Source organism: Christensenella tenuis (genome assembly GCF_014287795.1).
Lineage (GTDB): Bacteria > Bacillota > Clostridia > Christensenellales > Christensenellaceae > Christensenella > Christensenella tenuis.
In genome coordinates this window covers 281488-339158 of sequence record NZ_JACOON010000004.1, presented here as the reverse complement: position 1 = coordinate 339158, position 57671 = coordinate 281488, and the positions used below count along the sequence as shown (strand labels likewise).

General features: G+C 52.1%; 53 protein-coding genes and 1 pseudogene (2 of these 54 only partly in view). 9 read left to right on the top strand and 45 right to left on the bottom strand.

The window, feature by feature from the left end:
- The 18 genes and pseudogenes from H8S18_RS09390 to hxlB form a co-directional block, all read right to left on the bottom strand.
- Positions 1 to 1509, bottom strand: a pseudogene (locus tag H8S18_RS09390) (GAF domain-containing protein) (its annotated part extends 99 nt beyond the left edge of the window); the annotation flags it as partial.
- Between the two features lie 22 nt (positions 1510 to 1531).
- Entirely contained in the window at positions 1532 to 2131 is a 600-nt protein-coding gene (gene kdpC / locus H8S18_RS09385) for a potassium-transporting ATPase subunit KdpC (RefSeq protein WP_186858047.1), read from the bottom strand.
- A gap of 90 nt (positions 2132 to 2221) precedes the next feature.
- Positions 2222 to 4279 (bottom strand): potassium-transporting ATPase subunit KdpB, encoded by a 2058-nt coding sequence (gene kdpB / locus H8S18_RS09380; protein WP_186858046.1) that lies wholly within the window; start codon positions 4277 to 4279, stop codon positions 2222 to 2224.
- A 13-nt stretch (positions 4280 to 4292) separates the two neighbouring features.
- Entirely contained in the window at positions 4293 to 5984 is a 1692-nt protein-coding gene (kdpA, locus tag H8S18_RS09375) for a potassium-transporting ATPase subunit KdpA (RefSeq protein ID WP_186858045.1), read from the bottom strand.
- Positions 5981 to 6070 (bottom strand): potassium-transporting ATPase subunit F, encoded by a 90-nt coding sequence (locus H8S18_RS15090; protein WP_186858044.1) that lies wholly within the window; start codon positions 6068 to 6070, stop codon positions 5981 to 5983. The genes kdpA and H8S18_RS15090 overlap by 4 nt, the downstream gene beginning before the upstream one ends.
- Positions 6071 to 6245: 175 nt before the next feature.
- Positions 6246 to 7004, bottom strand: coding sequence for a GntR family transcriptional regulator (locus tag H8S18_RS09365; protein WP_186858043.1), 759 nt, complete (start codon positions 7002 to 7004; stop codon positions 6246 to 6248).
- Between the two features lie 177 nt (positions 7005 to 7181).
- Complete coding sequence (locus tag H8S18_RS09360) at positions 7182 to 7841, bottom strand: beta/alpha barrel domain-containing protein (protein ID WP_186858042.1); 660 nt, start codon at positions 7839 to 7841, stop codon at positions 7182 to 7184.
- Positions 7838 to 8590 carry a hypothetical protein gene (locus tag H8S18_RS09355; protein WP_186858041.1) on the bottom strand — a complete coding sequence of 251 codons (753 nt, stop codon included), beginning with the start codon at positions 8588 to 8590 and terminating at the stop codon, positions 7838 to 7840. Before H8S18_RS09355 ends, H8S18_RS09360 begins: the two co-directional genes overlap by 4 nt.
- Before the next feature lie 104 nt (positions 8591 to 8694).
- Positions 8695 to 10209, bottom strand: a complete 1515-nt coding sequence (locus H8S18_RS09350) for a xylulokinase (RefSeq protein ID WP_186858040.1) — start codon at positions 10207 to 10209, stop codon at positions 8695 to 8697.
- 32 nt (positions 10210 to 10241) lie between these two features.
- Positions 10242 to 12851 (bottom strand): ATP-binding cassette domain-containing protein, encoded by a 2610-nt coding sequence (locus H8S18_RS09345; RefSeq protein WP_186858039.1) that lies wholly within the window; start codon positions 12849 to 12851, stop codon positions 10242 to 10244.
- Positions 12852 to 12936: 85 nt separating this feature from the next.
- Positions 12937 to 14055, bottom strand: a complete 1119-nt coding sequence (locus tag H8S18_RS09340; RefSeq protein ID WP_186858038.1) for a sugar ABC transporter substrate-binding protein — start codon at positions 14053 to 14055, stop codon at positions 12937 to 12939.
- Positions 14056 to 14096: 41 nt separating this feature from the next.
- Positions 14097 to 15116 (bottom strand): ABC transporter permease, encoded by a 1020-nt coding sequence (locus H8S18_RS09335; protein WP_186858037.1) that lies wholly within the window; start codon positions 15114 to 15116, stop codon positions 14097 to 14099.
- A gap of 34 nt (positions 15117 to 15150) precedes the next feature.
- On the bottom strand, positions 15151 to 15897 hold the full coding sequence (locus tag H8S18_RS09330) for an SDR family NAD(P)-dependent oxidoreductase (protein ID WP_186858036.1): 747 nt from the start codon (positions 15895 to 15897) through the stop codon (positions 15151 to 15153).
- Positions 15898 to 16165: 268 nt separating this feature from the next.
- Positions 16166 to 16864, bottom strand: a complete 699-nt coding sequence (locus tag H8S18_RS09325) for an HAD family hydrolase (RefSeq protein ID WP_186858035.1) — start codon at positions 16862 to 16864, stop codon at positions 16166 to 16168.
- A gap of 74 nt (positions 16865 to 16938) precedes the next feature.
- On the bottom strand, positions 16939 to 17895 hold the full coding sequence (locus tag H8S18_RS09320; RefSeq protein WP_186858034.1) for a shikimate dehydrogenase family protein: 957 nt from the start codon (positions 17893 to 17895) through the stop codon (positions 16939 to 16941).
- A 69-nt stretch (positions 17896 to 17964) separates the two neighbouring features.
- On the bottom strand, positions 17965 to 18711 hold the full coding sequence (locus tag H8S18_RS14840) for a GntR family transcriptional regulator (protein WP_186858033.1): 747 nt from the start codon (positions 18709 to 18711) through the stop codon (positions 17965 to 17967).
- A 197-nt stretch (positions 18712 to 18908) separates the two neighbouring features.
- Complete coding sequence (locus H8S18_RS09310; RefSeq protein WP_186858032.1) at positions 18909 to 20210, bottom strand: class II D-tagatose-bisphosphate aldolase non-catalytic subunit; 1302 nt, start codon at positions 20208 to 20210, stop codon at positions 18909 to 18911.
- Between the two features lie 13 nt (positions 20211 to 20223).
- Positions 20224 to 20778 (bottom strand): 6-phospho-3-hexuloisomerase, encoded by a 555-nt coding sequence (gene hxlB / locus H8S18_RS09305; protein WP_186858031.1) that lies wholly within the window; start codon positions 20776 to 20778, stop codon positions 20224 to 20226.
- Positions 20779 to 20987: 209 nt separating this feature from the next.
- On the opposite strand from hxlB, the gene H8S18_RS09300 reads away from it, so the two are divergent.
- From H8S18_RS09300 to H8S18_RS09290, 3 genes are read left to right on the top strand one after another with little or no spacing between them, the layout of a single operon-like run.
- A complete protein-coding gene (locus H8S18_RS09300; RefSeq protein ID WP_186858030.1) occupies positions 20988 to 21755 on the top strand; it encodes a DeoR/GlpR family DNA-binding transcription regulator in 768 nt (255 codons plus the stop codon).
- 28 nt (positions 21756 to 21783) lie between these two features.
- Complete coding sequence (locus tag H8S18_RS09295; RefSeq protein WP_186858029.1) at positions 21784 to 22668, top strand: sugar phosphate isomerase/epimerase family protein; 885 nt, start codon at positions 21784 to 21786, stop codon at positions 22666 to 22668.
- A gap of 24 nt (positions 22669 to 22692) precedes the next feature.
- Positions 22693 to 23562 carry a D-psicose 3-epimerase gene (locus H8S18_RS09290; RefSeq protein WP_186858028.1) on the top strand — a complete coding sequence of 290 codons (870 nt, stop codon included), beginning with the start codon at positions 22693 to 22695 and terminating at the stop codon, positions 23560 to 23562.
- 100 nt (positions 23563 to 23662) lie between these two features.
- On the opposite strand, the gene H8S18_RS09285 is transcribed toward H8S18_RS09290, so the two are convergent.
- Entirely contained in the window at positions 23663 to 23857 is a 195-nt protein-coding gene (locus H8S18_RS09285; protein ID WP_186858027.1) for a hypothetical protein, read from the bottom strand.
- Between the two features lie 246 nt (positions 23858 to 24103).
- On the opposite strand from H8S18_RS09285, the gene H8S18_RS09280 reads away from it, so the two are divergent.
- Together H8S18_RS09280 and H8S18_RS09275 are read left to right on the top strand one after the other, a co-directional pair.
- The gene (locus H8S18_RS09280; protein WP_186858026.1) at positions 24104 to 24553 is read left to right on the top strand and encodes a MarR family winged helix-turn-helix transcriptional regulator; all 450 of its coding nucleotides are present in this window, start codon (positions 24104 to 24106) and stop codon (positions 24551 to 24553) included.
- 86 nt (positions 24554 to 24639) lie between these two features.
- Positions 24640 to 25971, top strand: coding sequence for an MATE family efflux transporter (locus H8S18_RS09275; protein WP_186858025.1), 1332 nt, complete (start codon positions 24640 to 24642; stop codon positions 25969 to 25971).
- 227 nt (positions 25972 to 26198) lie between these two features.
- On the opposite strand, the gene H8S18_RS09270 is transcribed toward H8S18_RS09275, so the two are convergent.
- From H8S18_RS09270 to H8S18_RS09240, 7 genes are all read right to left on the bottom strand, one after another.
- On the bottom strand, positions 26199 to 26804 hold the full coding sequence (locus tag H8S18_RS09270; protein WP_186858024.1) for a hypothetical protein: 606 nt from the start codon (positions 26802 to 26804) through the stop codon (positions 26199 to 26201).
- A complete protein-coding gene (locus H8S18_RS09265) occupies positions 26789 to 27304 on the bottom strand; it encodes a flavodoxin family protein (protein ID WP_186858023.1) in 516 nt (171 codons plus the stop codon). The genes H8S18_RS09270 and H8S18_RS09265 overlap by 16 nt, the downstream gene beginning before the upstream one ends.
- A gap of 127 nt (positions 27305 to 27431) precedes the next feature.
- On the bottom strand, positions 27432 to 31142 hold the full coding sequence (locus H8S18_RS09260) for a phosphoribosylformylglycinamidine synthase (RefSeq protein WP_186858077.1): 3711 nt from the start codon (positions 31140 to 31142) through the stop codon (positions 27432 to 27434).
- Between the two features lie 262 nt (positions 31143 to 31404).
- The gene (locus H8S18_RS09255; RefSeq protein WP_186858022.1) at positions 31405 to 32364 is read right to left on the bottom strand and encodes an AEC family transporter; all 960 of its coding nucleotides are present in this window, start codon (positions 32362 to 32364) and stop codon (positions 31405 to 31407) included.
- A gap of 365 nt (positions 32365 to 32729) precedes the next feature.
- A complete protein-coding gene (locus H8S18_RS09250) occupies positions 32730 to 34046 on the bottom strand; it encodes an aspartate kinase (protein ID WP_330598757.1) in 1317 nt (438 codons plus the stop codon).
- Between the two features lie 18 nt (positions 34047 to 34064).
- Entirely contained in the window at positions 34065 to 35393 is a 1329-nt protein-coding gene (locus tag H8S18_RS09245) for a DUF1015 domain-containing protein (RefSeq protein ID WP_186858020.1), read from the bottom strand.
- Between the two features lie 163 nt (positions 35394 to 35556).
- Positions 35557 to 36012, bottom strand: coding sequence for a TM2 domain-containing protein (locus H8S18_RS09240; RefSeq protein WP_186858019.1), 456 nt, complete (start codon positions 36010 to 36012; stop codon positions 35557 to 35559).
- 606 nt (positions 36013 to 36618) lie between these two features.
- Between H8S18_RS09240 and H8S18_RS09235 the strand changes: the two genes are divergently transcribed.
- From H8S18_RS09235 to H8S18_RS09220, 4 genes are all read left to right on the top strand, one after another.
- On the top strand, positions 36619 to 37248 hold the full coding sequence (locus H8S18_RS09235; RefSeq protein ID WP_186858018.1) for a CpXC domain-containing protein: 630 nt from the start codon (positions 36619 to 36621) through the stop codon (positions 37246 to 37248).
- Between the two features lie 19 nt (positions 37249 to 37267).
- Positions 37268 to 38029, top strand: a complete 762-nt coding sequence (locus tag H8S18_RS09230; RefSeq protein ID WP_186858017.1) for a nucleotidyltransferase domain-containing protein — start codon at positions 37268 to 37270, stop codon at positions 38027 to 38029.
- A 296-nt stretch (positions 38030 to 38325) separates the two neighbouring features.
- On the top strand, positions 38326 to 41499 hold the full coding sequence (locus tag H8S18_RS09225; protein ID WP_186858016.1) for a DEAD/DEAH box helicase: 3174 nt from the start codon (positions 38326 to 38328) through the stop codon (positions 41497 to 41499).
- 1036 nt (positions 41500 to 42535) lie between these two features.
- On the top strand, positions 42536 to 42997 hold the full coding sequence (locus tag H8S18_RS09220; protein ID WP_186858015.1) for a tyrosine-type recombinase/integrase: 462 nt from the start codon (positions 42536 to 42538) through the stop codon (positions 42995 to 42997).
- A 278-nt stretch (positions 42998 to 43275) separates the two neighbouring features.
- On the opposite strand, the gene H8S18_RS09215 is transcribed toward H8S18_RS09220, so the two are convergent.
- The 19 genes from H8S18_RS09215 to H8S18_RS09125 form a co-directional block, all read right to left on the bottom strand.
- Complete coding sequence (locus H8S18_RS09215) at positions 43276 to 43464, bottom strand: hypothetical protein (protein ID WP_186858014.1); 189 nt, start codon at positions 43462 to 43464, stop codon at positions 43276 to 43278.
- A gap of 276 nt (positions 43465 to 43740) precedes the next feature.
- Positions 43741 to 44025, bottom strand: a complete 285-nt coding sequence (locus H8S18_RS09210) for a phage holin (protein WP_186858013.1) — start codon at positions 44023 to 44025, stop codon at positions 43741 to 43743.
- A 14-nt stretch (positions 44026 to 44039) separates the two neighbouring features.
- The gene (locus tag H8S18_RS09205; RefSeq protein ID WP_186858012.1) at positions 44040 to 44945 is read right to left on the bottom strand and encodes an N-acetylmuramoyl-L-alanine amidase; all 906 of its coding nucleotides are present in this window, start codon (positions 44943 to 44945) and stop codon (positions 44040 to 44042) included.
- Between the two features lie 34 nt (positions 44946 to 44979).
- Complete coding sequence (locus tag H8S18_RS09200; protein WP_186857088.1) at positions 44980 to 45252, bottom strand: hypothetical protein; 273 nt, start codon at positions 45250 to 45252, stop codon at positions 44980 to 44982.
- Between the two features lie 18 nt (positions 45253 to 45270).
- Positions 45271 to 46095, bottom strand: coding sequence for a hypothetical protein (locus tag H8S18_RS09195; protein ID WP_186858011.1), 825 nt, complete (start codon positions 46093 to 46095; stop codon positions 45271 to 45273).
- 1 nt (position 46096) lies between these two features.
- Positions 46097 to 47086 carry a hypothetical protein gene (locus H8S18_RS09190; RefSeq protein ID WP_186858010.1) on the bottom strand — a complete coding sequence of 330 codons (990 nt, stop codon included), beginning with the start codon at positions 47084 to 47086 and terminating at the stop codon, positions 46097 to 46099.
- Positions 47087 to 47090: 4 nt separating this feature from the next.
- Entirely contained in the window at positions 47091 to 47960 is an 870-nt protein-coding gene (locus H8S18_RS09185; protein WP_186858009.1) for a phage distal tail protein domain-containing protein, read from the bottom strand.
- Complete coding sequence (locus H8S18_RS09180; protein ID WP_186858008.1) at positions 47957 to 51616, bottom strand: phage tail tape measure protein; 3660 nt, start codon at positions 51614 to 51616, stop codon at positions 47957 to 47959. Before H8S18_RS09180 ends, H8S18_RS09185 begins: the two co-directional genes overlap by 4 nt.
- 1 nt (position 51617) lies before the next feature.
- A complete protein-coding gene (locus tag H8S18_RS09175) occupies positions 51618 to 52154 on the bottom strand; it encodes a hypothetical protein (RefSeq protein ID WP_186858007.1) in 537 nt (178 codons plus the stop codon).
- 333 nt (positions 52155 to 52487) lie between these two features.
- Complete coding sequence (locus tag H8S18_RS14515) at positions 52488 to 53327, bottom strand: hypothetical protein (protein WP_207721721.1); 840 nt, start codon at positions 53325 to 53327, stop codon at positions 52488 to 52490.
- Between the two features lie 78 nt (positions 53328 to 53405).
- Positions 53406 to 53990, bottom strand: a complete 585-nt coding sequence (locus tag H8S18_RS09165) for a major tail protein (RefSeq protein ID WP_186858006.1) — start codon at positions 53988 to 53990, stop codon at positions 53406 to 53408.
- Between the two features lie 32 nt (positions 53991 to 54022).
- Positions 54023 to 54433, bottom strand: a complete 411-nt coding sequence (locus H8S18_RS09160) for an HK97-gp10 family putative phage morphogenesis protein (protein ID WP_186858005.1) — start codon at positions 54431 to 54433, stop codon at positions 54023 to 54025.
- Positions 54430 to 54759, bottom strand: coding sequence for a hypothetical protein (locus tag H8S18_RS09155; RefSeq protein WP_186858004.1), 330 nt, complete (start codon positions 54757 to 54759; stop codon positions 54430 to 54432). The genes H8S18_RS09160 and H8S18_RS09155 overlap by 4 nt, the downstream gene beginning before the upstream one ends.
- Positions 54756 to 55076, bottom strand: coding sequence for a phage head closure protein (locus H8S18_RS09150; protein ID WP_186858003.1), 321 nt, complete (start codon positions 55074 to 55076; stop codon positions 54756 to 54758). Before H8S18_RS09150 ends, H8S18_RS09155 begins: the two co-directional genes overlap by 4 nt.
- A 26-nt stretch (positions 55077 to 55102) precedes the next feature.
- Positions 55103 to 55417, bottom strand: a complete 315-nt coding sequence (locus H8S18_RS09145; protein WP_186858002.1) for a head-tail connector protein — start codon at positions 55415 to 55417, stop codon at positions 55103 to 55105.
- 11 nt (positions 55418 to 55428) lie between these two features.
- The gene (locus H8S18_RS09140) at positions 55429 to 55638 is read right to left on the bottom strand and encodes a hypothetical protein (RefSeq protein ID WP_186858001.1); all 210 of its coding nucleotides are present in this window, start codon (positions 55636 to 55638) and stop codon (positions 55429 to 55431) included.
- 11 nt (positions 55639 to 55649) lie between these two features.
- Entirely contained in the window at positions 55650 to 56840 is a 1191-nt protein-coding gene (locus H8S18_RS09135) for a phage major capsid protein (protein WP_186858000.1), read from the bottom strand.
- Between the two features lies 1 nt (position 56841).
- Entirely contained in the window at positions 56842 to 57630 is a 789-nt protein-coding gene (locus H8S18_RS09130) for a head maturation protease, ClpP-related (RefSeq protein ID WP_186857999.1), read from the bottom strand.
- Positions 57627 to 57671, bottom strand: partial view of a phage portal protein gene (locus H8S18_RS09125; protein WP_186857998.1) — the end only. 1200 nt of this gene lie beyond the right edge of the window; 45 of the gene's 1245 nt are visible here — the last part of the coding sequence; its start codon lies off the right edge, out of view — the gene reads right to left on this strand; it ends in the stop codon at positions 57627 to 57629. The genes H8S18_RS09130 and H8S18_RS09125 overlap by 4 nt, the downstream gene beginning before the upstream one ends.

Here is a 57671-nt window from a genome sequence, read left to right as displayed (position 1 = left end):
CCCAAGCACGGCGCCCTGCGACATAATCGGCATATAGAACGCGCCCGCCCCCATCAGGGTATCCGTGCCCGCGCCCGCGCGCTTTTTGTTGAGCAGCACCCATTTGGCCACCGCCTTTTCGTCGTCCCCCAGAAGGAAGGACGCATCCTCGTCGAATTCCGCCTGCCAGAACACGCCCGGCTTATTCATGTCCGGCAGGTAAAAGATGACGGAGCGTTCGAGGATCCGCGAGATATATTCGTTCATCCCGGAAATGATGTTCATAAGCCCGCGCGTCGCCAGCAGCTTTTTGCTGATCTCGTAGAGGATCTGCGTCCGCTGCTCGAGCAGGCCGAAGTCCTTGCGGCTGCCCTGCCGGGGCGGCTTTTTGTACTTCGTCCCGGCATTGTCCGAATCCGGAATGATATGCAGCTCTGCGTTCTTGAGCAGGCCGATGAGCTGGTCTTCAAAATCTTCTTTGAAGAAATCTTTCAGGTGTTTTTTATTGCGTGTCTTTCCGATGATGACATTCGTAACACCCGTCAGGTTCGCGTGCGCCGCGACCACTTCAGCAAGGTTTTCCCCGTACATCGTCACGACCTCCGCCCCAAGCTGCTCGGCAAGGTTCATGTTGTCGCGCAGCAGTTTGCCCTGTTCAGGCGTAAGTTTGGTACGCGTCTCCACATACAGCGCTTCCCATTTGGCATGGTAGGCCTCGGCCATCCGCGCGCCCACGCGCAGGTTTTTAGCGGAAGAAGGCGAAGGAGAAAGAAGCACGAGCAGCTTTTCGCTCACGCTCTTCTCCATCGCCTTTCCATCCCGCCCATAGATGCGGTCCGCCGTGCGGCGCATGGATATCTCACGCAGGGTAGAGAGGTTCTGCCGCGTGAAAAAGTTGTTCATCGCCGTCACGACCCGCTCGGGCCGGTAGATCTTGCCTTCTTCGAACCGTTTTAAGAGTTCTTCCGGCTCGATATCCACGAGGGCCACGCTGTCCGCTTTATCGAAAATATAATCCGGGATCGTTTCGCGCACCTCGATGTGGGTGATATCCTTGATGATGTCGTTGAGGCTTGCAAGATGCTGAACATTCACTGTCGTATAGACGTCGATCCCCGCGTTCAGCAGTTCTTCCACGTCCTGATAGCGCTTTTTGTTGCGCACGCCCGGCGCGTTCGTATGGGCAAGCTCGTCCACAAGAATGAGCTGCGGATGGCGCGCGAGCGCGCCGTCAAGGTCAAATTCATTGAGCACGATATTTTTATAGCCCACCTTTTTGGTGGGAAGGACGGGCAGTCCTTCCACCAGCTTCATCGTTTCCGCACGCGTATGCGGCTCGATATATCCGACGACCACGTCGATTCCGCTCTCAAGGCAGTCGTGCGCCGCCCGCAGCATCGTATAGGTCTTTCCCACGCCTGCGGAATATCCGAAAAATATTTTTAATTTTCCCGTCCGGTCCGGCGTTTCCTCCGTACCGATCTGCCGCAGCAGTTCGTCCGGGTTTGGCCGTTCGTTTTCATCATACATGGTTTTTTCCCTCTTTTACAGGTCAACTGATGATCTTTTTCCCGTCCAGTTCAAGGTTTACCATCAACACGTTCACGCGGTCTTCGCCCATGAAGCCGAAATCCTTTCCATCCGTGTGCTTTGCGATGACCGCGCGCACTTCATCTTCACTCATGCCGCGTTCGCGCGCGATGCGGGGCACCTGGTATTCCGCCGCTGCGGGCGAGATGTGCGGGTCGAGGCCGCTGCCCGACGCCGTTACGAGGTCCATCGGGATATCTGCTGTGTTTTCCGGATCGAGCTCATGCCACCAGTCGATGCGCTCCTGCACGAGCGCCGCCTGGTCTTCGGAAACAGCCGAGAGGTTGGACGCCGCCGCGCTGCCCGTGTTCGGCCTGCCGATCAGGTACTGCGGCTGGGTAAACTCCTGCCCAATCAATTCGGAACCGTAGCACACCACGCTCCCGTCTTCCTCCTCCACATAGATGAGGCTCCCGTTTGCCTGGTAGGGCATCGTAAGCTGCGCGGCCCCCGTCATAACGAGCGGATAGATGAGCCCGCAGAACACCGTCATGAATACCGCGCAGATCAGGCCCGCAATCCATATCCTCGGTTTTGTATTCGTACTTTTTTTCTCTTCCATTTCAGATTCCTTCTTCCTTTCCTGTCTGTCTGCCGCGTTCCGGCCCTTGTGGGAGCGGGAATATCCCGCTCCCGGAAAGCCGTCCGTTTTTTACAGGATTCCGCAGGCTGTGAGCAGCATATCCAGCAGCTTGATCGCGATAAACGGCGCGACCACGCCGCCAAGGCCGTAAACCAGCATGTTGTGCGCAAGTATCGTCTTGGCCGGCTTCTCCCTGTACTTCACGCCCTTGAGCGCCAGCGGTATGAGCGCCACGATGATCGCCGCGTTATAGATGATCGCGGAAAGGATCGCCGTCGTTGCGCTCGTGAGGCCCATGAAGTTCATGGCCTCGAGCTGCGGGAAGATGCTGGCAAAAAGCACCGGGATGATCGCAAAATATTTTGCGATATCGTTCGCAATAGAGAACGTCGTAAGCGAACCGCGCGTCATCAAAAGCTGTTTGCCGATGCGTACGACGTCGATCAGCTTCGTTGGGCTGGAATCGAGGTCAACCATGTTGCCCGCTTCCTTCGCGGCCTGCGTGCCCGAGTTCATCGCCACCGCAACGTCTGCCTGCGCCAGCGCCGGCGCGTCGTTCGTGCCGTCGCCCGTCATGGCGACAAGGTGGCCTTCCGCCTGATATTTGCGGATCAGCTCCAGTTTTGCTTCCGGGGTCGCTTCCGCCATGAAGTCGTCCACGCCCGCTTCCGCAGCGATGGCCGCAGCCGTCGTCGGGTTATCGCCTGTGATCATGATGGTCTTGATTCCCATCTTACGCAGGTCCTCGAACTTTTCCTTGACCCCGTTCTTCACGATATCCTTCAGGTAAATGACGCCCATCACCTGGTTGTTTTTGGCGACGACGAGCGGCGTACCGCCCTTTTCCGCGACCTGCCGCACCAATTCCGCGCAGTCCTGCGGATAGGTGCCGCCCTTGCTTTCCACATATGCCTTGACCGCATCGGCCGCGCCCTTGCGGATCTCGTCTCTGCCGAGGTTGATGCCGCTCATGCGCGTTTTCGCCGAAAATTCGATGAATTCTGCGTTCGCCGCGGAAAGGTCGCGTCCGCGGATATTGAAACGTTCCTTTGCCAGCACCACGATGCTGCGTCCTTCGGCCGTCTCGTCCGCGATGGAGGAGAGCTGCGCGGCGTCGGCAAGCTCTACTTCAGTAACGCCTTCCACCGGCAGGAATTCGCTTGCCTGGCGGTTGCCGAGCGTAATGGTTCCCGTTTTGTCGAGCAGCAGGACGTCAACGTCGCCCGCCGCCTCGATCGCACGGCCGCTCATCGCGAGCACATTCGCCTGGTTCAGCCTGCTCATGCCCGCGATGCCGATCGCGGACAGCAGGGCGCCGATGGTGGTCGGCGCAAGGCAGACCAGCAGGGCGATGACGTTCGTGAGGCTGATTGCGCGGCCCGCCCCTTCGAGTTCGCTTACGAAGCTCGAGAACGGGAGCAGTGTCGCGCAGACGATCAGGAAGATGATCGTGAGCGTTACAAGGAGTATTTGAAGGGCAATTTCGTTCGGCGTCTTTTTGCGCGCCGCACCCTCGACCATGGCGATCATCTTATCGAGGAAGCTTTCGCCCGCTTTTGCCGTCACCTTGACGACCAGCCAGTCCGATACCACCGTGGTGCCGCCCGTAACGGCGCTTCTGTCGCCGCCCGATTCGCGGATGACCGGGGCGGATTCGCCCGTGATCGCGCTTTCGTCCACGGAGGCCACGCCCTCTATGACCTCGCCGTCCATCGGGATCTGCTCATTCGCTTTGACGAGCACGATGTCTCCCGGTTTTAAGTCTTTGGAGAGCACCTCCGTATATTCGGAATGTATGTCCGCCGTTTTCAGCTTTCTTGCTACAACGTCGCGCCGCGCCTTTTTAAGGCTGTCTGCCTGCGCGCGGCCGCGTCCTTCGGCCACCGCTTCCGCGATATTTGCGAACAATACCGTCGCCCACAGGATGACGGCGATTGTCAGCACGTACCACGGCGCTTCCTCCTGCATGCCCGCGAACCCGAGGAAATACAGGACCGTTACAAAAATCGCTCCGATATACACCACGAACATGACCGGATTTTTAACCTGCGTCCGCGGTGCCAGTTTTTTGAACGACTGGGCGAACGCGTCGCGCCCAATCGATTGATTTATCTTTTTCTCTTTCATCGTCTCAACTCTCCTATCCTAACGTTGGCAGCGTCTTAAAGAATTCTGCAATCGGTCCGAGCGCCAGCGCCGGCAGGAACGTGAGCGCGCCCACGACGAACACAATGAGAAGCAAGAGGATGATAAACATCGCGTTCGATGTGGAGAGCGTACCGCTCGAAGCCGGGATCAGCTTCTTTTTCGCAAGGTTGCCGCCCAGGAAGATCACCGCCACCATCGGGATGAACCGGACGAGCAGCATAACCGTTCCAATTCCCATATTGCTGTAGACCGTGTTTGCGTTAAAGCCCGCAAACGCGCTGCCGTTGTTGCCCGCGCCGGACGTGTATGCGTAAAGCAATTCGGAATACGCATGCGCGCCCGTGTTGGTAAAGTCGTCCGTGATCGTCGGCACGAAGGTCGAAAGCGCCGTGCCAAGGAGCAGGCAGAGCGGCGGTGTCAGGATCACAAGGCACACCATCTTCATATCGAACGCCTGGATCTTTTTGCCAAGATATTCCGGTGTGCGCCCTACCATCAGGCCCGCGATGAACACGGTGAGGATGGCGAACGCCAACATTCCGTAAAGGCCGCAGCCCACGCCGCCGAACACGACCTCGCCAAGCATCATCAGGAACATCTGGATGCCGCCCGCGAGCGGTGTGTAGCTGTCGTGCATCGAGTTGACCGACCCATTCGAGGCCGACGTTGTCGCCGTCGCCCACAGGGCCGATGTGTCCACGCCAAGGCGCGCTTCCTTGCCTTCCATACTGCCGGACTGCGCAACGCCGTCAAACTGCGGCGCAGCCACGTTTTCGCTCATCGTCATTCCGATGAGGGCAAGCAGGAAGATGACCAGCATAACGATGAAAATCGCGCGTCCCTGCTTGGAATCCTTGACCGCCCGTCCGAACGAGAAGCACAGCGCCGCCGGGATAAGCAGCAGCGACAGGCATTCCACAAAGTTTGAGAACGGCGTCGGGTTTTCGAGCGGCATCGCGGAGTTGACCCCGAAGAAGCCGCCGCCGTTGGTGCCGAGCTGCTTGATGGCAACCTGGCTTGCTGCCGGGCCCATCGGGATAATCTGCTCCGCGCCCGACTCCAGCGTCGTCGCGTGTACATAAGCGCTGAGGTTCTGGATTACCCCCTGCGAAACGAGCAGCAGCGTTACAATGATGGAAAGCGGGATCATCACATAGTAGGTCGCCTTTACGAGGTCTACCCAGAAGTTCCCGATCGTTCTCGATTCCCTGCGCTGGAAGCCGCGGATGAGCGCGAACAGCACCGCGCATCCAACCGCGGGCGACACAATGTTCTGTACCGTGAGGCCTGCCATCTGCGTGAGGTACGAAAGCGCCGATTCCCCTGAATACGCTTGCCAGTTCGTGTTGGATACGAAGCTGGCCGTCGTATTGTACGCGAGATGCGCGCTCGTGCCTTCGATCCCCTCCGGATTAAAGGGCAGGTAACCCTGCAGCATATTCAGCGCGAACAGGATCCCAAACCCAAAGAGTGAGAAGGTAAGCGCCGAGAGCGCGTACCGTCCGGCTGTCTGTTCTTCCTCCGGGTTGATGCGCATGACCTTGTAGGTGAAGCGTTCAAGGGCCGCGATAGGCTTCCATGTAAGCTTCCCCGTCATTACCTTGTAGATGTAAATCCCGAGCGGTATTCCAATACCGATCAGGGCAATCACATATACGATGTCTTGAATCACCCCGCTGCTCATAGCTTCTCACCTTTGAATAAAACACAGAAAAGATAGCCGAGCATAGCGAGCATCGCTATGCCCGCAACAACCATAACCGTTCCCATAGTTTTATCTCCTTTTCCCTAAATTTTGTCACAGGATGATTATAATTTGTTTCCCGTAAATGCAGTGTTAAGATGGGAGGGACGGTGTTAAGACAATGTTAAGATTGCTTCGGCCAGATTTGCAGGCACATTAAAAAAACCGCCTTCCAGCGGTTTTATCGCACACTTTTTCTTGTTATGTGTTGAATAAATCGACGCGGAATTTGGTTTTATCTCCACGGTAATGCGCCACCGTATATTCCAGCGGCACTTCGTCTTTATTATAACTAAGGGTCGTGGTAAGCTGCACAGGCGCGCCTTTCGGTATTCCAAGAAGTTCGCTTACCTTTTTGCCGCACGCCACCGATTCAATCTGCCGCGTGACGTGCATCACTTTGGTCTCGTTTTTCTGAAACAGGAAATGGTAAAGGCCATATTCCGCAATCTGGTCCGGCCCAATGTCAAGCAGTGCGGCGCAGGCCGTCGAAAGGCATACCTCGTCTACTACCATCGGTTCGTCGCTTGCATACCGCAGGCGCTTGATATAAATGATCTCGCCATCCTCCGGGATGCACAGCTTCTGCCTTGCTTCTTCCCGTTCAGACGCCGGGATCACCTTCATTTCAAGGATTTCCGTCTTCGGTACAAACCCAAGAAGCCGCATCTCTTCCGCATAGGAAATAATGGACTGCATAAACTTCTGCTCCATCTTGGGCCGTGAAACAAAAGTGCCCCTGCCCTTGTCCCGCTCGAGGTAGCCTTCCATAACAAGTTCAGTGATCGCCTGGCGCACCGTTGTCCTGCTGATGTCGAACTGTTCGCGCAGTTCCGTTTCGGTAGGGATATAATCGCCCGGTTTGAGACGTCCCGCCTCAATTTCCTTGAGGATAATATTCTTTAGCTGAAAATACATAGGTACGGGCGTGTTTTTATCGATTATCTCACCGCTAAACATCTCAGACTCCATTTCAAAACACATAGATTTTTTGTGTTTGTGCCAAACAATATTTTTATTGTTTATTTATAGAATACCTAAATTCTTTTCTTTCGTCAATAAGCACAAAAGGGCCTTCCTCTGAAGCGGAACGGCCCTTTTTATGCGTTTTGGTCGGAACTATTCCCATCGCCCAGTTTATCCATTCAGGATATGGTATGCATCAGCCGAACAAACGAGGCCCGCCCCCGCACGAAGCATATCCTGTATTTTTTCCATGGAATCGATTCCCCCGTTTGCGATTATCTCGAGTTTCCCAGCGGCAGCCTCTGCAAGCGTCCTTATGTCTTCCGGTCCGGGCATTTTGATATCGTAGGGAGCAAACCCCGTGGATGCCACAATCCCGCGCGCCCCGGCCCCCGCGGCCATTTCCACAACCTCTTTTTTCTGCCCGTCCGTCATGACCGCCGCTTCCATTATGAAATAGACCGGCTTTTCCCCCGCGGCGGCAGCCATCGCCTCCATTTCCGCACGGCACTCGTCTGCATAGCCGCTCAGGTAGCGTCCAACCGCAAGAACCGCATAGATCTCGTCGAACGCTTCGCCCGAACAAAGCAGGTCTTCGATTTCATGTACCTTTACCGCCTGTTCATAGGCTCCCGAAGGATAAGAGACCCCTACCGCAACCCGGATGCCGTCCGTCCTTGTCCTGTTGACCACGGGCAACGAGGACGGGAGAACAAAGATGCGCTCCATTCCCTTGGCCATTGCGCCGAGCACCAAGCGTTCGCAGTCCGCATCGCTGGTTTTATAAGCGGAAGCATTAGTGTAAACGATTTTCTTTTCGATTCCGTTCATGATTGTACACCTCCGGTATATAGGGCAAATTGCCGGTTCAGATATGCTTCTACAATTTCAAGCGAACTTGCCGTATGGATAATTTTGCATCCAAGCTCCAAATATTTTTCCACCGCCTCGAGCGTGCGGATATTGCCCGACGGATGAATGTCGAACCGGTGCGGGAAATTGCGGTTGATGAGCTCCACTTCTTCGTAGGAAACGCCCAGCTTTGTGCCCGGATTTACTTTGATAGAGTAGACCCCCGCGTTGTCAAGCGCTTTGCAGACTTCCACGATCTCAAGGTCGCTCATCAGCGTTGCGGGGATTACAAAAGCGTTTTTCAGGAATTTTCCATCGAATTCCTTATTGATCGCCGCCGCTTCCTTCTCCACATCACGATAGCGTCCTGAAAAAATAGCTTGCCAGTCGATGCACACGCAAGTATCCCCGATGCCAAGGTCCAGCATGCTTTGAAGGCCGTAGAGCTTTTGTTTCAGCGTCATTCTTCCCATCGGGTAGGACACTGCCGCATGCAGCGGGACTTTGCCCCCCGTGACCTCCTGGACCATCCTCGCGTAATTGGCTTCAATATCGAACGCGAGCGTCATAAATCCACTGTCAAGAAGCCGTTGCAGCGTATCCAGAACGTCTTGTTTTGTTTTTGCCACTCCCTGTGTGCCAAAATGGCATCTTGCCACGAAGGCCCGTCCTTCATCCTGTAATCTTTTGGCAATTACAGGATCCTTCACTTTGCTCCAGTCAAACATCTTTTCCCTCCAAAATAACTATTCATACGCATCATGCGCATTCTTTACAATGGCATCCATCCATATTTCCCAGACCGCCCGGCGCCTGCCCCGGTTTCTTTTCCCTAAGCAAGGCCATAGATCCGCGCTATCTCCACATAAGCTGCGTCGAGCTGGTCGTGCAGCTTTTTATACACTCCATATAAATCGTCATAAAGCTGCCGGTTTAAAGGATCCGGCAGGTATTCCCTTCCGGTATGGACAGTTTCCTGTACCGCTTCTTCGGCGGAAGACCATATCCCTACCCCAACGCCAGCCATAATGGCCGCGCCCAACGCCGTCGTTTCGGAATTTGCAACGGTCAGGACCGGCAGGTTGAAGATATCCGCTTTGATCTGATTCCATGTATCTCCATTTGCAGCCCCGCCGATATGGCGTACGTGCCCGAGCGCTATATGTTCCTGGAAAATATCCAGGAACCGTTTCAGGCCAAAGGTCACGCCTTCCATCACAGCCCGCGCCATAGACGCAATATCCGTGCGCAGCGTGATCCCGAGCATCGACCCTTTCGCAAAAGCCGACCCGGTCGTCCGTTCTCCCAAAAGGTACGGGAAAAACAGCATTCCTTCCGCGCCGGGCGGCGTTCCATCGGCCAAGCGGTTCAGGTAATCGTAAGCGTCTTCCCCTTTTTGCGCGGCCGCGCGCATCTCTTCTTTGGCACAATTGTCCCGCAGCCAGCGGTAGCATACGCCCGCCGTATCGAGCGAAGCATAGCTCAGCCACGAACCGTCAAGATAGCTCAGGTTGGTAAGCCGCGGGTCCCGGATCGCTTCCGGCGAAAAGATATCCATGCCGGTTCCCGTCCCGGTAACATCCGAGCAAAACCCGGGCTTTACGAGGCCCGTGCCGAGCATGCCGCACACCATGTCCCCACTTCCCGCGACAACTGGCGTTCCTTCCGCGAGCCCCAGCTCTTCGGCCGCTGCCCGCGTTACCCGGCCCATTACCTCGCAGGATTTTACAACCGGAGGCATTTTTTGGACATCCACCCCAAGGATGTCCGCCGCTTCCCCCGACCAGTCAATGGTCTTGCAGTCCAGAAGGAAGGTTCCCGACCCTTCGGAGGGATCGATGGCAAATTCCCCCGTCAGCCTGTAATTCAGATAAGCGTTCGCTACGAGAAACTTTTCTGTCTTTTCATATTGTTCCGGCTGGTTTTCCCGGATCCATTTGATCTTCATCCCCATCAGCTGTGGAGACGGCGCATTGGCAGTCAATTCATACATCCGTTTTTTTTCGGCGCCGCTGAAGCGGATTCCCCCGGTCCGCTTATCCGAATAGAGCTGCGCTTCTTCATTTGAAAGCCCGCCGTCCCTGCCAATTCCAACCGTCGCATGCATATGCGCATCCGTTCCTATACCGGCGATCTCGCCCGGGGAAATTCCCGTTTTTTTCAGGACTTCATTCGTGCATTCCCGGATCCTGCTCCACCATTCAAGCGGGTTTTGGGCTGCCCAGTCGGGTTTTTCCCGATGGGTCGCCGTGCTGCGCGTACTTTTTGCCACAATGTTCCCGTGTTCGTCAAACAGGCAAACCTTTGCCGACTGTGTGCCAAGGTCCATACCGAGCAGATATCTCATTGTCTCTTCCTCTCCGTTCATTTTTGCGCTGGTCAGCTTGCCGTATGCGCCTGCCGTTCCATGATCAAATCCTGCGTAACCTCATCCGCACTGAAAAATCCCCGGATCACTCCTTCCCGCAGTACGATCACATTGTCGATCGCCCCGAGCAGTTCCGGCATTTCGGAGGAAATGAGGATCACTGCCACGCCTTGCCGTGCAATCGATGCGATAATCTGGTGGATTTCCGCTTTCGCGCTTACATCTATGCCGCGCGTCGGTTCGTCAAGGATCAACACCTTGGCGTCAAGGGGCATCCACTTCCCAAAGGAAACCTTTTGCTGGTTGCCGCCCGAAAGCTCTCCAACGTTCTGCTTATCGCCCGCACACTTGATTTTAAGCGCACGGACTTGGTCCTGGCTGATCCTGGACTCCTCTTTTTCAGAGATAACCCCAAGCTTATTGCTGATCACAGGGTAGGAAGGAAACGCAAGGTTCTCCCGTATTGACATGAACGGGATAAAGCCTTCCTGTTTCCGATCCTCCGGCAGATAGAAAATCCCTTTCCGAATCGCATCCGCAGAATTTTTAATGGTGATTTCCTTCCCGTCCAGATAGATCCTCCCGGCGTCATACTGATCGAGTCCGAACAGGCAGCGTGCTATTTCCGTGCGCCCCGCGCCGAGAAGGCCGCTGAAGCCAAGCACTTCTCCCTCTCGTACCTCAAATGAAATATTTTCAAATACGCCGTCCCTACTTAAGTTCTCTACCCTGAGAACAGTCTTGCCAAGTTGGTTCCTTTCCCTTGAAAAGATATTACTCAGCTCGCGGCCTACCATCATTTTGATAAGCTGCGGCTCGTCGATTTCGTTTACTTTTGCGGAGCCGATATACTGGCCGTCCCGCAGGACCGTGATGGTTTCGCAGATATCGAAAATCTCCTGCATCCGGTGGGAGATATAAACGACGCTTACTCCCTTTGCCTTCAGGTTGCGGATTACATTGAAAAGGTATTCCTTTTCATCCTCTGTAAGCGCGGACGTCGGTTCGTCCATGATAATCAGCCATGCCTTTACCTTCAATGCCTTGGCGATTTCTACCATCTGTTTTTCGCCCACCGTCAAATTCTTGACGGAGCGGCGCACATCGATGTCGAGCCCCATGCCGTCGACGACCTTCTGCGCCTCTTTTTCCATTGCCCGTGTGTTCACAAAGCCGCCCGTCCGGATCTCCTGCCCAAGGAAAATATTCTGCGCTACCGTGAGCTCGTCGATCAGCGAGAATTCCTGGTGGATGATCGAAACCCCAAGTTCCTGTGAACGGAAGGTAGTGCCGATGCTCACTGGGATCCCATTAAGATAGACCGTGCCGCCGTCCTGCCGCATTTCGCCTGCCAGGATCTTCATCAATGTTGACTTTCCCGCGCCGTTTTCCCCCATCAGGGCATGTACTTCGCCCTGGCGGAACGTGACCGAAACCTTATCGAGCGCCTTTGTCCCCGGGAACACCTTGGTGATGCTGCGCATTTCAAGGATGTTTTCCGCTTCATTCCCATGCACCGAGGCCACCGCTTGGCGGAAGCCGTCTTCCGCCGGTTCTTCCTGGTCAAATTCTTCCGTATCTTCTATTTCCGGCACCATGAGTTTCGCCTTATAGTTGGTGCTCATCGTGTCGAGCAGCACCGCCCCGAGTACAAGCAGCCCTTTTACTACATAAGTGGCAAAAGGCGTTACATCCGGGATGATACCCATACCATTTGTAATAATACCCACAAGGATCGCGCCAATGATCGTCCCTTTGAGGTTGCCGATTCCTCCCACCAGCGACGTGCCGCCCAGGATGACGGCGGTAATAGCGTCGAACTCCAGGTTTATGCCTGCCTGCGGCTGTGCCGAGGAAAGCCGGCCCACAGTAAGCACCGCGCCGATCCCTGCCATAAGGCCGCTGATCCCATACACCTGGATGATCCGTTTTGGAACGTTGATGCCCATGGCCCGCGCCGCCGTAACATTGCCGCCCACAGCGTATACATCCCTGCCAAACCTTGTTTTATCGTTTATAATCGTGCCGATGACAAAGATCACGATCATAATCACAAGCACAAAAGGAACGCCGACCTTTCCGATTGAGATAATGTCGCCTTGCCCGAGATATTTGTATACCGGGTCGGAAATGGGCAGCGACAGCCCTCCCGTTAAGAGGAGCGCCAGCCCGCGGGCGACCGACTGTGTGGCAAGGGTTACGATAAAAGCCGTCAGTTTTAGTTTTCCGATAAAGAAACCATTGAGCATCCCCATCAGCACCGCCGCAAGGAGCGTGACCGCAATGGCCACAAGGGCATTTTCCCCAAGGGCGTTATACGCCATAATCCCAACCGTTCCGGCGAACACCAGGATTCCGCCGACCGAAAGATCAATCCCGCCCGTGAGTATTACATAAGTCATGCCACAGGAGACGATCGCAATCACAGCCGTTTGGCGGATCAGGTTAAAAATGTTCTGGAACCCGTTGTCAACGCCGAGGAAATTCGGATTGATGATCGTAAACACAACGCCCAGGACCAACGCAACCACAATCAGCATGATATATCGGGAACCGCCAAACAACAGTCTTTGAACTACATTGGTTTTTCTGTTTTCCATGTTTGATGTAACCTGTGCCATAATAACAACTCCGTTAGTTTTCTTTTTTTGTGCGGCAGCAGACTGCTGCCGCACCATTTCCTGCATCCTGTTGAATGACCCCGGATCAATAATCCTTAAATTCGTTTGCTACATTGTCGAGATAGCTAAGGGCTTCTTCGGGGGTGATGATGTCATAATCGTCATATGTTCCATCCGCTTTCATCAATTCCTGTACATCCGTGGGAATAATGGAATAGGTTGGCATATATTCATGTGTTTCCGACGTCTTTCCGGTCGCGAGGTTATAGCAGTAAAGCGCTGTCCAGTACCCTGCGCGGTATCCGTTGATCAATGCGTCCGTTACGAGCGGCCCATCGCTGCCCATGATTGCCACACAGTCTCCCAATCCGTCGTTTGCCGCAATCAGGATATCCTTTCCGTTGCCTTCAATCATATCGACAATCGCCGGAACGCAGTCGTCGAACACTACGAACACCGCGTCCATATCCGGATAGGCGGTCAGCCAGTTTTCAAAGATCGCGATCCCTTGGGTTGGGTCGAGTTCGCTTGGCTCTTCCGCAACCAATTCGATATCCGGATATTTATCGAGCATTGCCTGGAATCCCGCTTTTCTTTCCTCGCTTGCGGCGTTGCCCGGAGTCCCGGCTATGAAACCTACCTTGCCCTTGCCGCCCATCTTGGCCGCAAGGCCCATGCACGCGCCTTCAAAGATGCCTTGGTGGTCGAGCATTGCATTGTAGGTTGTTACCGAATCAGGCGTCTTCACTTCGTTGAACAGGGAGACCATCGTGATTCCCGCTTCGGCGCCTTTGGTAAACACATCTACAAGCGCTTCGGAATCGATCGGGTCCGCGATGATGACGTCGACGCCTTCCTGGATAAAGTTCTCGATGTGCGCGATTTCCTGCTCGAGGTTTCCTTCGCAGCTCTTGAAGGTTACTTCAAATCCCCTGTCGTCTGCCGCCTGCTGCGCCGTTTCCATAAGGTTCGCGTAGAATGTATTCGTGAAATTGAGCATCACGTAACCTACGCGGATTTTTTCCCCTTCGGGTTTCGCTTCCGCAGGGGCGCTTTCTTCCGTATCTGCCGAAACGGACGCAGATGCCTGCGGTTCGTCTGCCGGTGCGGCAGACCCGCCTGCATCCTGGGCCGGCGAGCATCCTGCCATCAGGACCGCTGCCATCAGGACTGCCGCGAGTACCAGTGCGATTGTCTTTTTCATTTTGAATCCTCCTCTTTTTTATTCTATGATTTATAAAAGGCTCAGTTCGCCATTTTATACGCTTTCATTTTTTTTATCTCTTTTTTTTCGCTCTGCTTCTGTATATAGGCGGCCAGCGCGCCTACCACAAGAGCCACGATAATCGCCGCGCCTTTGAAAAGGTCGATCGCCGTCGAATTGACCCGCAGCAATGTGCATGCGTTGGTGATAACGCCGATCAGGATAACGCCCACAAGCGTGCCCCATACGGAGCCTTTTCCGCCTACGATACTGGCGCCTCCGAGAACGACTGCCGCAATGATGTCCATCAGCAGCGAGTTCCCTGTAATACTGCCGCTGACCGTCGTGAGGCGTACGCCGAGAAGGATCGCCGCCATCCCGACAAAAGCGCCCGCCACGGTATATACCCAGAATTTGTAAAAAGGCACGTTCACGCCCGCAAGTTCCGTATTCTGGACGTCTGCCCCCATGGAATAGGTGTAGGTTCCAAGGACCGTTTTGCGCAGCAGGATAAATCCGACAAAAATCGCGGCCACCATCAATACCGTTGGCAGGCTTACCGGCCCTACCGACGTATTATTGAGCGTCTTGAACATCGCGTCGTCAAGCGCAACGCGCTTTCCTTCGCTGATGATGTTCAGGAAGCCTTGGGCAATCGACATTGTGGCGAGCGTTGCCACGAACGGGATCAGCTTTGTTTTAGTTACGAGGAAGCCGTTCAGCGCGCCTACGCCCGTGCAGATTGCAACCGCTGCGAGCATTCCCGCCACCGGGCTTTGCGTGGCCTGGTAGGCCGCACCCATGGTAACCGCGCCAAGCGCAATGCTCCAGCCTGCCGATAAATCGATTCCGCCGGAGATAATGACCAGCGTCATTCCAACCGCGGCAACGCCTACCGCAGAATACTGGTGAAGAATGGTCCTGAAATTGTCCACACTCCAGAATACCGGATTAATGCTTCCCACAACGATGCTGAATCCGAGAACAATTACGACCAGCAAAAGCATTTCCCAATTGACCGTAACGCGTTTTTTTAATTTTTCCTGAGATAACTTTTCCATTCTTCCATCTCCTCAAAATTGATTCGCTGTTTTGTTATTTTGCAAGATACCCGCCATCCACCGGGATCACCGTACCGCAAAGATAGTCGGACGCCGGTGACGCCAGGAAAACAAAAGCTCCCTTAAGGTCCCTCGGGGCCGCCCATCTTCCCGCAGGAATCCGGCTCGTTTTATTTTCTTTATATTCCCTGTCTTCGCACAGGTTCGCCGTCATTCCCGTTTCCACAAAGCCCGGCGCTATTGCGTTTGCGTTAATCCCGTATTTTGACCATTCATTGGCCAGGGCTTTTGTAAACTGCATAATCGCCCCCTTGGACGCGGCATATGCGCAGGCGTTCGTGCCGCCGAAAAAGGAGTTCATGGACGCAAGGTTAATAATTTTTCCATACCCCTGTCCGACCATATACCGGCCTGCATATTTACAAAGGGAGAATACGCAGTTCAGGTTTAATTCAATGACTTTATCCCATGCTTCGTCCGGAAATTCGAGGATCGGGTCTTTATGCTGCAAGCCCGCGTTGTTTACCAGGATGTCAACTCCTCCAAGGAGGCCGACTGCCTCTTCAAACCCGCGCTTCCGGTCTTCACGGTCAAGAAGGTTGCATTGCACGCCCCGCGCCTGCGGGCGCAGGTTTTCCGGCGCTTTTTCCACTTCCGGGTTCACGTCGAGAACCGTAATTTTTGCACCCGCATCACACAGCGCTTCCGAGGCCGCTTTTCCAATCCCGGAATAGCCGCCCGTTACGATTGCCCGTTTCCCGGTGAGATCAAAAATTCCCATTCCGTTTCTTTCTCCTTGTGCTATAATACAAATGTCTTGTTTTATCCTTTTTTAAAAGACAATACAGTATAAAACCCTAACCTATGTTTTCCGATAATCTTATTTTGTTGCATCTTCTTTTGAGTTGTGGCAGTTTCAGCCGGGACTATAGCGATATCGCGTTATCATGTTATCACTATGTCATAACATAAGCTTTACACAGAATATACCCTACATTTTTTTCTTTGTCAATCTTTTTTTCAATTTATTTTCAAATTTTATCTGATTTTTAATAAAGCACGAGCTCTACGATCTTTGCAAGACTGTCCGCCATATATTCCGGATGATACATTTCTTGGAGCGCAGCATAATCCTTTTCCCATCCGAATTCGTGGCAGAGGATACAAACGTCCATGCCGCATTTTCCTGCCAGCCGGACGTCATATTTGGTATCTCCAACGTAAAGCGTCCTGTCGGCGGCGGCCCTGAGCGCTGTAAGGACATCCTTGCAGCGGCTTTCTTTGTTGATGGAATCCGTTTCCGCGCCGCTTGCAATATCAAATAACGCTTCCGCATGGTTCCGGCGGATGATCTCTTCTACCAGGGCCTGCTTGGAATTGGTTACAATTCCGGTTTTGATTCCCGCGTTTTTGAGGCGTTTCACCAGTTTAAGTCCACTGGGTTCAAAAACAACCTGCTCCAGCAGGTCGGCCGCGTGGGTAACGTAATAGGCGTCAAATTCCCGAATGATCCCGGGCTGGCATTCCCCGGGGATATGGCAGCCGTTCAGTACATGTTCAATTGTATTCCCGATGTTCCGTTTGACCTGTTCCCTGTCCACCTGGAACCCTTGATTCGTCAAAAAGCGGTACGTTACCTCGCTGTGGAACGCAAACGAATCCACCAAGGTTCCATCCAAGTCAAACAGGACAGCCTCGTATTTTTTCTGCATTGTTATGAACCGAATATTCTGTGCTTTTTGTGACATGCGCGCGCCCTGCCGCCGCGCCGCAACAGGGCTGCTGCGGGCAGGATAATCCTGCCCGCAGCAAAACAAAACTGCTATTTGTTCTGGTTGAATCCTGCGGCGATTTCATCGAGCTTTTGCAGGCGTTCGCCCGCAATCGGTGTATCAAACACCTCGCTGATAACCTGCGTCCAGCCATGGATGAAATAGGTCCAGCCATCCTCAATGGTGAGGTTACGCTCTTCCTGCTGTTCCTCTGCCTGGTGCATAAAACGAAGGTCGCCGCGATAGTTGATTTCCCATACCAGAGCGTTTTTGGGGAATTTCGCGTTGTCTGTAAGCGGGCTGCCCGGCCTGTCTTTTCCAAGGCCAGTCGCGTTGATGACCAGCGAACCTTCGGGCATTTTATGCAGTACCTCGTCGTTCTGGCCCGGTTCGGGGGTAAGGTAATAGGCAAACTCAATGCCAAAGGGATCGAGTTTCGCGTTGATCTCTTCGATCTCCTTCAGCCTCGGCTTGGAACGGTTGGCAATCACGATTTTTGCGGGATAATTTCCGGCAAAGTCTTCGCGCATCAAATAGGAGCACATGGAAATCGCGCTCCCGCCCGCACCCATGATGAGCACGCCGGCCTGCGGATGTTCTTTCCAGTAATGTTCCGGTACGAAGTGTTCCAGCGCAAGCCCGCTTGAGATCGGATCCTTTGCGTGGCCGCACAGTTTATCCCCGCGTTTGGAGATAGAGGACAATTCGTGGAACATCTGTGCGTACGGATCGAGATATTCAAAATATTGATGCGCCGCGTTGTACAGGTCAAGCTTATGCGTGGTGACAAGGGCGCCGAGGGAAAGCGGATCTTCCTTGATAAACTTTACTACGTCAACGTACTCCTGCGGATCTGCATGGATCGCAATATCGATGCCCTTCATGACCGCATCCTTGAGCCCAAGGGCCTTCGCCCATTCCGGGAAAACTTTCATGATGGAAGAGCTTCCCGTCGTGACCCCGATAAAATACATCGTTGGTTGTGTTGCCGGTTCGTATTTCGCCATTTTTCCTTCTCCTTTTTGTTTCAATCAAGTTATATTCAATATACCCTTCGGGTATGTCCGGGCCGCGGTTCAGATGTTGAGCTCCACGACAAATTCGTTCCGGTCTCCCCGAAATTTGGAAACCGTAAATTCTACGGGTACCCCCTGCGCATTGTAGCTGATGGATTTTGTCATTTGTACGGGCGCCCCCCTCTCGATGCGCATCATATCCGCCTCATATTTTCCAGCCGCAATGGCGGTGAGGCTTCTTACCGAGCGGACAGCCTGCGTTTCGGCCGCCTTATCCAAAAATTCGTAAAGCCCGCAATGTTCCATATCTGTTTCCAGCGCCGCTTTGCAAAGAGGCAGCGGGAGATAGCTCTCCGAAATAAGAATCGGTTCTTCATCAACATAACGAAGGCGTACCAGTTTCACGGCCTGTGCATGCTCTTTCATTTGGAGGGCTGCCGCCGCTTCCCGGGAGGCCCGTTCCATGGCCAGCATCAAAACCCTGGTTGTCGGCACCATGTTCTGCTCGCGCACCAGTTCGTGCGATGCCTGGATCCTGCTTATAAACGCCTGCTGGACTTTCGGCTGCGCCACAAAAGTTCCCTTGCTTTTGACCCGGTATAAATATCCCTCCATCACCAGTTCGCCGATTGCCTGACGGATCGTTGTGCGGCTGATCCCGAACATTTCGCTGAATTCCGCCTCCGTGGGGATTACGTCGCCCGGCTTAAACCGTTCGTCCCGGATCGCTTCGAGAATAATCGTTTTGAGCTGGTAATACATGGGAACGGGTATATTTTTATCGATATGGTCGTTTTGAAAAGGCATACAACGTCTCCATTTTTCTTATGCAGGCATACTGTGTTCGTAATGTCATTACATAACAACAATAAAAACGTATCATATTTTTCATGGCGTGTCAACAGGATTTATTTCGTCCGAAATCCCTGGGCCGGTTCCCGTCCGGCTTGCTTTGCGCCCCGCGCATACAAAAAACGCCCGGCAGAAGCCGGGCGAATGGGTCCTTACAGTGCCGACGTATAGCGGTCCAGCACACAGTTTACCTTATCTTCAAGAAGCTCCTGCGCGCGTTTGCCGATGAGGCCCGCGCGTATGCGTTCATACTGCACGGGCAGGTATTGGCTGATGAGCGTGAGAGGAATATCCATCCTGCCGGTATTTTCCATCAGCCGTTCGATGGAGGCGTGGACTTCCGGGTTTGTGAGATAATACCGCGAACGGTCTGAAAAACTGTATTTGCGTTTGATTTTCTGCTGCTCTGGGGTGCCGTGGTAATATTTGATCCAATAATTCGGTTCCGCCGTGAGCATAACCCGCTCGAGCGTCTCTGCAAAGTTTGAAGGCTGCATCCCCGGGTATGCGGCAATCAGTTCCTGTTCGGCCTGTTCCAGCGCATACAGCCCTTCGCGGTACACGAACGTCAGCTCCGGCCCCACCTTGAGGATGCCCACGCCGGAAGCTACCATATCTTTGAGGTTTGCCGCCGTCTGGTAATCCGACGAATGGCTTTCAAACGTTACCTTGCCATATCCGGCCGCGGCCTTTGCAAGCGCCTGCGCTTTTTCGAAATCAAAATCATGCACGGCTTCGTCCGAAAATTCCACCCCGATCTGCGCGACGACGCACTTTACGTCGTCCCATACCTGCGGCAGGCTTGCGGCGAGGAATGCCTCCCGGTAGCTGTCGAGCGTGTGCACAAGGCTTTCCGGCTTCGTAACCTCAAGCTCTTCCTCATCTTCCGTACCGCCGGGCACGGGTACCTCGCTGCCAATGATGTAAACAGGGCGGTAGCTCCACGGCGTATCGCCCGCCGACTGTGCATATGCTTCCTCGGAAACCTTTGCCAGTTCCACCGCGCGGCGCGTGCTTACTTCGTCTGCAAGCGGGCGGTCCTGCGGATCGGAGGCGAGGCGCATGCTGGTGTCAAGGTGTATCTTGCGGAACCCTGCCTTCACATATTCGCGCACAAGCTCCCGCGAATATGCCATTGCCTCTTCCTCGTCCTTATCCTGCATGGTAAACGGCCCAAGGTGATCGCCGCTCATCACGACCTGCCCAAGGTCCATTCCCACCTCTTTTGCGATCCGTCCGATCATGCCGGCGTAATCTGCGGGCTTCATGCCCGTATATCCGCCGAACTGGTCCACCTGGTTCACGGTCGCTTCCACCAGAAACGGCCGTCCGTGCTTTTTTGCGTGTTTCATGGCCACGCGAATCACGAATTCATTCGCGCATGTCACCGAAAACTGCGGGGCAAACGTATCCGTGCCCACCGCAAGCGCTTTTTTCAAAGGATTTTCTTTCATTTCTGCCTCCTGTTTATTCAAGATTCGCGTGGTTTTCGAACATCTCTTCCGAACTTTTGCCGGAAAGCTCCATCATACGCACGATGGTCGTATCCAAAAACAACAGAAGGCTCTGCTCAAACAGCGAACCCATAGGCTGAACCGACGTCACGCCCGTATCTTCTTCCGATTTGGACGTGGGCGCGTTAATCCATACCGCGCAATCCGACATACTGCCAATCGCCGCCTTGGGATAAATGGTTACTGTGGCAACCTTTGCGCCAAATTTTTTCGCCTTTTTCACATGGGAAACGAGGCTTTCCGTTTCGCCCGAGCCGCTCGCTACTACAAGCAGGTCGCCTTTCCTGATTGACGGCGTAGTCACATCTCCAAGCACGTAAACCGTTTTTCCCATATGCATGCAGCGCATGGCAAACGCGCGCACCATCAGCCCGCTGCGTCCGCAGCCTGCCAAAAATACGCGCGGCGCTTCATATACCATTTGTGCAAACGCCGCCGCCTGTTCCTCATCGATCTTTCCAAGCGTTCCCCCGAGTTCCGAGAGTATTGCCTCTGTTCTCGCATCCATTCCGCTTACCGCCTTCCATAGTATTTTGCCCTGCTTAAACTCTTCCTGTTTAAAATCATATCATCCGCATATTTTGTTGTCAATTGCATATTTTTGTAATTTAATTGAATTTGTTGGAATTTATTTGTTTTCCCGTTGACATTTTAATTTCCATCCGTTATTGTAAAGAAAATACCCTTTTCCAAAGATCCGAAGGGATGTGATCCATATTGGTTAAAAAAACGAACCTGCTTGCCGAAGAACGCCGGGAACAGATGATCCGGCTGGTCAATTCCAGCGGCAGCATGCGGGCCGCTGAGCTTGCAGATTACTTCGGCGTTTCCGGTGAAACCATTCGCAAAGACCTGGCCCTTTTAAACGGGCAGGGACTTTTAAAAAAGAGCTTCGGCGGCGCGGTTTCCCTCGCTGGGGCGCAGGAAATTCCCGTCAGCATGCGGGCGCGCGAACATTCCGGCAGCAAGGCCAAAATTGCCATGCGGGCGGCGGAATTCCTGTCCGGCCAGATGGTTGTGTATATCGACGCGGGCAGCACGGCGCTTGAATTCGCAAAGCTTGTCCCGGACGGCGACCTTGTGGTCGTAACAAGTTCTGTCGCCGTTTTAAACCAACTCGCCGGGTCGGGCGTGACAGTGTATTTCACAGGCGGCGAATTTTCTTCCGTAACGATGTCGGTAAACGGATTGTGGACAAAGCAGTCTATTTCGTCTGTAGCGTTCGACCTTGCGGTGCTTGGGTCAAGCGGTTTTGAAGCGCATACCGGGCCGGGCGTAAAACTTTTTTCCGACGCGCAGACCAAAAAGGAAGTGCTGCGGCACGCAAAGACCAAGCTGGTGCTTGCGGACAGCTCTAAATTCACGAAAGCCGCCATCGTCCAATACGCGCAATGGGCAGAGATCGACGCGCTGATTACCGACTCCGGCGCGCCGGGGGACTGGGTCCGCGCACACCGGGACACACTCGAAATCATTACCGTTTAAATTCATACTAAGCAAAGGAGAACCTGTAATGGATAACAAAATCGGCATGAGTTTCACCTATTGGTGCCAGGACTGGTCGGGCGATTTCCGTTATTATGCGCGGAAAATCGCCGGACTTGGTTACGACGTGATGGAAATGTCCCTCACAAACCTCGACTCCCTTTCCAGAAGCGGGCTTGACGATGTGAAAAAGCTGGGCGAAGACCTTGGCCTCGGTTTTTCCTTTACCGTAGGCCTTACCCCGGACCGGGACCTTACCGTGGAAGACGAAGCCGTGCGCCGGAGGGGAATCGAATATGTAAAGCGCCTGCTGGAAACGGCGCATTACATGGGCGGCGACGTACTCGGCGGTCTTTCCTACTGTGCATGGCCTCCCGTTTTCCCGCCGTATCCCTTTGACCGCAGCGCGTATATGGACCGCGCCGCGTCGAGCCTCGGCGAAGTGGTAAAAACCGCGGAAGACCTCGGCATGACGCTGTGTTTTGAAGTCGTGAACCGTTTTGATGCGTTCCTCTTTACCACGGTGGATGAAAGCGTCGAATTCTGCAAACGTGTGGGCAGCCCAAACCTCAAAATGCATCTCGACACATTCCACATGAACATTGAGGAAGACCTGATTGGAGCCGCTATCCTGCGCGGCGCGGGGCACATCGGCTATTTCCATGTGGGTGAAACGGACCGCAGGCCGCTTGACGGCAAGGGCCGCATGGACTGGGATGAATTTTTCTCCACGCTGGCAAAAATCGATTACCGGGGCTGCATTATCCAAGAGCCGGTCATCCGGTCTGGCGGGCAGGTCGGTTATGATATGCGCATGTGGCGGGACCAGTCCCACGGCGCAGACGAAGCGCAGCTCGACGCTATGGCAAAGAGTTCCCTTGACTATATCCGCGCAATGTGCGCAAACTATTAAACGAATTTGGAAAGGAAGAAGCAAATGAAATACGGGTTATTGTACCACTATTGGTCGGACGGCTGGTCGTGCGACTATATTGAAACGGCAAAGAAAATCAAAAACGCGGGGTTTGACGTCATGGAAATCGGCGGCGACCACCTGAGCCAGATGAGCGCTCAGGAAATGGACGCGCTGCACGGAACCACACAGGATCTCGGCCTTGAGATGTCCGTCAATATCGGCCCGGCGCGCGACCAAGACCTCGCCTCCGAAGACAAAGCCACGCGCGAACGCGGCGTCGCCTACCTTTCGGACGTCCTCAGGCGCATGGACCGCATTGGCTCGAAAATGATGATCGGCGCGCTCTATACCTATTGGCCGGCGGATTTCAGCATTGAAAACGATAAAGAGCGCGCATGGGAACGGTCCATCGCTTCGCTGCGGGAACTTGCAAAAGTGGCGGAAGACCTGGGCGCGACCTGTTCCCTGGAAATCCTGAACCGTTACGAAGGCTATATCCTCAATACCTGCGAAGAAGGGCTTGAATATCTTAAACGGATCGGCAGCCCGAATATAAAGCTCCTGCTCGACACCTTCCACATGAGCATTGATGAAGACAGCCTCCCAGGGGCGATCCGCCTCGCGGGGGACCGCCTTGGGCACATGCACCTCGGCGAGGGAAACCGCAAGGTTCCCGGCCTTGGCTCTATGCCGTGGGCAGAAATCGGCCAGGCCCTGCGCGATATTCATTTTAACGGCTTTGCCGTCATCGAACCGTTTATGCGCTACGGCGGGCAAATCGCAAAGGACGTGCATTTATGGCATGATTTCTTCCCGGGCGCTACCGAGGCGGATATGGACAGGATGCTTGCCGATTCGCTCGCGTTTTTAAAACAAAATTTCGAAGCATAGTTTTCCGAAATCTGTCTTTCCGTCAAAAAACAGTGTATAAAAACAGGCGGGCGCGGGCGCGCAAGCCTGTTTTTTGTTGTGGAATACATTTACAGGCTCCTTATAACGCATTTTTGTCCAAAGCCAAACGATGTTTCCGCTCGATGCCAGCATCATTGCGCTTGCTTGGAATAGTAATTTTATGAAAAGATACTCCTATAGCCGGCACATAGATGAATAACGGCACAGGAATTCGTTTCTTGCATTTGATGCTGTCTTCTTTGCTGTTTTCCGGCCCCACTCCTTTTTTATCCATGCATAGGGGCTTCTTCCTGTTTTGGGACGGCTCCGCATCCAGCCCGCCGTTTTAGGTTTTCCTCCATGCAGCCTCTTCACGTGGAGGCGCCCGCAAAAACCCTTTTTTCCGCGCTTTTTGCGGGCGGGCATGTCGCCGGCCTTCCCGCGCAGGTGAAAAGGGTTGACATCGCGCATCCTGCCCGTTATACTACAATAGTCCGATTTCATACATTCCGGTTTCGGACTATCTGACAGGAGGATTATAATGCAAAAAGAACCACTGAAAGATGGCACCATCGAGGCCTACCGGGCAGGGTATAAGGACCTTGACCGGATCTGGTCCGTTTTATCCAAAGCGTGCGGCCTATCCGACGCCGAATATTGGTCGCTGCTGATGATCCGCGAAGGCGCGCTGACGCAGCATGAGATCAGCGAGCGTCTTTTTATGAGCAAACAGACGGTAAATTCTGCGTTCCGGCAGCTTGTGAAAAAAGGATTGGTGCGCCTTACGGCGCAGGAAGATAACCTGCGCGTGAAGCAAATTGTCCTCACGGAGGAAGGCGAACGCTTTTCGCGGCGCTATATCGACGATATGCTCCGGCTCGAAGAACGGGTTTGGATGGAACTTCCGGCAGAGGAGCGCGTGCTTTTGACGCGGCTCACCCGTAAATACAACGGCCTGCTGGACGCAGAACTGCAAAAGCACCTGAAATAGCGGCTGGGTCTGGCAAGAAAACAGGTGCGCCCGGTTATGCAGAACAGCCAGACGCATTTTTTCTATCACCTGAAAGGAGTATGCAAATGAGAATCAGGCTTTCGGATCATTTTACCTATAAACGGCTGCTCCGTTTTGTGATTTCCCCTGTCCTGATGATGATTTTCACTTCCCTGTACAGCATTGTGGACGGCTTTTTCGTATCCAACTTTGTAGGTAAAACGCCGTTTGCCGCCGTGAACCTCATCATGCCCGTGATGATGGGAATCGGAACGGTAGGATTTATGATCGGCACCGGCGGCAGCGCGATCGTATCCAAAACCCTTGGCGAAGGAAAACACGAACAGGCACAGCGCTATTTTTCCATGCTGGTCTATACCGCAATTATAATCGGCGGAGTACTGTCTGCGGCCGGGTTTATCTTTATTCGCCCGATCTCGCAGGCACTGGGGGCGACGGGCGAACTTCTCGATAATTGTATCGTTTATGGCAGGATCCTGTTCCTTTCCATGACGGCGTTTATCCTGCAAAGCGTATTCCACAGCTTTTTTATCGCCGCGGAAAAACCCGGGCTCAGCCTGAAAGTGTCGGTTGCCGCGGGGCTTACAAATATCATACTCGATTATGTGTTCATCGCTGTCTTCCACTGGGGAATCGCGGGTGCGGCCATTGCCACGGCAATCGGCGAAGTGATCGGCGGGGTGGTGCCCATTTTGTATTTTTCCCGGAAAAACAACAGCCTGCTTCGCCTGGTCCGGACCCGCTTTGAAGGCAGGGTGCTGCTGAAAACGTGCGCGAACGGCGCTTCCGAGATGGTCACGAACCTCTCCATGGCCATTGTCAACATCCTCTATAATTTCCAGTTGATGAAGCTCGCGGGAGAGGACGGCATCGCCGCTTATGGCGTCATCATGTATGTCAACTTTATTTTCATGGCGATTTTCCTCGGCTATTCCATTGGCAGCGCGCCCATCGTCAGCTATCATTACGGAGCGCAGAACCATGCGGAACTGAAAAACCTGTTCAAAAAAAGCCTGCTGCTTGTGTGCGGGGCCGGTATTATTCTTACGGTGCTGGCGGAAGTCTTCTCCGGCCCGCTGGTGGGCATCTTCGTCAGTTACGACGCCGGATTGTTTGAAATGACCCGCCACGGGTTCCGGCTGTATGCCCTCGCCTTCCTGATGATGGGCGTCAACGTGTGGGGCTCGGCGTTCTTTACGGCCCTCAATAACGGCGCGGTCTCCGCGGCGATCTCCTTTTTGCGCACGCTCGTATTCCAGGTTTCCGCCGTGCTGATCCTGCCCCTTTTGCTTGGGGTAAACGGGATATGGCTCGCGGTCGTCGCCGCCGAAGCACTCGCCCTTGCCGTCACCATTTCCTTCCTTGCGGCAAAGAGAAAACGGTACCATTACGCATAAAAAATCCCCGGCCATACCGGGGCCGGACAAAAAAGGGACAGCTTGCCTGAAACATGCCGCCACTGCGCGTCTGGACCGTTTTTCGATTCTACTGCGCGCAGCCGTAAAGCCGCCATATGAGCGGGCCTGCGCGCGCACATATTGTCCTTGCCCGCAAATAACAGCTTAGAGCCAATCCCCCGCGATAAGAGTTTATCTGCAGTCTGGGGGATTGCGTGTTTGGCGCGCTATCCCTCTATTTTCATCGTCTGCATTTCTTCTTTGGTGATATGATTTTTTGCACCGTACGCTTCCCAAAATTTCGCGGAGGCGCCGACGAACATTTTTTTGGTCAGCGGCATACGCGCCTTGAGCAGCTTGTTCCCGCCTTCATCCACCGCTTTTGCAAACTTTTTGAGCTTGCGCTTTACCGTCGGTACGAACGGCGTATCGAGGATCGCTTCTCCCGAGCCGATGCGCAGTGCCGACCCAAACAAAAAACCGTTGCTTTTGCAAAAAAAACGTATCATCTCCACCGCGGTATCGTTCTGTTCCGGTTCAAGGAACCCGCAGTTTACCAGCACGTGAACCACCGGTTTTTTCTCCGCCTCATACGTTTCCAGTTCCTTTAAGAAGCGCATCAGCGTTACCGGCAGGCCGTCTGCATACAGCGGAAAGGCAAGCACGAGGCCGTCATACCTCCCCAGCGTTTCGCAAATCTCCCGGTGCCGTTTTTCCGTTACATTATACTCGTCCGCTCCGCTGTTCAGATATTCCCTGAGCAGCGCGGCGTACCGCTTTGAATTTGACCGCGGCGCGCGCGGACTTCCGTTTACGATCAGCAGCTTTCCCATTTTTGCACCTCCCCGCATATCGCGCCGTCCACTTCTTCCTCTGGAACGAAGCGCACGTCCCATTTTCGGAAGGACATATTGTGCGCATTCCTGCCGGCCAGCCTGCGGAACAAAGCCTTTTCTTCTTCGCAGATGTCTCCATAGGCGATGATAACCGCCTCTTTTTCCGCTACATCCCTTTGAACGTGGTGCGTTTCCCCGCCGTGTATGCGGATAAACGCCTGCTGAACGGGTATCGCGCGCTCGAGCATCGTTTTCATGGGGATATCGTACGAACCGCAGTAAAGCCGGCTGACGTAAAGCACCCGTCTGCTCTGCGCGATCAGCGGGTATACCTTAACCGCATCGTCGCGTATCACGCACTTTCCCGGCGTCTTTACCCAGCAGCCAAAGCAGCCCACGCAGTTCGCGATCTTCATTTCCGAAAGATCAATATACCGGTTCTCTTCGTTTGCAGGCAGGCCCGCGGGAAGCGTCCTGTCGCTCAGTAAAAGGTTCATACCATTCTCCTTTTCCTCTTTCCTGTAATATGACTAACCGATTTTATGCATATTCTACCATATTTTTAAAAAAGCTGCTAAAAAAGGCGCCTGCCTCTGTGGCAAACGCCTTCTGTCTCACTTTGCTTTACCGGAAATATTTTACGCCGCCCTCGAAAATTTTCTGGTCGTAATCGCCGGGAACATTTTTGGCGATATGGAGGCCTGCGCGCTCGGAGTGGCCCATCTTGCCAAGCACCCTGCCGTCCGGGCTCATGATGCCCTCGACAGCCGCCATCGATCCGTTGGGGTTAAACGGCATGTCCATCGTTGGATTTCCGTCCATATCCACATACTGCGTGGCGACCTGCCCGTTCCGGAAAAGTTGTTTCAACTCTTTTTCCGACGCCACGAACCGCCCCTCGCCGTGCGATACGGCGACCGACTGGACCGCGCCCGGTTCGGAAAGCATGAGCCACGGGGAATTCGCGCTGGTGATGCGCGTACGCACGATGCACGAAACATGCCGCCCAATGTTGTTATAGGTCAGCGTGGGCGAATCGTCCCGCATTTCGCGAATCTCGCCATAGGGCACGAGGCCAAGCTTGATGAGCGCCTGGAACCCGTTGCAGATGCCGAGCATCAGGCCGTCGCGGTTTTTAAGAAGGTCGTGCGTCGCATCCTTCACACGGCCGGAACGGAAGGTTGTCGCAATAAACTTCCCGCTGCCGTCCGGCTCGTCGCCTCCCGAAAAACCGCCGGGCAGCATAATCATCTGCGCGTTCGCGATCTCGCTTGCAAGCAGCTTGATGCTTTCTTCAATCATAAGCGGCGAAAGATTGCGCATGACGACCACGCTGGCAACCGCGCCCGCTTTCTCGAACGCCTTTGCCGTATCGTATTCGCAGTTGGTACCCGGGAACACAGGAATCACGACGCGCGGAACCGCGGTTTTATATTTGCTGACAAAGATATCCTTTTTCTCGTAGATGGGCGTATCTACCCGGCCGCTGTCCGCCGTTTTGGTGGGGAATACCGGCTCGAGCGCGCCGGTATATGCCTCGAGCGCACGCGCAAGCGGGATGCTCTCGCCCATTGCCTCGATGAACGGCTCCTCGCGGATTTCGCCCACGAGGGTAAAGTCCGGATCGGCAATATCCGCCGCTTCCACGAGCAGCGCGCCGTACATCTTGCGCGTAAGTTCCGAAAGGTCCTGCGGGAACAGCTTCACCCCGAGACCGTTGCCAAACGCGCATTTCGCCGCGCCTGCAAGCAGGCCCCCACGATCCACCGCATATGCGGAGACCACGGCTTTATCCTGTATCATTTTATGCAGTTTATCATATTTTTGTTTGACGTCCTCAAAATCCGGCATGCCGTCCTGGCCGCGCACGATATCGAGCAGGTAAAGCTTGTTGCCCGCCTGCTTGAATTCGGGGGTAATGACGTTTGCCGCCAAAACGGGAGCCACGCAGAACGAGCACAACGTGGGCGGTACGTCGATATCCTTGAATGTGCCGCTCATGGAGTCTTTGCCGCCGATGGCCGCGACGCCAAGCTCCTTTTGCGCATGATAGGCGCCAAGCAGCGCCGCGAGCGGCTTGCCCCAGCGCGCGGGATCATCCGTCATACGCTCGAAATATTCCTGCAGGGTCAGCCATGAATCGCCGACCGCGCCGCCGCCTGCCGTAAGCTTCGCTTCGGAAAGGAGGATGGCGTATACCGCGCCGAGGAATGGGCTTTTTTCCATTAGGTACGGATCCATGCCGTAGCTCATCAGCGTCGCGGACTTGCTGTCCGTATCCTGTACGGGAATCTTCGCGCACATCGCCTGTACGGGCGTCATCTGGTGTTTGCCGCCGAGCGGCATGGTCACGCTGCCCGCGCCGATGCTGCCGTCGAACATTTCCACAAGGCCCTTCTGCGAACAGATATTGAGGTCGGAAAGCAGGAACAGCAGCGTTTTTTCCACCGTGTCCTCCGTCTTTTCCGCAAACAGGTTTTCCGTATCCGCGCCTGCCACTTTCGCTTTCGCATGCTGTGTCGCGCCGTTGGAATTCAAGAATTCGCGCGTAATATCCACAATGGTCCTGCCGTTCCACATAAGGCGCATGCGGCCTTCGTCCGTCACACGCGCAACGAGCGTCGCCTCAAGGTTTTCGTCCTCAGCCAGCTTAAGCACCTTATCCAGGTCCTGCGGGCGGATCACCACCGCCATACGTTCCTGCGATTCAGAGATCGCAAGCTCCGTGCCGTCGAGGCCCTCGTATTTTTTGGGGACCGCGTCGAGGTTGATATCCAGCCCGTCCGCCAGTTCTCCGATGGCAACGCACACGCCGCCCGCGCCGAAATCGTTACAGCGCTTTACCAGCCTGGAAAAATTTTTATTGCGGAACAGCCTTTGCAGTTTGCGCTCGGTGAGCGGGTTGCCCTTCTGTACCTCCGCGCCGCATTTCTCAATGGATTTTTCGTCGTGCGCCTTGGAAGAACCCGTTGCTCCGCCGCAGCCGTCGCGCCCTGTGCGTCCGCCGATCAGGATCACAAGGTCGCCCTCCGCGGGCTCTTTGCGTTTCACCTGTTCCGCCGGGGCCGCCGCGATCACCGCGCCGATCTCGAGGCGCTTGGCTTTATAGCCTTCGTGGTATACTTCCTCCACAAGGCCCGTCGCAAGGCCGATCTGGTTGCCGTAAGAGGAATAACCGTGCGCCGCCTCGCGCGTGATCTTGCGCTGCGGCAGCTTATATTCCATTGTGTCCGCAAGGCTTTCGCGCGGGTCGGCGCTGCCCGTTACGCGCATTGCCTGGTAAACGTATGACCGTCCCGAAAGCGGATCGCGGATCGCCCCGCCAAGGCACGTCGCCGCGCCGCCGAACGGTTCGATCTCCGTGGGATGGTTGTGCGTCTCGTTTTTAAACATAATGAGGTAATCGCGTTCCCCGTCGTAAGTCTGTATCTTGTGGCGGATGGAGCACGCGTTGATCTCTTCGGATTCGTCCATGTGGGAGAGTTTGCCCGCCCGCTTTGCTTCCTTTACATAAATGGTCGCAAGGTCCATCAGGCATATATCTTTTTTGCTGTTAAGCTTTCTGCGCGTATCAAGATAGTCCTCATATACGCGCTGCGCCGCCTTGGAAAGCGGATCGTCTGCAAATTCCACTTCATCGAGTTTCGTGAGGAATGTGGTATGGCGGCAATGGTCCGACCAATACGTGTCGAGCACCTTGAGTTCCGTTACCGTGGGGTCGCGCTTTTCGCTTTTGAAATAGCCCTGCGCGCACAGCATGTCTTCCGCCGTCATGGCGTAGCCGTTCTCCGCAACGTAATCGGCGACCTGCTTTTTCGTCATTTTGATGAAGCCTTTGACCGTTTCTACCCCTGTGGGAATATCGAGCTCCATTTTAAGCGTATCATAGGGCTCAAGGGATGCTTCGCGCGAATCGACCGGGTTAATGACATATTTTTTGATGGCCTCTGCCTGCGCGCTGGTCACGCCTTTCAGCAGATAGACCTTTGCCGTACGCACGTCCGGGCGCTCGCCATGGGTCAGCAGCTGTACGCACTGCGCCGCGCTGTCCGCGCGCTGGTCGTATTGGCCGGGCAGGTATTCCACCGCGAACACTGTGTAGCCCTTCGCGTCCGGCAGCACGTCCATATAAACCGTATCGACGGCAGGCTCCGAGAACACGCCCCGCACGGCGGCGGCAAACGATTCATCGTCCATTCCCTCCACGTCGTAGCGGTTTAAAATCCGCACGTCCTTCACCGGCACGCCAAGGTTCTGCGTGAAATCCGCCAGCTTTTCCTGCGCCTCCACGTCAAATCCTTTTTTCTTTTCCACAAATAGTCTTCTTACGCTCATACCCTGTAACGCTCCCTCCATCGCCGCATCGTTTACTTTGCATATCTTTGCTTTCCGGCCGTGCTCTGCGCGTCCGGAACATTGTATCTTCTTGCCCATGAAGCCTGCCGCGCCGGGCCGGGGCCGGTCTTCCGGCGCAGCCGCCGCCCGCGCTGTTTCCGGTTCCCCCCGCATCGCCGCTTTTACGCGCGCGGCAGAATCCCCTCATGCTATCATTTATTATATCATAACTTATTCCCGCGACGAACCCCCCTGCGCAAAATCATGCGTAAGTGAACAGTAAAATGTAAATGGGGATCGTGAGGAAGGAAAGCAGCGTCGTAATTGCGACGCCCCGCGCGGCAAACCCGGTATCCGCGCCCGAGATCTCGGCAAAGATGGTCGTCGTGACCATGGCGGGAAGGCTCATCTGTATGGTGAGCACTTCGGACGGGAAGGCCGCAAGGCCCATGCACGCCGTTATCCCAAGCATTGCGAGCGGCGACACAAAATACCGCCCCACAAGCGCCCACGATATTCCCTTATCGAATTTCCTGATGCAGGAAATTCCCGTGCGCTGCAGGATCATGCCCACGAACATCAGCGCAAGCGGGGAGGTCACATCCCCGATATACGAAAGCGCGGAAGAAAGAAATGCGGGCAGCCGCACGTCCAGCATCACGAGAACAAACCCCACGATGACCGCAATCATGGGCGGCTTGAATATCTTTTTTAAAATATCTTTCGCGCTGAAGCACGCGCCCTTTCCCCCGCACGAAAGCTCCATGCCGTCCCGCGCGATTTCTACGAAGCCGAGGCTGTTCATGAACGTGGTGTTCGCCACGTAATAAAAAAGCGCGAACACAAGGGCCTCCTCCCCGAAGATCGCCGTCGCCACAGGGAGCCCCACAAACACCGAATTGGAAAACGAAAACAGCGCCGTAAAAACGCCGCGCTGTGTTTTCTTGATTTTTGCGATTTGGATGACCAGCTTCGCGGCCAGCCATGTGGCGCCGATGGCCGCAAAGGAAGCGAGGATATAAATCCACGAATCCGCAAGTGTTTCCGCCGTAAAGCTCGTAAGGAACGCCATGACCGCCGTGCATGGCAGGGTCACGTTTACGATCAGGTTGCTGATGAAATTTGTGACAGCCTTTCCCGCCCAGCCTGCGCGCGAAACGAAATATCCGACGGCAATGATAACGACCACCATAAGCACTGCCTGTATTGCCTCGAAAATCATTGTTTCCTGCTCCGTAGGAACCGGCGTTTTGCCGGTCCGCAAAAAATTTTTTATAGCGGTTTATCAATCGTTTCGCATCATCTATGTTAAACCGCTGTAAGCGCCCGGCGAAGGCCTTTCCTGGATATACCGCCCTGCCTTTCCTTTGGACAAAACCTTCCTCTATACGGACGTACCCCTCGTATTCGCTTTCCCGGCGCAGGGCAGGCTGACAGAAACCCCAGGCGGGGATGGGCGGGAAGCCTTATCTTTTTTTACGGGCAAGAGCGCGCACGCCTCCGCACGGATAAAAGCCGCTGTGCTCTCATCCCGATAAAGTGTAAAGCCGCGCAGCGGCGGAACTTTTCCGGTTCCCTTGGGCGGCGCTACACCAGCGCGTTATAGATGGCTTTTACCGCTTTCTCGAAATCGTCGTTCTCCACACCCACGATGATATTGATCTCACTCGATCCCTGGTCGATCATGCGCACGTTTACATGGCTTTGCGCAAGCGCCGCAAACAGCTTGGCCGAAACGCCCACCTGGCGGATCATTCCGCGGCCCACCGTGGCAATAATCGCCATGTTGGAGGAAACCTCCACGCTGTCCGGCTGGCAGACAGAATGGATCTCGTCGATCAGGTCCTCGATGCAGTGGCGGATACGGATATCCGCAACCACGATGGAAATGGTGTCGATGGAGGATGGCATGTGCTCAAACGACAGCCCGAATTTCTCGAGGCAGGTGAGCACTTTGCGGCCAAAGCCGATTTCCGTATTCATGCCGTCTTTTTCAATCGTGATTACGGTAAAATTCTTTTTGCCCGCAATGCCTGTGATGCCATCCTTCGCGCCATCCCGCCCCTCGATGGCCGGAATAATCATGGTGCCGCTGTTTTCCGGATCGTTCGTGTTCTTTACATTGATGGGGATCGCCGCCTCAAGCACAGGGAAAATGCTGTCCTCATGCAGCACGGTCGCGCCCATATACGCAAGCTCGCGCAGCTCGCGGTACGTGACTACGTCGATCTTCTTGGGGTTTTCCACGATGCGCGGGTCTGCCATCATGAAGCCGGAAACATCCGTCCAGTTTTCATACAGGTCCGCGTTTGCCGCGCGCGATACAATGGATCCCGTGATATCGCTGCCCCCGCGTGAGAACGTCTTGATTTTGCCGTTCGGCAGGCTGCCGTAAAAGCCCGGGATCACCGCACGTTCGTGCAGTTTCAGCGCCCCCGGCAGGATAGACAGCGTTTTTTTCGCATCATAGCTTCCGGTTTCATCAAAAAAGATTACATCCGCCGCATCCACGAAATCGTAACCCAACAGATCCGCGATGAGCAGCCCGTTGAGGTATTCGCCGCGGGAAGCCGCATAATCCTCGTTCGCGCCCGTTTTAATATCCCGGTACATCTTTTCGAGGTGTTCCTCGATTTTGATGGAAAGGCCGAGCGCATCGCGGATGTCCGTATAGCGGCGCACAATCTGGTTATAAATCTCATCCGTCTCCTCAAAATGCGCCGCCGCATCGTGCAGGGAATACAGCAGGTCCGTGACCTTGACGTCGTCTTTAAAGCGTTTGCCCGGCGCGGACGGCACGACAAATTTCCTTGCCTCGTCCGCCTCCACGATCTGCTTCATTTTCAGGATTTGCTCCGCAGACGCGAGCGAGCTGCCACCAAACTTTGTTACTTTGACTGCCATGTTCATTCCCCCACCGATTTATTCTTCTTCCGGCGCTGCCGGTTCTTCTTCTTTTGCGTAAGGAGCGATCAGCCGCCCCTCGAGGTAATACCGTTTTTCTTCCGCTTCCCCGAGTGAGAACGTCTTCTTGGGCAATACGCCGCATTTCACGATCAGGTCAAAAAACTCTGTCTTTTCCATCGCTTCAAAGTAAAAGCCGATGTTGTCATACTGCCGCGAAAGCTCCATAAACGCTTCGTCGCCGTGGATATAGTCGAGCTTTGCGGACGGATTTTCGCGGATATATTCCTCAAAAATTTCCTGAATTTCCCCCACTGCCAGCGGATGCTCCGGGTTTTCGATGATGATGCGCCCCGCGCCGTCGTGGTACAGGAACGGAATCTGGTACGTTCCGTCGTGCTCGATTTCGCTGCGCCAGCGGCCGAACACCAGCTTGGCCTTCTTGCCCTTTTCACGCAGGCGCTCCACCAAATATTGCACACAGCCCGCCGCGTTGACGCCGAACATCACGCGGTGTATGGGCATGAATTCCACCGCAGGATCGCGCAGGTTGATGATTTCGCACAGCGCATACCGGAGCGGGTGGTCTTTTTGTTCTTCCGCGGGAAGCATTGCCTTCGTTTCTTCCCAAATGGTTTTTGCCGTAGCCAGCGAATGATTCCCGTCGCCTACGCAAAACATCATGTTGTCCCGCCGGGGCAGCTTCGCAAGCGCGGCTTCCAAATCCGCGAGCAGCTTAGGCTGGTCCACAAACCAACCTTCGATGCGCCCGCCGTCCATCATCAGGTCAAAATCGTAAAGCTTCGGCAGGGAATTCCTCTGCGTGTGCAGCGGGCCGATGACGCTGTCCTGCTCATCGTCCATCAGCAGCATCACGTGCGGCAGCTCCACCGCCGCGCCCCGCCGTATCTCCGCGCGCGGAGGGATCCGTGAAAGCACCGTCTGCTCCGTCGCCCGGAGAAGCGGTCTGTTCTCGATCCTGTAGTCGTATTGCTCGAGGTCCATTGCCAGAAGGATGCCCTTGCGCACCTTGCCTCCAATGTGCCGCTCTGTCAGGATTACGCCTTCGGGAAGCTCTTGCAGCACGCCGTCTTCAAGATATGCGCGCATGGTTTCCTTCATCTCTGCAATGTGGTCCCCGACCTGTTCATCCTCAAGATAAATTTCAGGAAGCGTGATATGCAGTGTGGACGGCGCATTTCCCACAAGCCGTTCCACCGACTTCCAGTAATCCGGCTGGGACGTGAACTGGTCGCATGCGATACAGGCCCATTTTGCAAGGTTGACATTTTCCGCCGGCAAAAGCACGCGCGGTATTTTGAACCCCTGCTCTTTTTTTTCTTCCATCGTCTCCTCCAATTTCTGTCTCCCCACCGGAAATAGATTCGGCATAAAGATACCGATACAATAGTATAATATTTTAGAACCGTTTTTTCAAGCAAACGCATGAAAAAAGCGCCCGAACGAGCCGCTTCGGACGCTTTTTTACGGATGGTTCCTTTCTTTCCGGCTAATCCGCGAGCGGTTTCCCGTCCGCATCCGCCGGAATGCTGCCCACGAGGATCATAATGCCTTCCACAAGGCCCCAGATCGCGGAAATCCATGTCGTGATGCCAAACGTCACGATGCCGAGCAGGCCGAGGACAAGCTGGACGATTGCTTTTGACTGGAACCCAAGGTAAAAATTATGAATGCCCAGCCACCCGAGGAAAATGCCAAGGATGCCCGCCGCGATTTTAGATTTGCCCACCCGCGGCGCACAGGCCTGTGCCTGCCCCGGCTGCCCGCTTTTGGGGATTAACCCCACGCCGCACGTGATGCATACCACGGCCTCCGGGTCTGTCTTGCCGCCACAGTTCCAGCAATAATCATGCCCTTTTCCGACGGGAACGCCGCACCCCAGGCACACCGTCTCGCCGGGCTGGAGCTGTTTTCCGCAATTCCTGCAATATTTAAATTCTGCCATCTGAAAAACCTCCTGAACATGCGGCTTTTCCCGCATGTTTTTCCTTTCATGGTTCCAGTATATGGGCGGAAAACCGGCAAGTCAACGGACTTAAGGGTATCTTCATAAACTCTTAACCAATTCGTTTGTTTATTGTGTGTTTTCCGCGCTTCCGGCGCATTTATGGGCACCTTAAAACGCCTGAAACCTCGTTGTTGGCCAAAAATGTGTCAGCCTAGCCTGCATGGAATTACCCGGCGCCGTATGGAGCAGCAGGTGAAACGCTCTTGCCAGCCTTTCCCCCGGGCATGGCCGAAAAAGCAGGGAAGGTATTTATACGGCTTCCGCGAACCCGGAAACGCTTGACGAAAGCCCCCGGGCTTATAAGGCGGATGAAACCGTAACGCATATTGGCGGGACGGCCGAAGTCTTTGAGGCGATCCGCCCGGTCTGTAATTTTAAAGCTGCAAATTCAAAAACATTGCCTCCGGATTTGCTCCCGGCAAGGCAATATTTTTTCTTTCCACAGGTGTTTTTTCGGTTTCTTTCCGGTATAATGGCAATAAGCACAGTTTTTATTAGTTGAATCGTTATCCGGAAAAAATAATATAAGGCGGGAAGAGAATTATGTCCAAACCTGTATCGGGAACATTGATTTGTCCGCAGTGCGGCAAGGAACAGGATATCACAGTATGGCAAAGTATTAATGTCTCCTTGCAGAAAGGGGCAAAGCAGCAAATACTGGACGGAAATTTTTTCACCCATACCTGTGAATGCGGAAACAGGATTCCGCTTGTTTACCCATGCCTCTACCATGATATGGAGAAAAAAAATATGATATGGCTGGTACCGGAAGGAACCGGCTATGCCCTGGGGGATATCAACAAAACAACATTTATCCCGTCGTATATATACAGGGTCGTAAAAAACAGCTTCGAATTGATCCAAAAGATCAGGATATTTGAATATGGCTGGGACGACCGCGTCCTGGAAATTTTAAAGCTAATGATTGAAACCGATTATCAAAAGCGGTTTCCGGAGAAGAAAATACAGGAGGTTTGTTTTAACTGCACGGGCAAAAATCCTGAACTGCTTATTCTGGATGAGAATGGGACCGTGATGGGAAGCAAAATCCAGGAGCAGTCTTATTTAAACGTCAAAACCCAGTATCTTGAAGCTATTATGCGAAAAAGCGGCCGCGGATATTTACAGATAGACAGGGATTGGGCGCTTGCGCTGCTTGGCGAGAATCAATAGGCGCCATACGGGAGACAAAATGAAGGCAATCATACAAAATCATTTAAAACAGATCGAGCAGGCAGAGGACGTCAAAATCCTGCTCGCCGTGGAATCGGGAAGCAGGGCGTGGGGGTTCCCCTCACCAGACAGCGACTATGACGTCCGGTTTATTTATGTCCGCACCAATGAATTTTATTTAAAGCTTGAGAAAACAAGCGACGTTATCGAATATATGCTCGATGAAGAGCTTGATATCAATGGCTGGGACCTTAAAAAGGCGCTATGCCTTTTAAAAAAATCAAACCCGACATTGTTCGAGTGGATTGCCTCCCCCATCGTATATTATGAAGCGCCTGTATTCGAAAGGATACGGAATATTGCGGCGCACTGTTTTTTAAGCCGTCCGGCCCTATACCATTACCTTAACATGGCGCGCAACAACAACCGCGAATTTTTAAGGAGAGACCGTGTACGGCTGAAAAAATATTTTTACGTCCTGCGCCCCATCCTCGCCTGTAAATGGATCCTTGCGCGCCAAACTCCGCCGCCAATGTTGTTTGCGGAACTTGTAGAAGCGGAGCTCGGCAGGGAAGTCCGCTCAATCGTTGACGGCCTGTTGGAAAGAAAGGCTGTTACTTCAGAGCTCGGCGAGCAGGAACCCATCGCGGCGTTGAACGGATATATTGAAAAAGAATTGTCGGCGATAGAAGAAGCGGTTGGCCATGCGCCCAAACAGGATGCTGTGCCATGGGAACAGTTAAATCGTTTGTTTTTAAGCTTCTTGCGCGACTATGAGTGAGGCCGGCGCACGGCGATCCCCTTTTGATACGCTGTCAAAGGGACATAATGAAGGATGTTGACGGGAAAGCAGCATTTCCCCGAAAGGCAAATACGCGGTCTGCGCCAGCCGGTATGCAGACCGGAATATGAATAACCTGGAAATGCAGCCCACGGAATTATCCCGGCTCCTAAACGGGATCCGGAATCTGCAGGGGCGGTAGTGCGGGCGGCTTAAGGAAACCCCCGCATATTTCCCCTGTGGAGATTACCGCAGCAAAATGCTATAATGGTTCCAATCAATATTGGAGTATGAATATGTCTGGAATTGCCGATCAAAAAACAATTATGAACGTTCTCACGGGGTGGATCACCATAGAAGTGCTGACCCCTCAGGATTTTCCAGACCCGCGCGACTATATTACCGGGAAGGAAGCGCCGAATAAGCAGCGGTATATCGAGTTGGATATTGGCGATGTTCCGCCATGGCTCGATCCAAGCTATTCTTATCCCGAACAGGACGCGACGGTTTTCTGGATCGTATACCTCGGGGCAATCCTGCAAAAAGAATCCTATCTGAAAATATTGGAAACCTTTGAAGACGCGTTTGCAGAGGAGAAGCTGCGCAAAACGGGAATGGCCGGTCTGCTTTCCTTTACCGTCGATCAGTATGGCGCCTATGTTGGGGGCGGATGCGTCTCCTCTTTTGCGTGGGGTCTGGGGCAAATTTGTGACGGTACGCCGCAAAACCTTTCCCATTTCCCGGAGATCGAAAGCAATCTTCTCATGCAGCTCGACCAGTCTCTGATGCATCTGGATGAAGATAATATTCCCTTGCCTCTTGGGCCGAATGAACTGGAACGCTGTTATACAGAAATGACCGGGCATTTAAAGCTGCCGCAGGCGCTTTTATCGCAGCGGATGGCTGCCATACGCGTGGTATATAAGCGGAAAGATGTGGACCCGCCCCAATCCGAACTCCTCAACAGTTTTTTCCTCAGTGATCTGATTAAAATACGCAAAGAGTTTGCCGCCGGAGCGGTTGGCGTCGGCCTTGACAAATATCTGCGCGGAACCGATACGGGGGACCGCAGGGATGTTCTCGCGGACGAAAACGTATTAAGAGACATCTTACGGCCTGAGTATATACCCGAAGTGCGATGGACCCCGAAAGCGAGATACAATTTGTTTCTGATGCAGCAGGCGGCGGTGAATCATGTGTTCCGGGAAATGCGCAAGGAAGATATTGTCGGCATCAACGGTCCCCCGGGGACGGGAAAAACAACGCTTCTTCGTGATATCATCGCAAAAGTCGTTTTTGACAGGGCATGTGCGATGGTTGCGTTCAAAAATCCGTCTGCAGCATTTCAAAAAGGATTGGATCGTGAAAACAACGGATATCGGCAAGCGTTATATGAGGTGCATCCATCGTTGCTGGGCCACGAAATCGTAATCGCTTCATCCAATAACAAAGCAGTGGAGAATATCAGCCGGGAACTTCCCGGCGTGGATATGGTAGATGATATGTTCGACCCGCCGCTGCGCTACTTCAATCATGTGGCCGATCATGTGGCGGACGGGAAAGAAACATGGGGCATGGCCGCTGCTGTGCTTGGAAACCAGCGTAACCGCGGCAACTTTACAAAAGCCTTTTGGTGGGATGACGAGTATGGCCTGTCTTCCTACTTTAAATATCTGGCGCACCCTCCTGAGGAAGGTGAAAAGGTCTCCCGCATCATCGCTTTGGAAAAACCTCCGCAAAACGCGCTGGAGGCGAAGGAGCGGTGGCGCGCGGCACAAAAGGATTTTATTGAAAAACGCGAAAAAGAAGCTTCCCTGCGCGAGGCAGCCATTGGCTGCGCGGCGGCGATGGAGTCCATCAGCAGATTAAGGGACGCTCTTGCAGAGGTTGAAAAGGAAACGGAGGCGTTGCGCCGCGAGGAAGATGCATTGCGCAGTGAGATGGAATCGGCCCGGCTGTCGCTTTCCGAATGTGAGCGGGAATATGAGCGGACAAAAGAGGACTTAGAGATTGTCAGCAATGCCCGGCCCGGTTTTTTCGCGCGCATTTTTCAAAAACAGAAATACCAGGCATGGCTTAGCAGCCGGCAGGAGTGCTTAGATGAATTTACCGAAGCGAAAAAAGTGCGGAGGAAATGTGCTTCCAGCGAAAAAAAGCTGGCGGAAATTTATACTTCGCTAGAAAAAAAACGTGCGCTCAAAGAAGAACAACAAGAAAAACAAAAAGCGGACTATCAAAAACAGGCCGCGTTGGTCGGGCAGGCGGCAGAATACTACGGGGAGCATCTGCCCACAAAAGCGTTCTGGGAAAATAAGGAACGGCAGAAGCTTTTGCCGTGGCTGAACGATGCGTGGCAAAACGCGCGCGACGAGCTGTTCGCCGCCTGTTTTCGCGTACATCGCGCTTTTATCGACGCATCTGCCGACAAGCTGAAAAACAATTTAAATTGTGCCATGTATCTGATTCAGAACGGTTTGATTCTTGAAGACGATGAGTTGTCGATCGTTCCATCGTTATGGGCCAGTTTTTTCATGGTTGTTCCCGTGATATCCTCCACATTGGCTTCTATCGCACGGCTTTTTTCCAAAACAGGAAAAGAGCAGCTTGGATGGCTTCTTTTGGATGAGGCCGGGCAGGCGACGCCGCAGTCGGCAGTCGGAGCAGTCTACCGTGCCCGGCATTCGGTCGTTGTCGGCGATCCCTTACAGATACCGCCGGTCGTCACTATGCCGGAAAAGCTTTATGGATCGGTTTTTCAATCCTTTGGTACGCCGCATAAGAGATGGACCGCGCCGGATGTCTCCGCCCAGGCGCTTGCTGACCGCGCCAGCTGGTTTGGCACCGCATATCAGCATGAAAACGGAGAGATGGATATCGGCGCACCGCTTTTGGTACACCGCCGCTGCGAAGAACCCATGTTTTCCATTGCCAATCACATTGCGTATGACGGCAATATGATCAGCGATACCAAAAAAGGAGAATCCCTGATCGGCGCGGTCTTGGGGGATTCGCACTGGATCGACGTTCCTTCTGACAGCCCGACAAAATGGTCGGAGCCGGAAGGTTTAGAGGTAATCAAACTAATGCAAAAGCTTGTTTTTTCACAAGTAAAGGAGCCCGATCTTTATATCATCAGTCCGTTTCGGATGGTGGCGCAGCAACTGCGCAATGCGGTCTCTTCCTCCGGCATGCTTAATATGCTGACAAAGGAATCCCCCGACCGTTGGGTAAATGCGCATATTGGCACAATCCACACATTCCAGGGTAAGGAAGCGGATACCGTAATTCTCGTTTTGGGTGCATCCGGGAATCAAAATGCCGGTGCAAGAAACTGGGCGGGCGAGCTTCCCAACATCTTGAACGTAGCGGTCACGCGCGCCAAACGCAGGCTGTATGTGGTCGGAAACCGTACGGAGTGGAAACAAATACGGTTTTTTGACGTTCTTCACTCCTATATGGGAAAACAATGATATTGGCAGCAGTACCGTTTAAAAGCATAAGAACCGCCTGTTTGCGGTGCTCTAAAATTACTTTTGCGTTTTTTTTAAAAGGTTGAGAATAAGGATGCGGTAAAACTTGCGCCAAAAAAGGGGGAATCCAGAAAAAGGTATCTGCATCCCGCTTTGGAAGATGTCCTTTCCGTCGTGAATCAGCTAAACCCGCCGGACGCGTCGGAATAAAAAAAGCTCAGGGGATTAGCAAAATTGCGGTGTAGTAAAAGAGGTGTTAGGTGGTGAAGTAGCGGTGAAGCAGCAAAAAATTTTTCCGAATATAAGAGAAGAAAAGCCGCCACGCGTTTTGAATCATAAGCAACAAAAAACTTATATAGCGGGTTTGGCGGAGAAGGAGGGATTTGAAGCCTTAGAGTCATAACACACCCCAAAAAACGGCTCATAAAAACCGCTTAACAAAGCACTTTCTTGTGTGAGCAATGATTGATTATTTTTTCTCAATGTGGGTTAATAACCCGTTTTTGTGAGATGGGGTGGGTTACAAAGTGGGTTATAATTTTGAATAGGGGAATATAACTACTAAGCCTCTTTTGAAGCAAAAAGGATAAGATATATTGTTTAGTATCCCCACACTGAATTATGTTCATTGCTTGCCAAAGTTCATCATGGTAAAATATAGTAGCAGGGATACAAAAGCGGGCGGTTAGCCACATCTCCCTATTTAGGGCTAGAGAGTGGTGATGCCAATGGAATATCTTGTCGTTTTTGCAGTGATATTAGTCATTGTTTGGCAGATTTCTAAGAATAAAAAATAACCGCCCCTGCACGGGCAGTTATTTTCACTTAAATAACTTCGCGGGCTAACCGTTTTGCGGTTGTATCCCTGTTTCTATTATACCCTATTTAATAGGGGAGTCAAACATTTTTTGCCTTTTAATCATTCTTTAACCATTTATGCACTTCTTTTGTATTTTCGTTTAAAAATTTTATATCCATGCTTATCGTTTTGAGGTAGTTACCGGGTTAAGACCAGGAGAGCTGATTGGTTTGAGAAATGAAAATATACAAGACAATATTTGTACCCTGCACAGCGCAATCAATGTTTATAACGAGCACACTACCGGAAAAAAATAAAAATGCACTCCGTTCTTTTGTGTTACCCGATATTGCACTTCAAATATTGGATGAACAGCGCGCAATGTTAAGAAAGGCAGATGTAAGTTCTCCGTATGTTTTCCCAGACCAAAACGGTGAGCACGCAAAACAAATCACCTACTATAAGAGGTGGCGGAACTATAGGAATCACAATAAGGTATCTCCTGTTACTCTGTACGAGTTGCGCCATACTTTTATATCAGCAAACAAAGAGCTCCCTCTTGAATTGATTAAACCAATCGTAGGACATGGAAAAGATTTCGATACTTTTGGTACTTACGGTCATATTTTGGGAGATGAACAGTACAGAGCCGCCGCCCTTATAAATAATGTTTTTGTAAGGCTCATTCAGGCACAGTAAACAGTAGTGGGTTATAAAGTGGGTTATTTTTCTCCATTATATGCAAAAGAACCGCTTTGTTAGGCGGTTCTTTTTGGCGGAGAAGGAGGGATTTGAACCCTCGCGCCGGTTACCCCAGCCTACTCCCTTAGCAGGGCTATAAAATCCGTTTAATATTGCGTATTCCCAGTATATTGCGTGTAATATGTGTGTAATACTATTCCGATTCGCTTGTAGCGGCGGTCATAGAAGAAGGACCGCCAACGCATCAGCGCAAGCGGCCCTTTCTCCATTATATATCAAGCGTCCGAATGCCAGTGCATCATCTCTCGCACGGCTTTTTCAAAGCTTTCACACATACAAAATCTCTGCTTATACTGTTTGCTTTCGGGAAAATCTTCTTTGCGAAAATCTCTCCTATCGAGGACATCCGCTTCATATGTCCCGTTACAATAGCGTCGCTGTACAACCATAAATCTCCACTCCATAAGGACCTTCCTTTCATTGGCGTCGTCAATGGTAGCCGTAGAGCTTAAACACTATTCTGTTTTGCTTTGTGTAGGTAGATATTTTTTGTACCTTTATGATAATACTATATTTTAATGAAATCAATATAAATTTGTCTGTGGAATTTTAGGTTTCGGCTTTCACCAGGATGATAAAAGACCGCCCCTGGTTGGGGCGGCCCAGGCGTTCCATAATTAGTTTCCCTGGTGTGCAGGTGAGGAAAATTAAAAAGCGGGAGCTTTCGCCCCCGCCCTTCGTCAGCCTTTCGGCTCCGTATACCCCTGCGCCTGCTCGCTGTCCTTTAACCCCTTTGTGGTCGGGTCCGTCAGCACTCCGATGAAGGACAATATGGCCATCGCCACCGTGCCGATCAGGAACGGATTGGTAAAGAACTGCGCAAGCACATTGCCAACGCTTTCCCATGTGGTCATGTCCGCGTAACTAAGCCCATAATACGCAAGTACGGGTGACGCGATCACCCCGAGCAGACCCACCCAAAACTGCGGGCTTTTCGCCCGTACCTTCCAGTTAATTTTCTTCATACTCAAGCCCTCCTTTAAAATCCCATTTTCTTTTCCACGGCCTTAAACTCCGCCGACGCCGTAAACGCATGAAACAGCGCTTCCCGGCTCATGTCTTTGTAAATGCGCTTCAGCCAGTTTTCCTTTCCGGCCGCGTCCGGTTCCCGTCCCAAAAGCCCCCGGTATAGCTCCGAAATAAATTCCCCGTTCGCCTCCCGGGTCTTCATTTCTTCCGTTCCAAAATAAAAGCTATATCCCGTCTGCGCAGGTGTGATCTTCCTATTCATCAACTCGTTTATGTGGTACGTTCTTCCCGCCGCGTCCGGCTCCCGGTCCAGCACCTTCCGGTACAACCTGTCCACATACGCTTCCACTTCCGTCCTGTTCGGCATTGCTTCCTCCTTTTCTTCCGGCAGGCTTCCTCCCGCAATAGACAGGATGCCCCGCGCAATCTCATTCACGATCTCGTTAAATTTGCTGTCAAACAAAGCGTTATCCGCCGCGCTGTCCATAAATCCCGCCTCGATGGTCGCCGCCGGGCATTTCGTATGCGACAGGACGTAAGTGTTTTTGTCCTGCACTTTCACGCCCCTGTTTTTAAACCCGATTTCCACAAGCCCGCCCTGGATTGCCTGCGCCAGCCTGCGGGACGTTTCGGAAGCGGACGATACGATCAGGCATTCCGCGCCCTCGCCGCCTCCTGAATTGCGGTGGAACGCGATAAACAGATCCGCGCCCCACGCGTTCGCCCGCTCCGCAATCTCCTTTACCGGAATCAGGTAATCCCCGTCCCGTTCGAGATTTACGGAATGTCCGGCCTGTTCCAGTTTTTCCGCCACTGCGGACGCATACCGCAGCGCGTCGTCCTTTTCCTGCCTGCCTCCCATTCCCACGGCCCCGCTGTCGCTCCCGCCGTGCCCCGGATTAATATAAATTTTCATACTCTTTCCTCCTCATTCCACTGGTAACTTCTTCCTAGCGATCCTTTTCTATATGTTCCGTGATCCTGTAATGCGCCTGTTTTGCGCTCTGCTCCACTGCCGTAATTCTATGTTCGTGGTCGTCTACTTTGCAATCGAGCTTTTCGACGTCGTTTTTTATCCCAAGTATTGTATCGAGCTTAGCGTCTACGCCGCCCCGCCACTTGCTGTCGTTCGCTATTTTTTTATCCCGACCGGACAGCCACCCCGCAAGCCCGACAAAGCACCCGACTACGGCAATCAGAATTGTGATCTCTATTTGCATCATACCCTGTCCTCCAATTCATTATCCAGCCGGGTAACAGCCGACTGCCATTATTGCCATCCAACCTCCGCCCGAATCAGCGGAAGTGGAAATTTGCCCGCTGGCGCTTACTACAATGCGCCCAAAGTGGACGGTATCGTTTGTGGCCTTGCGAAAAAATGCAGGGATGAAAAAATCTCCGCTCGGCCTTGGTATGCTTGCGGGAAGTTGAGCGAACACCCCAGAAATAGCATCCGTGCCCGCGGTTGTGCGCCCGCTGAAATTTATATGGACTTGCCGTCCGTCAAACCACGCCCAATTTGCTTCCCATGTTATTCCGCCTCCCGAAAATGATATCATCGTCGGCTTTATGGCGGGAACAAAATAACTTGCAGGATGACCGCCCAGCTTTTCCGCGTCTATTTCCGCGCCGGGCATACTGCGTGTGAGCGCCGTTATATTACCGCCAACGATCTGCAATACCGCAATCTCTCCCTCATATATGGACCCTGTGCTGTTGATGTCCTCCTGTGTGAGCGCTGGAAAGGTTGTCGTTGCAGAAAAATCCGTTACCCACCCTACTTGGCCCGGCCCGGTCTCGCTTGCTTCCTGCGTCAGGTCAATCCTGCATATGAGGCGTACATACCCGTCTGTAAGCGTCGGCGTGACAGGGATTGTATCTGCCCCGTTATTCTCGATTACAGCTCCCTTGAGGATAAAATACCCATCCCCCACCGTAATTGCGTTTGATATGGACGTGACCTCGCACCCGTTCAGTATGCCATCCCCCATTATTTCAGCCAAAATATTCCGCCAATTCTTCGACGTGTTGTTCCTCCGGTCAAAAATTAATCCGTTTAACGCCATATTATCTACCTCCAAGCATTCTGTTTATTTTTTCATCCAGCATAATCCGCAGTTCCCCGCTTTTGTATACCGTTTTGGTTCGTTCGCTGCTTTTGCGGATTGCGGATATGTAGCTGTTAAGCACCCGGCCTTCCTTCGTTCGGATAGTCAGGTCGTCATAAAACGCATAATCTTTTCCGCATGCAAATTCTATAAGGTGCGAGTCACTATTCTCCGCAAACTTATTTTTTACCTCCTGCGCCGCGTCCGCCGCTTCGCTTACGCTCAAGACTTCCCACGTACCGTCTACCCGGTTTTCGTCCGTATAGGTATTTGTGATTGTCCCATCCTTGAGCAGGTACCAATCTTTCCGCGCCCCCGTGTCCTCTGCTATTGTCGTAATTTTCCCAATAGCGTCATGTGCAAAGGATTCCTCTAAAACCTCAAAATCTGACAGATCGAGGAATATCTTGTGCGTCCGCCTGTCCCGGCGGAAGATACGCATCACCAGCTTGCCGCCCACAACGGAGTACGATGTGTGGATGTTGTACAGCCGCCGCACCTTGGATAGATACGATTTAATATTCCATACGCCGTCTTCTACGCTTGGCAATGCGCTTCCCGCTGTCGATGTAGCGGCAATGACTGTAAGATACGGCGTGGCATATACCGCGTCGGACTGATTGACGTAATACTTGTCGATCTGCGTCTTGATATATCCCTCGATGCTTCCGCTGACCGTCCCCGGGCTGTCCGGGATATCCCTGGAAAAGAGCGTATTGATATCGTTACAGGTGATATCCAGCGTCTCCCGGTCTTTGTCCACCTCCTTGATGATGCCGAAGAATCCATCCGCAAAGAAAAAATCTCCGGCCCTTGCCGCAGATTCCTCTCCCTTGATCTTGAAGTCCGATACCTCATCATAAATGGATTGTATCGTCATATCGTACGCGAGCGCTGCAGCGTGGTGCTTGAGGGCGAATGTGTGGCGGTCTCTTATGTACGTTATCATGATGTCACCCCTTGAAATACTCGTGCACGTGCAGGACGTGGGTAATCTCCGCTCCCTCTGTCGTGTCCGCCGTCAGCGTCGCCCGTACTTCCTTTCCGACCGGAAGCGTGAAGAAGTTTGCCACATTTTCATTGAGCGATTCTACAAGGTCGGTTCGGGTATTTCCGCTTACCTTCCAGACCCCGTCCGCATTGGGCCGGGAGGAATAGTAGATGTGATCCCCCGCCGCGACCGATACGCCGGACAGGTCAAGAGCACCGATTAACTCCCCTGTTGCGTTGTCCTCCACCTTGTAGTATATGTTGGACACCGGGCCATTGATGTATAGCTCCATTGCCGCCGGGAAATGTCCCTGCGGAGTAAAGACCTGCGCGTCGCCCGCGCCGCTGTCGGAAAACTTGAACGGGAACTTGAAAGTAAACCGCATCGGGTTGATACTTTCCTCCGTCCGAAATAGGAACGTCAGCGGGTTCTTTTTGTGGTACGGGCTTGTGCCACGGAAGGTGATAGGGCACTCAAGCGTCCTGTATAACGTTTTCTCCGCGCGCTCTATCCCATCCAGATTCACGTCCATGTATAGTTCGCGCCCTGTGTAGGGGACGTATTTCAATTGCAGGTCTTGTGCTCTCTGTACCCAGTCCACAAATTTATGATAGGTTTTGTATGGCTCTTGTGTTTTAGGCCAGAATACGAGCGTTCCGCTGATTTCCGGCTGCTCGAAATCTTTTGATGATTCCGCGAAAAATCCGTATTCTACCTGCGCATATTCCCTGCTTTCCGCAAAGCCGAGGCCGGACGGTTCCCACATGAATTCAATTTCTGATTGCAGGGATCGTTCGCGCCCCGTCCCATCGACAAGATAAAGCCTTCTCAATTCATTAGCCTCCCTACCTTTTTCCGTACTGTATAGACCATTTGATCCGTCATACGTCTTATTTCCGCATCTGTCATTTTGCCTTTTACCGTGATCGGCATAGAGATATTGATATCGCCGGAATGCATTTCTGCGGTCCTGGTATTTATGATTTCGTGCATGTCAAGCATTGGGATGGATGCAGCCATATATTGATATTTTAAGTCCTCCATCGCCGAATCGTACGAACACATAGCAGTTTTTGCCATTCCTGCATACGCTTCCGCTACATCGTCTTCTTTATTCTTTGCGCCAACTACAAGTCCCTCCCCGGCGTCCTCCGAGCGTCTTATCATCTGCTTTGCAGGAGATTTTCGCTCAAGCGTGTCATCTACTGCGCGCATGGCTCTTCGTGCCATTTCTGCATAAGCATTATATACTTCGCCGTATTTTGATTTAGCTCCATTGATGAACCCTTGTGCCGTATCGCTACCCGCCTTGGCGGCATCGTCCGCTTTGTCAAGATTGGAAACCATTTCTCCCATGCGGATTTCGATTGCCGCCATTTTCGCATCGAAATCGGTCTCCATTTGCGCATATGCATTGGAAAAAGTTTTCTTTCCTTCCTCTACCAACGCCAGCTTTTCATTCAATTGCGGGACTTTTTCGGCGCCACCCTTGACGATTGCGTCGAGTATTTTTGCGGACTGTTCTGACCCATCGGACAGTTTTTTAATAAGCCCTTGGTCAACCCCCATCTCCATTGCTTTCTGCATATTGGATGCGTAAGTGTCCATATAGGCTATTTGATTATCGAGGCTGTCGATCAAATCATTTACGCTTTGATCGGCCTCTCCATCCATCTCTTGAAATAGTCCGATTTGTCCGCTGATACTTTCGTACGCTTTGTTATATGCATCGTCATATTGTTGCTGCAACATATCAACTTGAGCGCCGGTTTCGATTATCGCGTCGTATTGCTCACGGTATGCATCCGTCATTCCCGCAACTGCATCAGTGTATTCAGTCGTTACCTGTCCTGCGCTATATAGAGTGTCTATGTATACTTTGTTTTCTTCGGTGAAAACAGCAAGATTTTCCTGCCCCGTTTGTATCGCTTTGTTATACTCGTCCGTTTGATTTTCGCATGCGGCAACTACATCACCTTGATTTTCTAAATCTTTTTGCAGTTGCATAAGTTCGGCATCGGAATCAACGAGTACCTTCCCGGTTTCTTTTTCAATTTTCTGTAGTTCACTAACACGCTTATTATACTTATCAACTATTTTTTGATGATCTTCCCTTGCCTCCCTAAGCTTATCTTCCGATTCCGCCGCTTTATTCTTGTTTACGGAGATTTCGTTTTCGATGGCCCCCATTTCCATCATAATATCGTTGTAGGCTTCCATTGCCGCCTGCTGCCGATAATACGCTTGCATCTCTTCTATATTTTTTGTAAGCGCTTCGGTTCCGCCTTCTATTGCATGTGTGTTTTCATCTATTCGCAAATTAAGCTCGGGGAATAATTCATTTAACTGATCGACGATAAGCTTATATCTGGTTTGCGCTTCAGTAGAATTATCAAGCTGGGGTTCAAGTTCGCGCAGCATGTCTACATATCGGCCCGATGTAATAATTGCTGCTTCTGTTTTCGCACTGCTATCCGCGTAAGCCTGCTTGATGTTATCCAGTTCTTTTACTGATTCCCGGGACGCTTCCGTGAGCTCATATGCGCTTTCCACTCCATCATCAAACGATAATATGAGTGTTGCAAGCGCTGTTACAACCGCCATAATTGCCGTAATTAGAAATGTCGCCCCGCCCGTTGCTGTATCGAGCGCAGCCTTGAATGCTGCTACAGCCTTTGCTCCAACCGTTGAGGCCAGTGTAATAGCAGTGATCCCTGCGGCCATCACAGCAAGTCCAGCTACAACGGCAGTTACTACAGGCACGATACCTTCGTGGGTTTCAATAAATTCCGTAGCCCAATCAATTACTCCTTCGCCAATTTTAGTAAGGTTTTCAAGGGCCGGATTCAGTTGGTTCCCTACTGCGATTTTTAAATTATTGAAAGAGTTTTTTAGAATTTGCAGCCTGCTTTCACTTGTGCTGTATTTGGTGTTCGCTTCTTTTGCAAGAGCAGTATTTTCCTTGAATGCCGTTGAAGACATGGAAATAGAATCTGTCAATAAATCCCCAGACTTTGCAAGAGATGTTACTGCATTACGCAGACGCACCTCCGAAAGCCCCATTTCGTCCAAAACGGCAATAGCAGATTTCCCATTGCGTTCCGTGTTGTTCAGTCCCGTTATAAACTGCGCCGTTGCCCCTGCGGCATCTACACCCCATGCTTGAGCAAATGCGTCCGCGCTCATTCCCGCAACTGCCGCGAATTCATTAAGTCCGTCGCCTGTTTCCACTGCAAGCTGGATATTGGATACCAATTTAGATAGCGCAGAACCGCCTGCTTCTGCTTCAATTCCTAAAGAGGATGTCGCTGCCGCAAATCCAAGAATATCTGTCTCGGAAAAACCCGCCACGCTGGCCGCAGCAGCAAACCGCTGCGAAAGCTCCATGATCTTGCTTTCTGTCGTGGCAGAATTGTTTCCAAGATCAACAATGGCTGAACCTAAATTCTCATATTTATCAGGATCGAGACCTGTTACGTTGGCAAACTGCGCTATCATGGTAGCGGCTTCGTCAGATGTTACATTGGTTGCTGTGCCGAGCATTGCCATTGTTTCTGTAAAAGACAGCAAATCCTCTTTTGCAATCCCAAGCTGTCCGCCTGCTTCTGCGATTCCGGCCAGTTCCGTGGTCGTAAGCGGGATTCTTTCGGACATCTCCTTGATAGCATCGGACATCTGCGATAATTCCGCTTCTGATAGATCAGTTGTTTTCGCTACACCCGCCATTGCGGATTCAAATTCTATTGATGCGTCACAACACTCTCTCAGGGCCTCCGCAATCTCTTTAACGGTTGCGGCAACGCCCGCAGCCGCAAGCGCAGTAGAAAGAGCCTCAATGCCTTCTTTAGAGCGATCCCCAAATTCTTTTGACTGTCTTCCGGCTTCTTCTGTAGATTTTCCATAGCGGTCAATGGAGGCAGCGCATCCGTTCGCGCTGTTTTTAGCCTCATCAAGATACTGTGCGTTCTTTTCGATCTCCGCGTTGGTGTCATCCAACTTCATTTGAGCTTCATCGATAGATACCTGCCACTTATTCATGCCGCGCTCTGCCGCATCGAGACGATTCTGGTTGTCTACCAGTTCGTTATTCAGTTCTTCGATGGCTTTAGTAATACGCTCTTCTTCCTCGGCGGTGTCTTCCTGCGAAGATTTCAATTCGTCGAGTTTCTTTTTGTTGTCCGCAATTTCTGTATTAAGCCGCTCTTTTGTCGCCCTGTATTCTTTGGCGGCATTTTCCGCATTTTTGAATCCTTTTTGTGCATTTGCAAGTGCGCGGGTTTGTGCTTCCTGAATATTTGTAAGAGCCTTATCCTTTGCGGTTAATGCTTCTATGGAATTGGCATTATTTTTAAATTGATTCTGCGCTACCTTAAGGGCGGATTCCAACTTTTTAAATTCAGAGGTCAGGTTTGTAACCGCTGCCTGACATTCACGCTCGCCCTCTACAGCTATTCTTGTGGATATTGTCCTCGTAACTTTCTTTGCCATTTCAAACCTCTTTTTGCTTGTGCGACTGGTTATACATCTCGCATAAGTCGTAGATCATCCCAACGTTAGCGGATAGTGTTTCGTCCGCCGAAAGTCCGCTTACGCTTCCTATACGCAGATATTCCGCCCGCTTGACTTTTTCATCCTTTTTAAGCTCCATAAGAATCAGGTCTACTTCCTCAACCTCGGGCTTTATTTCTCTTTCAAAGCCAACTGTAAAAGCCCGCATGACCGCTTGTATCACCGCAACAATATCCCTCGATGATTCCGCAATATCATTGGCCTTTATCTCTTTGATCTCCTGCGCATCCAGCCCAATCCTGCGCCGCGCCAGTTCTCCATGTTGCGCCATGATCGAGGCGGCGCGGCATACTCTTTCAAGCTCATCCTTGCTGTATTTTTTCATCGTTGGAATGAAATTTGCCCCAAACTCTTCTTGCAGTGCAAACATGGTATATCCATTAAAAATTAATGTGTAGATTGTGTGCTCCACCCTGACTTCAACCGCTTTTTCAGCGCCTATCATTACGTTTTTCATCTTTTCTCCATACAAAAAAGACACCCTTTCGGATGCCTTAAATTACTGTTTACTTTTTATTTCTTCGTGGTATAATAAAAGCAGGGATATAACCTAAACGGCTAGCCAGATGTTAGATTATAATAACCGCACACCTTGCCGGGGGAGCGGTTATTTGCTTTTATTGGACATTTGCCAAATCACTATCACTATGACAGCGAATATAATCAAATATTCCATTAGCACCACACCTTTCTAGCCGTTAGAAACGGAATGATCGTGTGTGGCTAACCGTCCTCGCATATATCACGTGCTTTTGTAAAATAAAACCGCCCATTGCTGAGCGGTTACTATTTATTTAAGTCCCGACTGTGCTTTGCTTTCCACTTTATCATTTATAAACGTTATACTAGCGTTTGCCCCTATTGAGCCATCGCCGTCCCACGCATATATTTTTATATTGCTTGATTGTGATTGCAGCTCTCCGTCGCTTCCAATAATCTTACACACCTCATCGTAATCCATTCCGACATGTATCTTGTTAAATTCCTCCATAGATATCGTGTACGATTCATTTGTATTATATCCGTAGTTAATATCTATTGCGATAGGCAGCTCGCTTAACGCCTCGCCCTTCGGGAGCGCATACTGAAAATCGCCCGATCCAGTTTGTGTCACACCCGAAAAACCAGCATAGCTAAACCAAATCCTTATTTCTTGTCCCTGCTTGCATTTAGCCCAACCGTCAACATCGAAGCTTGAATCTTTTTCTGCCAGCTCGTCTGCGTTTTTGAGCCCATACCTCGTAAACATAAATGCTCCGTTTTCATTTTCCGTAAAAAGCACGTCCAAGTCATCGTTATACGGATTGTCGCCTGGATCGACCCCCTCTTCTTCGCACAAATCCAAGTAAGTTAATACCCTTGTTATGGTACAATCCATATACATCAACGTACCATCAAGCCCATTTTTAGACGCAGGCGTTGAGTATACCTCAATCGGCGCTTCTATGTAGCCCTCTATTTCATCAATGTTTACGTCCGTCTTCTCTTGTGAAATCCCAAATGGTTCTGGTTCTTGATGCGTGTTATCAATCATAGCTTGCGATTCTTCCGATATCTCCACATCAGGCGTACACCCAACCACCGCAACAGCCAGCACGACGCACAAAACCACAACCAATATTTTCTTCATAAATCTCGCCCTCCCTTTTCCAATATTATACAGGAGGATTTAATGAAGGTAAAGGGGCGGTTCCCCGCCCCGTCCTTGTCAGCCGCCCTGCGTAGGCGTGAATTTTTCATTGATGTACGCCTGCGCTCCTGCCAGCGTATCAAACTCCGCCACGTAATGCCATGCACCGCCCGGCATAAGCGGCGGGTACGCCGTGAAGTTAATCGTCGCGTGCTGGAATGTAATAGAACTCCCCTTTGTCTGTGCGTTTTCATTTCCAAGCGCGCCCTGTACCTTTGTGTAAAAATGCGCCTCATAAATCGTTGCGGAGCTTCCCTTCCGCTTAAGGTTCCGTATGTACGAAAGCCCCCCGAACGGGGCAGAATCCTCTCCTGCATAAGAGATTTCTTTCTTTTCTGCATCGTATACCGCCCCTACAACCAATGCTAATGCCTCTTTCGGGCAATCGTTTAATTCTGCGGGAATCGCCGCGGAAACAAATTCAGATATTTTCACCTGTAACACATTGTCCCCGTAATCCTCCGCCGTGGCCGTTGCCACCGTCATATTTGCGGTCGCAGACGGGCCGAGGCTAACCGGTGTTTCGTACGTCGGCATTGCCGTTTCCGTTTCATCCGCCTTAAACTTTCCAAATCTCATGTCCATTAAACCAAATGCTGCCATTTCTTAATTCCTCCTTGCAATAAAAAAGACAGTCAATACAAACTGTCGAGCCATCCATCGTAGACATCCGCAGCCTTTTCGGCGGCTTCATCTGCTTTTTTCTCATTTGCTTCCTGTATAAACGGCGCTGCCGGAACCCCGCGTGCGCCATATTCCTTTACAAACGCCACTTCCGTATTCAAACTTCCGGATTCAGCATTTCTTCCTGTGGGCCTAACGTCTATGTAGGCGTTTGTCCCGCCAACTTTCGCTTTTCCTTTCTTGATCGAGTTAAGCATGCTCCCTGTTTTATGGAGGCCATGCCGCCTGCCGGATTCCTTTTGCGCTTCAACGATCACATCAGCTTCCGCGTTCAACATCCCGTCAATAACCGTCGTTGGAACCCTTGCCATTTGCTGCATCGACATGAGCATGTCTTCCAGTCCGCCAACCTCAAGCCTCATTCAATCACCTCGTCAATTTCACACTCAAATACAATATGCTGGCCTTCTTCATCGCTTGCATCCACTTCGTAAGGATAAGTGAATCCCGCATCTAAAAGAGCACGCTTGATCTGCTTTCGTGTGTCAATGGAACAAAACGTGTGTGGGCAGAAAAGATGCACTTGTACAAAATTCACATTGTATCCCGGCTCATTGTCGCCAAAATCCTCCGGGCTGGCATTAATGTTGAACACAAGGTACGTGTCCGAATCTCCCGTATAAATATTCGGAAAGATCGGATAACCAAGAAAGGAAAGTGTCTGCATGATATTATCGTTTACGCTCATGCCTTCACCTTCCTTTTTACCTTGATCTCCAAGAACTGGTGTTTGTCGAGTATGTCATTGACGCAAATCACCTCATATGGTTTCGAGTCGTCTTCCCGGTAAATCTCGCACTTTGGATTTACTTTGTCCGAATACCGCATCGTTATGGTAGCGGCTTCTTTGAGGTCAAGCCTAAGCCCCTCAAACAACTCCTGACCGTATGCGTTCACCCATTTACACCATACTTTTTCACCGAACAGGTCTGACCATGTCTCCTGTGGATATCCGCCGGGGCCTTGCGTTTCCGTCTTTCCTTTGATCGTGATCTTTGTCTTCATTTCGCCTGTTAAGGCATAAGAGGCCATTAAAACCACCATCCTTTATGTTGGTTCAAAAGCGTCCTAACGGTCAACTCGACCTCTCGCGGAACCACATTTGCGGCCACTACAGCTTCCCGGTTGTTATACCAATGTGCGATCAACAGGAGAAGAGCCTGTTTGACGGTTTTAGGTACTACCACATTTTCGCCAACAAGCTCTTTCCCCGTATAATTTTCGCAAAATTCCCGCGCAGCGGTTATCAGGTCGTTTATCAGACTGTCCTCACTCGTGTCGCCCGGATTGATACGCAGATGCAGTTTTGCCTCTGCCAATGTCACCGGCTCCGTTACATCTGCCATATCGCCCCTCCTTATTTCTTCTGACGTTTGACTATGGGCTTCTTTTCCGTTTCCGGCTCTTTGCTGATAATCGCTCCACTTTGGACCGACGGCATTTCAACAGCTTCCGCATAGCCGCCTCCGATCAGCAATTTACCTTCACAATCTGTAACATCAATGATACTTCCTGCGCGAATCGTTCCATTCGGCCCCGCAGACATTGTAAGCATTTTAACTTTCATTTCAAGTCTCCTCATGCGCTGGCAAGCTTAACTCTCGCAAACGCTTCCCCCAATACGGGCGCGCCGTCTCCGAAGTAGTCAAACAGGTATCCGATTTGGTTTGTGGTTGCATAGAGCTGGTCCAGAACCTGAATGTTCATACCGTCCGCGTCGCAAATCCAGTAGCCGGATTTGAAGTCTCCGTAAACAGCCACATATTTCTCAGCAGCGAATGTATTCGGGGCAAATTCGCTTTCGTAAGCCGGATGCCCGAGCAGGGTATCAGGAGTATTCAGCGCAACGGAAGGCTGCCAAATATACTGACCGTCTGTGTCTTTAATCTTTGCGAGCATCTTGAACATATCCCTATGCATCATCCAAGCGGCGTTACGCCTGTACTGCTGCTTTACTGAATATTTTGCGTTCATCAGCCCGTCGAATGTAACTGCCGTTGCCGTGTTTCCGTCTGAAACATCTCTCCCTGTCGGAATACCGTCATTAGATGCCGTGAAAATGCCAAGAGGCTGCCCTGTTCCATTTCCGGCCATATATGCGTTTTCGCCGCCTGCCGCAATACGGTATACCATTTCCTCGCGTACTGTATTTTCTGCAATCGGTGCATGGCTTACAAGAGTTTTAGATACCTTGATGATTTTGCTCATGCGGTTGGGTTTAAACTCCCTGCGCCCGTATGTCAGACTGGTTTCTTCGACGGATTCCGCATTTTCGTTTACCCATGTCGCATCGTCCGCTTCCGTGGCACGATAGGGATATCCCAAAGACTGTGCCGGGCCAATCGGCCCTACCACGCGGGAAATCTGGCGCATAACGATCGCGTCATCCAACCCCTTTATAAGCTCCTGTACAAATTCCATAGGAGCGGTCAGGTTGCCCGCCGTTGCATCAGTGCCCAGCGAAAGTGCATTATGGTATTCCTGCATATGGCGTGGATCGCCGGAAAGCGCTTTCGCAAACATTTCCTGTACCGCCGCCCGCTTATGCGGTTCCGCCTTATCCGCAACCTCTCCCGCGAGCCGTTCGCGTTCAAGCTGTTTTTCTTCCGCCGTAATTCTTGTGTTCAGGTTATCAAACTTCGCTTCTAATTTTGCAAGCTCTTCCTTTTTCTCTCCGGGCATTTCCTTATTCTCGAACTCGTTCATGACGGAACGAATAGAGGCGGTAAGCTCAGCCCTTTCCTGCTTCATGTCAAAAATCTTTTTCATCTCAAACCTCCAATAATTTCTTTTTGATTCTGCTAAAATATTCTCTCTGCTCGTCAAGAGCTATATCCTCTACGGGCTGGCTGACGCCCCCGTTATCAGGCTCTAAAAAACCGCCCTTGTCAGGCGGTTCCATTTGTTCTGTATGCGCTTCGCATGGAATATCCGGCCTATGTTTGTATCTTCCAATATCAAACCGCTGGTTTCCGTAGACAAGGAACTCTCCGTCCATACTTGCAGCAATCTGCTTTGTTTCTTCTATCTCGTCTGCAAAGCCCTTTTTTACGGCTTCATCCGCAGTAAACCATGTTTCGGCATTCATCAACGATACAATCTCGCTTTCATCCAGACCAGTCTTTTCCGCATAGGTCGCAACAATGCCCGCGTCAATCTTTTCCATGTCGTCCGCCATTTTTCGCAGATCATCTTTGTTTCCGGCAATCAGCGTCCATGCATTATGGATCATCATGCTTGCGTTTTTTGGCATGATAATTTTATCCCCTGCCATAGCGATTACCGAGGCAATAGATGCCGCCAGTCCGTCAATATAAACAGTCTTGTATGCTTTATGGCGCTTTAGCATGGAATGAATTGCCTGTCCTGCAAAAACATCTCCGCCACCTGAATTGATATAAATGTCCAAGTTGGATATACCGCCCAAAGCGTCTAAATCATCCTTGAACTGCTGCGGCGTCACTTCATCTCCCCACCATGTAGCGGATGAAATGTCCCCATATAGCGTCAATTCTCCCGTACTTTCGTCTTTTGCTTTAAAATTCCAAAACTTATTCATTGTTTCGCTCCCTTCGGTAAGTTCTGCGGTACTGATGACAA

Coding starts and splice junctions, on each gene's coding strand:
- kdpA (WP_186858045.1), bottom strand. CDS start 5,984: ATGAGCAGCGGGGTGATTCAAGACATCGTATATGTGATTGCCCTGATC.
- H8S18_RS09250 (WP_330598757.1), bottom strand. CDS start 34,046: ATGGCAGTCAAAGTAACAAAGTTTGGTGGCAGCTCGCTCGCGTCTGCG.
- H8S18_RS09335 (WP_186858037.1), bottom strand. CDS start 15,116: ATGGAAAAGTTATCTCAGGAAAAATTAAAAAAACGCGTTACGGTCAAT.
- H8S18_RS09155 (WP_186858004.1), bottom strand. CDS start 54,759: ATGAGCGTAAACGATAATATCATGCAGACACTTTCCTTTCTTGGTTAT.
- H8S18_RS09195 (WP_186858011.1), bottom strand. CDS start 46,095: ATGGCGTTAAACGGATTAATTTTTGACCGGAGGAACAACACGTCGAAG.
- H8S18_RS09165 (WP_186858006.1), bottom strand. CDS start 53,990: ATGGCAGCATTTGGTTTAATGGACATGAGATTTGGAAAGTTTAAGGCG.
- H8S18_RS09290 (WP_186858028.1), top strand. CDS start 22,693: ATGAAATACGGGTTATTGTACCACTATTGGTCGGACGGCTGGTCGTGC.
- H8S18_RS09280 (WP_186858026.1), top strand. CDS start 24,104: ATGCAAAAAGAACCACTGAAAGATGGCACCATCGAGGCCTACCGGGCA.
- H8S18_RS09260 (WP_186858077.1), bottom strand. CDS start 31,142: ATGAGCGTAAGAAGACTATTTGTGGAAAAGAAAAAAGGATTTGACGTG.
- H8S18_RS15090 (WP_186858044.1), bottom strand. CDS start 6,070: ATGGGAACGGTTATGGTTGTTGCGGGCATAGCGATGCTCGCTATGCTC.
- H8S18_RS09345 (WP_186858039.1), bottom strand. CDS start 12,851: ATGGCACAGGTTACATCAAACATGGAAAACAGAAAAACCAATGTAGTT.
- H8S18_RS09245 (WP_186858020.1), bottom strand. CDS start 35,393: ATGGAAGAAAAAAAAGAGCAGGGGTTCAAAATACCGCGCGTGCTTTTG.
- H8S18_RS09215 (WP_186858014.1), bottom strand. CDS start 43,464: ATGGAGTGGAGATTTATGGTTGTACAGCGACGCTATTGTAACGGGACA.
- H8S18_RS09360 (WP_186858042.1), bottom strand. CDS start 7,841: ATGAACGGAATCGAAAAGAAAATCGTTTACACTAATGCTTCCGCTTAT.
- H8S18_RS09135 (WP_186858000.1), bottom strand. CDS start 56,840: ATGAAAAAGATTTTTGACATGAAGCAGGAAAGGGCTGAGCTTACCGCC.
- H8S18_RS09160 (WP_186858005.1), bottom strand. CDS start 54,433: ATGAGGCTTGAGGTTGGCGGACTGGAAGACATGCTCATGTCGATGCAG.
- H8S18_RS09365 (WP_186858043.1), bottom strand. CDS start 7,004: ATGTTTAGCGGTGAGATAATCGATAAAAACACGCCCGTACCTATGTAT.
- H8S18_RS09275 (WP_186858025.1), top strand. CDS start 24,640: ATGAGAATCAGGCTTTCGGATCATTTTACCTATAAACGGCTGCTCCGT.
- H8S18_RS09145 (WP_186858002.1), bottom strand. CDS start 55,417: ATGGCAGATGTAACGGAGCCGGTGACATTGGCAGAGGCAAAACTGCAT.
- H8S18_RS09285 (WP_186858027.1), bottom strand. CDS start 23,857: ATGGATAAAAAAGGAGTGGGGCCGGAAAACAGCAAAGAAGACAGCATC.
- H8S18_RS09180 (WP_186858008.1), bottom strand. CDS start 51,616: ATGGCAAAGAAAGTTACGAGGACAATATCCACAAGAATAGCTGTAGAG.
- H8S18_RS09340 (WP_186858038.1), bottom strand. CDS start 14,055: ATGAAAAAGACAATCGCACTGGTACTCGCGGCAGTCCTGATGGCAGCG.
- kdpB (WP_186858046.1), bottom strand. CDS start 4,279: ATGAAAGAGAAAAAGATAAATCAATCGATTGGGCGCGACGCGTTCGCC.
- H8S18_RS09325 (WP_186858035.1), bottom strand. CDS start 16,864: ATGTCACAAAAAGCACAGAATATTCGGTTCATAACAATGCAGAAAAAA.
- H8S18_RS09355 (WP_186858041.1), bottom strand. CDS start 8,590: ATGTTTGACTGGAGCAAAGTGAAGGATCCTGTAATTGCCAAAAGATTA.
- H8S18_RS09200 (WP_186857088.1), bottom strand. CDS start 45,252: ATGATGCAAATAGAGATCACAATTCTGATTGCCGTAGTCGGGTGCTTT.
- H8S18_RS09295 (WP_186858029.1), top strand. CDS start 21,784: ATGGATAACAAAATCGGCATGAGTTTCACCTATTGGTGCCAGGACTGG.
- H8S18_RS09310 (WP_186858032.1), bottom strand. CDS start 20,210: ATGAAAGAAAATCCTTTGAAAAAAGCGCTTGCGGTGGGCACGGATACG.
- hxlB (WP_186858031.1), bottom strand. CDS start 20,778: ATGGATGCGAGAACAGAGGCAATACTCTCGGAACTCGGGGGAACGCTT.
- H8S18_RS09330 (WP_186858036.1), bottom strand. CDS start 15,897: ATGGGAATTTTTGATCTCACCGGGAAACGGGCAATCGTAACGGGCGGC.
- H8S18_RS09350 (WP_186858040.1), bottom strand. CDS start 10,209: ATGAGATATCTGCTCGGTATGGACCTTGGCACACAGTCGGCAAAGGTT.
- H8S18_RS09320 (WP_186858034.1), bottom strand. CDS start 17,895: ATGGCGAAATACGAACCGGCAACACAACCAACGATGTATTTTATCGGG.
- H8S18_RS09190 (WP_186858010.1), bottom strand. CDS start 47,086: ATGATAACGTACATAAGAGACCGCCACACATTCGCCCTCAAGCACCAC.
- H8S18_RS09150 (WP_186858003.1), bottom strand. CDS start 55,076: ATGAAGACAAAGATCACGATCAAAGGAAAGACGGAAACGCAAGGCCCC.
- H8S18_RS14515 (WP_207721721.1), bottom strand. CDS start 53,327: ATGAAGAAAATATTGGTTGTGGTTTTGTGCGTCGTGCTGGCTGTTGCG.
- H8S18_RS09220 (WP_186858015.1), top strand. CDS start 42,536: ATGAAAATATACAAGACAATATTTGTACCCTGCACAGCGCAATCAATG.
- H8S18_RS14840 (WP_186858033.1), bottom strand. CDS start 18,711: ATGCCTTTTCAAAACGACCATATCGATAAAAATATACCCGTTCCCATG.
- H8S18_RS09175 (WP_186858007.1), bottom strand. CDS start 52,154: ATGAAAAACGTAATGATAGGCGCTGAAAAAGCGGTTGAAGTCAGGGTG.
- H8S18_RS09270 (WP_186858024.1), bottom strand. CDS start 26,804: ATGGGAAAGCTGCTGATCGTAAACGGAAGTCCGCGCGCGCCGCGGTCA.
- H8S18_RS09265 (WP_186858023.1), bottom strand. CDS start 27,304: ATGAACCTTTTACTGAGCGACAGGACGCTTCCCGCGGGCCTGCCTGCA.
- H8S18_RS09225 (WP_186858016.1), top strand. CDS start 38,326: ATGTCTGGAATTGCCGATCAAAAAACAATTATGAACGTTCTCACGGGG.
- H8S18_RS09240 (WP_186858019.1), bottom strand. CDS start 36,012: ATGGCAGAATTTAAATATTGCAGGAATTGCGGAAAACAGCTCCAGCCC.
- H8S18_RS09230 (WP_186858017.1), top strand. CDS start 37,268: ATGAAGGCAATCATACAAAATCATTTAAAACAGATCGAGCAGGCAGAG.
- H8S18_RS09205 (WP_186858012.1), bottom strand. CDS start 44,945: ATGAAAATTTATATTAATCCGGGGCACGGCGGGAGCGACAGCGGGGCC.
- H8S18_RS09210 (WP_186858013.1), bottom strand. CDS start 44,025: ATGAAGAAAATTAACTGGAAGGTACGGGCGAAAAGCCCGCAGTTTTGG.
- H8S18_RS09140 (WP_186858001.1), bottom strand. CDS start 55,638: ATGAAAGTTAAAATGCTTACAATGTCTGCGGGGCCGAATGGAACGATT.
- H8S18_RS09130 (WP_186857999.1), bottom strand. CDS start 57,630: ATGAATAAGTTTTGGAATTTTAAAGCAAAAGACGAAAGTACGGGAGAA.
- kdpC (WP_186858047.1), bottom strand. CDS start 2,131: ATGGAAGAGAAAAAAAGTACGAATACAAAACCGAGGATATGGATTGCG.
- H8S18_RS09255 (WP_186858022.1), bottom strand. CDS start 32,364: ATGATTTTCGAGGCAATACAGGCAGTGCTTATGGTGGTCGTTATCATT.
- H8S18_RS09235 (WP_186858018.1), top strand. CDS start 36,619: ATGTCCAAACCTGTATCGGGAACATTGATTTGTCCGCAGTGCGGCAAG.